The 47,487-nt window shown below is 61.2% G+C and carries 31 protein-coding genes and 8 pseudogenes (1 of these 39 cut by a window edge); 15 read left to right on the top strand and 24 right to left on the bottom strand.

Features of this window, described 5'->3' with window-relative positions:
* Window positions 1–446 precede the first annotated feature (446 nt).
* Window positions 447–797 carry a nodulation protein NopC gene (locus tag MAXJ12_RS35565; RefSeq protein ID WP_085984034.1) on the bottom strand — a complete coding sequence of 117 codons (351 nt, stop codon included), beginning with the start codon at window positions 795–797 and terminating at the stop codon, window positions 447–449.
* A 744-nt stretch (window positions 798–1,541) separates the two neighbouring features.
* Here MAXJ12_RS35565 and MAXJ12_RS23005 point away from each other — a divergent pair.
* Window positions 1,542–2,108 carry a DDE-type integrase/transposase/recombinase gene (locus MAXJ12_RS23005; RefSeq protein ID WP_008838426.1) on the top strand — a complete coding sequence of 189 codons (567 nt, stop codon included), beginning with the start codon at window positions 1,542–1,544 and terminating at the stop codon, window positions 2,106–2,108.
* A 1,176-nt stretch (window positions 2,109–3,284) separates the two neighbouring features.
* On the top strand, window positions 3,285–5,303 hold the full coding sequence (locus MAXJ12_RS23000; protein ID WP_008838425.1) for a hypothetical protein: 2,019 nt from the start codon (window positions 3,285–3,287) through the stop codon (window positions 5,301–5,303).
* 643 nt (window positions 5,304–5,946) lie between these two features.
* On the opposite strand, the gene MAXJ12_RS22995 is transcribed toward MAXJ12_RS23000, so the two are convergent.
* From MAXJ12_RS22995 to MAXJ12_RS40115, 4 genes and pseudogenes are all read right to left on the bottom strand, one after another.
* Window positions 5,947–6,981 (bottom strand): cytochrome-c peroxidase, encoded by a 1,035-nt coding sequence (locus MAXJ12_RS22995; RefSeq protein WP_008838424.1) that lies wholly within the window; start codon window positions 6,979–6,981, stop codon window positions 5,947–5,949.
* Between the two features lie 897 nt (window positions 6,982–7,878).
* A complete protein-coding gene (locus MAXJ12_RS22990; RefSeq protein WP_008838423.1) occupies window positions 7,879–8,310 on the bottom strand; it encodes an IS1096 element passenger TnpR family protein in 432 nt (143 codons plus the stop codon).
* A gap of 7 nt (window positions 8,311–8,317) precedes the next feature.
* Window positions 8,318–8,587, bottom strand: a pseudogene (locus MAXJ12_RS40120) (IS66 family transposase); the annotation flags it as partial.
* Window positions 8,588–8,644: 57 nt separating this feature from the next.
* Window positions 8,645–8,798: pseudogene (locus MAXJ12_RS40115) on the bottom strand (IS66 family transposase); the annotation flags it as partial.
* A 164-nt stretch (window positions 8,799–8,962) separates the two neighbouring features.
* Between MAXJ12_RS40115 and MAXJ12_RS36980 the strand changes: the two are divergent.
* Window positions 8,963–9,205: a hypothetical protein gene (locus MAXJ12_RS36980; RefSeq protein ID WP_139043997.1), complete on the top strand. Its 243-nt coding sequence runs from the start codon at window positions 8,963–8,965 to the stop codon at window positions 9,203–9,205.
* Between the two features lie 485 nt (window positions 9,206–9,690).
* Here MAXJ12_RS36980 and MAXJ12_RS39065 read toward each other — a convergent pair.
* Window positions 9,691–9,954 (bottom strand): annotated as a pseudogene (locus MAXJ12_RS39065) (IS630 transposase-related protein); the annotation flags it as partial.
* Between the two features lie 176 nt (window positions 9,955–10,130).
* Between MAXJ12_RS39065 and MAXJ12_RS34580 the strand changes: the two are divergent.
* Complete coding sequence (locus MAXJ12_RS34580) at window positions 10,131–12,005, top strand: acyltransferase family protein (protein ID WP_008838420.1); 1,875 nt, start codon at window positions 10,131–10,133, stop codon at window positions 12,003–12,005.
* A gap of 1,012 nt (window positions 12,006–13,017) precedes the next feature.
* On the opposite strand, the gene MAXJ12_RS22970 is transcribed toward MAXJ12_RS34580, so the two are convergent.
* Window positions 13,018–13,461 carry a DMT family transporter gene (locus MAXJ12_RS22970; RefSeq protein WP_244421567.1) on the bottom strand — a complete coding sequence of 148 codons (444 nt, stop codon included), beginning with the start codon at window positions 13,459–13,461 and terminating at the stop codon, window positions 13,018–13,020.
* Window positions 13,462–13,812: 351 nt separating this feature from the next.
* On the opposite strand from MAXJ12_RS22970, the pseudogene MAXJ12_RS39060 reads away from it, so the two are divergent.
* Window positions 13,813–14,133 (top strand): annotated as a pseudogene (locus MAXJ12_RS39060) (transposase); the annotation flags it as partial.
* Window positions 14,134–14,293: 160 nt separating this feature from the next.
* Here MAXJ12_RS39060 and MAXJ12_RS22965 read toward each other — a convergent pair.
* Both MAXJ12_RS22965 and MAXJ12_RS22960 read right to left on the bottom strand, forming a co-directional pair.
* Window positions 14,294–17,443: a Ulp1 family isopeptidase gene (locus MAXJ12_RS22965; RefSeq protein ID WP_008838417.1), complete on the bottom strand. Its 3,150-nt coding sequence runs from the start codon at window positions 17,441–17,443 to the stop codon at window positions 14,294–14,296.
* Between the two features lie 256 nt (window positions 17,444–17,699).
* Window positions 17,700–17,945 (bottom strand): hypothetical protein, encoded by a 246-nt coding sequence (locus MAXJ12_RS22960; protein WP_139043995.1) that lies wholly within the window; start codon window positions 17,943–17,945, stop codon window positions 17,700–17,702.
* A 1,289-nt stretch (window positions 17,946–19,234) separates the two neighbouring features.
* Here MAXJ12_RS22960 and MAXJ12_RS22955 point away from each other — a divergent pair.
* Complete coding sequence (locus MAXJ12_RS22955) at window positions 19,235–20,593, top strand: M16 family metallopeptidase (RefSeq protein WP_008838414.1); 1,359 nt, start codon at window positions 19,235–19,237, stop codon at window positions 20,591–20,593.
* Window positions 20,594–20,597: 4 nt separating this feature from the next.
* Complete coding sequence (locus tag MAXJ12_RS22950; protein ID WP_008838413.1) at window positions 20,598–22,025, top strand: M16 family metallopeptidase; 1,428 nt, start codon at window positions 20,598–20,600, stop codon at window positions 22,023–22,025.
* 129 nt (window positions 22,026–22,154) lie between these two features.
* Here the strand turns inward: MAXJ12_RS22950 and MAXJ12_RS22945 are convergent, their stop codons facing one another.
* Window positions 22,155–22,454 (bottom strand): hypothetical protein, encoded by a 300-nt coding sequence (locus MAXJ12_RS22945; RefSeq protein WP_008838412.1) that lies wholly within the window; start codon window positions 22,452–22,454, stop codon window positions 22,155–22,157.
* Between MAXJ12_RS22945 and MAXJ12_RS40110 the strand changes: the two are divergent.
* The 3 genes and pseudogenes from MAXJ12_RS40110 to MAXJ12_RS22930 form a co-directional block, all read left to right on the top strand.
* Window positions 22,438–22,755, top strand: a pseudogene (locus tag MAXJ12_RS40110) (IS66 family transposase); the annotation flags it as partial. The gene MAXJ12_RS22945 and the pseudogene MAXJ12_RS40110 sit on opposite strands and share 17 nt — an antisense overlap.
* Before the next feature lie 126 nt (window positions 22,756–22,881).
* Window positions 22,882–23,205, top strand: coding sequence for a type II toxin-antitoxin system PrlF family antitoxin (locus MAXJ12_RS22935; protein WP_008838410.1), 324 nt, complete (start codon window positions 22,882–22,884; stop codon window positions 23,203–23,205).
* Window positions 23,202–23,720: a type II toxin-antitoxin system YhaV family toxin gene (locus tag MAXJ12_RS22930; protein WP_008838409.1), complete on the top strand. Its 519-nt coding sequence runs from the start codon at window positions 23,202–23,204 to the stop codon at window positions 23,718–23,720. Before MAXJ12_RS22935 ends, MAXJ12_RS22930 begins: the two co-directional genes overlap by 4 nt.
* Before the next feature lie 40 nt (window positions 23,721–23,760).
* Here MAXJ12_RS22930 and MAXJ12_RS22925 read toward each other — a convergent pair.
* Window positions 23,761–24,060 (bottom strand): annotated as a pseudogene (locus tag MAXJ12_RS22925) (SIS domain-containing protein); the annotation flags it as partial.
* Between the two features lie 78 nt (window positions 24,061–24,138).
* Here MAXJ12_RS22925 and MAXJ12_RS22920 point away from each other — a divergent pair.
* Window positions 24,139–24,514, top strand: a pseudogene (locus tag MAXJ12_RS22920) (site-specific integrase); the annotation flags it as partial.
* 6 nt (window positions 24,515–24,520) lie between these two features.
* On the opposite strand, the gene MAXJ12_RS22915 reads toward MAXJ12_RS22920, so the two are convergent.
* Both MAXJ12_RS22915 and metH read right to left on the bottom strand, forming a co-directional pair.
* Window positions 24,521–25,876, bottom strand: a complete 1,356-nt coding sequence (locus MAXJ12_RS22915; RefSeq protein ID WP_008838406.1) for a DUF7986 domain-containing protein — start codon at window positions 25,874–25,876, stop codon at window positions 24,521–24,523.
* A gap of 822 nt (window positions 25,877–26,698) precedes the next feature.
* Complete coding sequence (metH, locus tag MAXJ12_RS22905) at window positions 26,699–30,496, bottom strand: methionine synthase (protein WP_008838403.1); 3,798 nt, start codon at window positions 30,494–30,496, stop codon at window positions 26,699–26,701.
* A gap of 605 nt (window positions 30,497–31,101) precedes the next feature.
* On the opposite strand from metH, the gene MAXJ12_RS22900 reads away from it, so the two are divergent.
* The 3 genes from MAXJ12_RS22900 (at window position 31,102) to MAXJ12_RS37735 (ending at window position 33,327) form a co-directional block, all read left to right on the top strand.
* Window positions 31,102–31,566, top strand: a complete 465-nt coding sequence (locus MAXJ12_RS22900; protein ID WP_040587513.1) for a phasin — start codon at window positions 31,102–31,104, stop codon at window positions 31,564–31,566.
* A 985-nt stretch (window positions 31,567–32,551) separates the two neighbouring features.
* Window positions 32,552–32,857: a DUF982 domain-containing protein gene (locus tag MAXJ12_RS22895; RefSeq protein WP_008838400.1), complete on the top strand. Its 306-nt coding sequence runs from the start codon at window positions 32,552–32,554 to the stop codon at window positions 32,855–32,857.
* A gap of 311 nt (window positions 32,858–33,168) precedes the next feature.
* Entirely contained in the window at window positions 33,169–33,327 is a 159-nt protein-coding gene (locus MAXJ12_RS37735) for a hypothetical protein (RefSeq protein WP_008838399.1), read from the top strand.
* Between the two features lie 124 nt (window positions 33,328–33,451).
* Here the strand turns inward: MAXJ12_RS37735 and MAXJ12_RS22890 are convergent, their stop codons facing one another.
* Entirely contained in the window at window positions 33,452–34,141 is a 690-nt protein-coding gene (locus MAXJ12_RS22890; protein WP_244421565.1) for a transposase, read from the bottom strand.
* A 363-nt stretch (window positions 34,142–34,504) separates the two neighbouring features.
* Between MAXJ12_RS22890 and MAXJ12_RS39055 the strand changes: the two genes are divergently transcribed.
* Complete coding sequence (locus MAXJ12_RS39055) at window positions 34,505–34,723, top strand: hypothetical protein (protein ID WP_008838396.1); 219 nt, start codon at window positions 34,505–34,507, stop codon at window positions 34,721–34,723.
* 950 nt (window positions 34,724–35,673) lie between these two features.
* Here the strand turns inward: MAXJ12_RS39055 and MAXJ12_RS22875 are convergent.
* From MAXJ12_RS22875 to hypE, 10 genes and pseudogenes are all read right to left on the bottom strand, one after another.
* Window positions 35,674–35,988, bottom strand: a complete 315-nt coding sequence (locus MAXJ12_RS22875) for a hypothetical protein (protein WP_040587511.1) — start codon at window positions 35,986–35,988, stop codon at window positions 35,674–35,676.
* A gap of 32 nt (window positions 35,989–36,020) precedes the next feature.
* A complete protein-coding gene (locus MAXJ12_RS22870) occupies window positions 36,021–38,528 on the bottom strand; it encodes a S8 family peptidase (RefSeq protein ID WP_008838392.1) in 2,508 nt (835 codons plus the stop codon).
* Complete coding sequence (locus MAXJ12_RS22865) at window positions 38,521–39,726, bottom strand: AAA family ATPase (RefSeq protein WP_008838391.1); 1,206 nt, start codon at window positions 39,724–39,726, stop codon at window positions 38,521–38,523. The genes MAXJ12_RS22870 and MAXJ12_RS22865 overlap by 8 nt, the downstream gene beginning before the upstream one ends.
* A gap of 306 nt (window positions 39,727–40,032) precedes the next feature.
* Entirely contained in the window at window positions 40,033–42,390 is a 2,358-nt protein-coding gene (gene hypF / locus MAXJ12_RS22860) for a carbamoyltransferase HypF (RefSeq protein WP_008838390.1), read from the bottom strand.
* Window positions 42,390–42,647: pseudogene (locus MAXJ12_RS22855) on the bottom strand (nickel-dependent hydrogenase large subunit); the annotation flags it as partial. The pseudogene MAXJ12_RS22855 and the gene hypF, both read right to left, overlap by 1 nt.
* A 56-nt stretch (window positions 42,648–42,703) precedes the next feature.
* Window positions 42,704–42,895, bottom strand: a complete 192-nt coding sequence (locus MAXJ12_RS40105) for an ATP-binding protein (protein ID WP_420492386.1) — start codon at window positions 42,893–42,895, stop codon at window positions 42,704–42,706.
* Window positions 42,811–44,085 carry a PAS domain-containing protein gene (locus MAXJ12_RS22850; protein WP_008838387.1) on the bottom strand — a complete coding sequence of 425 codons (1,275 nt, stop codon included), beginning with the start codon at window positions 44,083–44,085 and terminating at the stop codon, window positions 42,811–42,813. Before MAXJ12_RS22850 ends, MAXJ12_RS40105 begins: the two co-directional genes overlap by 85 nt.
* The gene (locus MAXJ12_RS22845) at window positions 44,085–45,575 is read right to left on the bottom strand and encodes a sigma-54-dependent transcriptional regulator (RefSeq protein ID WP_008838386.1); all 1,491 of its coding nucleotides are present in this window, start codon (window positions 45,573–45,575) and stop codon (window positions 44,085–44,087) included. The genes MAXJ12_RS22850 and MAXJ12_RS22845 overlap by 1 nt, the downstream gene beginning before the upstream one ends.
* Entirely contained in the window at window positions 45,572–47,341 is a 1,770-nt protein-coding gene (locus MAXJ12_RS22840; RefSeq protein WP_008838385.1) for a hydrogenase maturation protein, read from the bottom strand. The genes MAXJ12_RS22845 and MAXJ12_RS22840 overlap by 4 nt, the downstream gene beginning before the upstream one ends.
* Window positions 47,342–47,343: 2 nt before the next feature.
* A protein-coding gene (gene hypE, locus MAXJ12_RS22835; RefSeq protein WP_008838384.1) for a hydrogenase expression/formation protein HypE crosses the window boundary here: on the bottom strand, window positions 47,344–47,487 show its end. 906 nt of this gene lie beyond the right edge of the window; 144 of the gene's 1,050 nt are visible here — the last part of the coding sequence; its start codon lies off the right edge, out of view; its stop codon occupies window positions 47,344–47,346.

Here is a 47,487-nt window from a genome sequence, read left to right as displayed (position 1 = left end):
CTTCGAAAGGTAGGGAAACAGCGTCATTCAAGGATGATCTTCCGACAAAGGAGAGAAGCCGCACGGCAATTGCCGTGCGGCTCATTTCGGCTCCACATCGCGCCGCCAAGGGACGCGATCGAGGCTACCTGAGCCCCGCTTCCGACATTACTGGACGCGTTCGTCGGCCGCCTTCTTGATTGTCTGGAGCTGCATCGTAACGGTGCGCAGCTGCATACTCCTAGCCGTGGCCTCCGCGCTAACCGCCGCTAGATCCGCGATCTGCGACTGGAACGCACCAGCCCCGGCGCCTCTGGCGGCTGCGGTTCCCGCAACCGAAGCAGCAGTACCAGCCACACTAGCAGCGGTACCAACTCCACCGATGAGATTAGGCATATTGTTTCCCTTTCTGTTCGACTTGTGCCGCCATCAACGGCACGCTACCTCCTGACGAGGACCATCCAGCGTCAGGCATCCTCTTCAGTTTCTGCCATAGCGTCCTCGGTTTCAGCCATGACTTCGCTCATAATGGTGCACGCAACGGCAGTGAGAACCAGTTGGAAGTATTCTTCTTCAGACACGACTTGCGAGCCATCGCCAGAATTGGTCGGAATATCCGCCCGATCCCGCCTGCTAACCGGCCCGTTCTGATCAGCCGGCCTCCTCTGATCAGCCGGCTTGCTCTGATCAGCCGGCTTGTTGTGATCAGAAGGTCTGCCGGATGCGTGCGAGGGTTGTCCACTCGAATGTCCATGCCCCCCCGAACGGGCCAAGGAAACGCCGACGCCGCCAACTCCACTTCCAATTGCTGCGACCATCAGGTTCTCCGGCGTTTATCTTCATTTTTGTCATCGGGCGGTGACGCCGTGCAGGCATCCACATCCTCAAGCTATAGCCGCCAGCTTTCGACAAGCTGACGAGTCTCAGTAAATAAACGGCGCTGTCGCAAAATCACGGTTGCGGCGATCTGACCTCCCTTGTTGAGGCAGATTCTTTCCTGGCGTCATTTTCGCCGCGAGGTGTGGTGAAGGCGGTGCGCTTCTACTGCAGGCCGGATCAACTGTCGTGACCTTGAAAGATGGGCGTCGTCTAAGCTGCGCGAAGGCACCGACGAAGCTTCGGGGAGAAAAACACGGTTCCAATGAATCATTGCCATCCTTCCAAAACTCGTCAGCTGCTCGGAAGCTCACGCTCCGTTGATGGGGATCGTGGACATCAGGCAGAGGGCCACGCCGGAATCGACGGTGGCCGCGAGGAGAGGCGGCGGTTGCGGTTCATCATACTAGGCCAGGGAGCGCTCGACGGCCCAGCGTCTATGATGACCGACAACACTAAGGATACCGCACCTCGTCTGCGTCGGCGGTAGATCATGACCGGTATTGGCCGACCCGGGTCGCCTATTCGGGAATCGGCAGCCGACCGCATCAAAAGAGCGCACTGCTCTCGCGCTGAAACAAAGGCGTTGCCACGGTACTTCTTGTGAGGAGGCTCTGGGTAGACGCCGGTTGATGCACATCAGCTATTAACGCCACCGCTTTCGCGCCGAGATCATCGCCCATGCGGTGTGGCTTTATTACCTATTCCCTTTGGGCCTGCGCCTGGCCGAGGAAATGCTTCTGGAGCGTGGGATCGTAGTCTCCTATGAAACGATCCCCCGGTGGGGAAAGAAGTTCGGCCCACGCACGTTCGACGACTGCGCAGGAAGCGGCCCAGCCCCGATGATGTTGGCACCTGGACGAAGTCGTCATCACCATCGCGGCAAGGGACATTGGTTGGCGGGCTGCGATCAGGACCGATATGTTCTCGAAGAGATCGTCCGGAGCCGCCGCAAGACCAAGGACGCCAGGCGCCTTCACCAGGCTGCTGAAGAAACATGGTCCGGCACAAAGCGCATCATCACCGACAAGCTACGCGCCTATGGAGCGGCGAAACGGCAGGTCATGCCGGATGTCGAGCACCGCGCGCACAGGGGCCTCAACAACAGGGCCGAGAATTCCCACGTGCCGCTGCGAAAAAGGGAGTGGACGATGCAAGCTTTCGTTCGCCGGGAAGCCTGCAGCGCTTCGTCTCGATCTTCTCAATCTTCCGTAATCTCTTCGTCCCAGCTTGCTCAAACGCTCCACAGATGACGTGACAGCGCCCGACCGCAGGCCCAGGCGGCCGCCTGACCTGCGGCCGTCGCCGGTCGGTGGAGGCCGCAGCCTGATTTTATTAATTGTTAACGCTTGAGCCAGGCCGGATTTTCTTTGCGCGTCCGGGAGAACGCCTTCGTCAGCTATTCGTCAGCCAAGCGGTCTATCTAGGCCTGCCGCGCCTCACCCGCCTGAACCCATGGAAACCGCAGGAGTGCGAATCATCATGTATGGTCGAATTGGTGGCTCGTCCCATGTCCACTATACGCGCAATGGCGAGGCTGACGAAACGAATCAGTCGGGAGCCGCCGGGCAAACGGATGCAGGAAGCCAAAGGTTCGCGAACATGTTTGCCCAGATGCATTTTGCCGGAGGAGGTTCCACACGCAGCTCATCTTCGGCGTAAGTGGACGAAAAACAGTGCCGGTGAATGGCAGCTTGCAAATAAAATCTCCCCTTTGTCTCTGCAAAAACCGATGACGGCGAGTGCGGCGTGATGCGATCGCGTGCGAGTGTCTCGGCCGATCTTGGGCTGCTGCTGACGTGTACTTTGGCCAGGATTGGCCACGCCGTCGTGGGTCCGGGCCTACCGTGAACGGTTGACGAAAACATGCCGCGGGTCCTCAGACGCCATACGCCATCTGGGCGACTGCACTTATACGCTAAAGCCCTGATACCACGGCTGAGCGACATCTGCCGCCCCCACTATAGGCGGCGCATTCTCGCCTATATCGGAGATGGAATATGACGGGCATTGGCCGATCTGGGAGATCGCGTACTGGGAATGGTGGGGCCGACAGCATGTGGGGACCGAACAGTTCGCACTCGCAATCAAGTCTAGCCCCTGGGGAAGGCAGTCAATCGTTCGATTCCGTCGTGGAGCGGATGCGTTCTGTGGCTCTAGAAAGAGGGGCGTCCTCAGCTCACATTGCGCGCGGTGCCGATGATGCCCTTGGCGACAGGTCTTCCAGTCCCTCCGTTGGCGCAGACCGAAACCTGGGCGCTGCACCACGTGCAGCCGCTGCGCCACGTGCAGTCACTGCGCGGAGGCGCGGTTCTCCCTCAGTGTCGGAAGGTGGAGACGCGGCGCCGGTCGCCAGCCAGCCGCCAACCTCGGGTGTGGCAGTCCCCATTTCCTCGACAGGCGAAGAAAACAACGCAGCCAAGCGACGAATGCACGGCCTGCTTGAGGAACTTGACGCTTGCCGTGATGCGGCCGCGCAAGCCCGGACCCCGGAGGAGGGGCAAGAGCTGGCCGATCGGTTCGTCAAGGCAGGCTTAACAGTTCTGGACCACTACGCGAGTCTGCCGCCGGCTGTGGCGCGGAGCATTCTGTCCGACGATGAGGCGCGTCAATACCGCGACGTCGTGCTCGATGCGGCGGACCAATGCAACCAATTGGCCGCCGACACTATCGACGCCTTGGAAAAGGGCAGGATGCGCGCGGCCATCGTGCTCCACCGCATTCCCCGATCCAACACGCCCCCCGACCAGATGAGACGGGTGGTGTCCAGTGTGGCGAAGCACCATGTCGCCTGCATGGAGTGGTGGGAAAAAAAAGCTCGGCGCTGCGAATGGACGCGGTCGGCCTGCGCCGCCACTGTCAACATACCAAGTACAACGGCAGAGATGCGGCGGCGCGACGAGGCCGCGCTGCGGCTGCACACCGGCTGGGCACTGTACACGAAGGTCATGCAGCTGCAATCGCGTGTCGCTCTCGCGGAGGTCGAGATTGAGCCGCTGGCGAGCACGTTCGAAGCAGCCGTGAGAGAGACCCTCATCGGTGAGAACGGGCGGGTGCGTCTGCTGGGAACCTTCATCGGCGACGTTTTTCCGGCATTTATCTCGACGTATGACGCTGTTCTTCGCCGCGAAGGGCGCCCACTCGACACGGAGCACTGCGCCGTTCTGGAAGGAGTCATGGAGCGGCTTTCGGAATTTGGATTGGCGTTGCATGACATGGTTGCCAAGCTAGGCGATGACCGAACAGGTGCCGGCCTCCCACTGGAACTGTTGGGCCAGACCGTGGACGACGCGTGGATCACTGCGCACGATGTCATGCGCCTCCTGGCGCTGCAGCCGAAGACGCCCGCAATCATTGCAACGCCGGCCGACGCGGGCGCTGCGATAACGGCCAACACTGCCGGCAAGGCTGCAATGGCCGAAGGCACCGCAGCGCGCAGGAAAGGGAAAGGCAAGAGCAAGCCGGCCGCTGGCGCCGGGACTTCGGCCGCCGGGCGGCCCGCGCCGCAAGTCGCTGCGAACGACGGCGACACGGCACCCGCAGCCAAGGTTCTCGTGCGCTCGGATCTGGGTACGAAGAAGCTCGTGAGCGCGAATGAGGCGCATGCGAGTGCTTCAGCGGCGGCGGCACACTTGGCAATCTGGCAGGCACCGCCGTCGATGCAGGCGTTGACGCCACTGCTCAAGCGGTTGGACGAACTTTTGCGGTTCGATCTGGCTGGTCAGCAAAGGACCGTCTCGCAAGCGCGCCAGATGAAACCCGAGGACGCCGATCACGTAGTGGGCACTGTGGTCGATCGCCTGCAGGCCCAGGCCGCCGAGATGCAGGCCTGTCTAGACGCGTTGGAGGAGCCTCGTCGACGCGGCCTGCTCACGCCTGCGCAGGTGCGCGAAGTGCACGACAAATCAGTCCGGCTCACGGTGATGTTGTCCGAGGCGCGGGGGCTGGCCAAGGCTTTGAATGAGGGAAAGGTCACTGTTGCGATCGATTGCATGAAGACCTACGCATTTCCGTCGCAGAAGTACCTGGAACACTTGCGGGAGGCCAAGGAGTTGACGCCTGCGGATCGACCGCGCGCGTTGAAGGGGGAGCCAGGGGCGCTGTTCGAGATCAGGCTGCAACCCAAGGCGCTGCGCAATGGGGCAATGCCGAATCCGATGTGGGTGCACATCCATACGAAGCGGCCGGTACATGCGGGCCAGTTGGCAACGCTGGATGACGCCGCCTTCGCCGCTTGCCACGTCAAATCCAATGAACAGCGCGGCCACAATCGGCAGTGGCAGGACGCCCGGGCTGCGATCGGTCATGAGAACGTCGTAATCCACCGCGGCAAGCTCACCCCTGCGTTCTGTAAGTCCTTGTTGACCGCAGGGCTTAGCGGCCACCCACGCCATCCGCTTGCTGAGGCGGAGCACCGGTCGACACAGGCTGCTCGACAGGGGATGTAGTCGGGGCCTCCCAGTAGAGTGCCGCTTGTGGTGAAACATGAATCTTACCTCCGAATCCGGAGCCAGCGGGTCGTTGTCCAGATGGCCGGAGAGGAAAATCACCGAGGCGGCACGCAGCGTTGACGCAATCCGCGGAAAAGCAGACATCCATCCAGGTGCATATGCCATCTGGAGCGCAGCTTGAGATCGGAAGCCTCCATAGCAACCAGCTCACCGGCAATCAGTCCGAACAAAGTGACTTGGCGAGGCTGAGAAGATCGACACGAACCGTTTTAAGCCACCTCTGGATGGGGAGCCGTGCGTGGTCCGTTCTGTTTTCGCGACACGTGCAGCGAAATGTATTTCGTTGCGCCCGATCTAGGAAAAAAGGAAGTTCTGCGGTGCTGATGCGGGATCTTGAACCTGAAACTCCCGCAGAAGGCGCGAAGTCACCGCGGAGCGGGAAATAGCCTCGGCGAAAAGGGCCTACGCGTGTGCGCGGTGACGAATTGCTCCAGGTAAATGGGAGACAGAAGCCTCGATCCCCCGAGCTCGACGCACCTGCCACCGCCATTGGAAATGCCTAGGCCTGCCTGCGGGAAGATCTTGTCGGCATCGTCGCAATCATTCTTGATCGCGACCTTCCGTAACCAGCTCCGGCCATCTATTTTCCTAATATCTGCGACACAGGTCGAGGCGTTGTCGCCGTTTCGGCGGGTAAGACCGGATAGGCGACTTCCGGCAGCTTTCCGGTCAGCGAGTTAAGGAAGGCAACGAGCAGGTCCACTTCTTCTTCCTTCAATTCTTCGCCGAGCTGGGTGGTCCCCATGATGGCGACGGCCTGTTTCAGATTCCGAACCTTGCCCGAATGAAAGTAAGGCGCGGTGAGTGCGACGTTGCGCAGCGGCGCGGCGCGGAAAACATAGGAATCCTCGGCTGCATGGGTGACGGCAAAGCGGCCCTTGTCTTTTTCCGGCAGGATGTCGGCGTTGGGCTTCTTGACAACGCCGAATGGGTGATAGCCTTCCCCACCAACGTTGGTTCCGCCATGGCAGGACGAGCAGCCTTTGTCCATGAAAAGCGTCAGGCCCTGCTTCTGTTCGGAGGTCATGGCGGCGTCATCGCCATTGAGGAAGGCATCGAAGGGGGCCGGCGTGACCAGTGTCGCCTCAAAGGCTTCAATTGCCTTGGCGAAGTTGTCGAAGGTGACGCGATCGGCTTCACCCGGGAAAGCTGCATTGAACCAGCCGACATATTGCGGCATCGACTTGAGCGTGGCGACGAGTTGACCCGGTGTGTTGGCCATTTCGACACCCGCTTGGACCGGTCCCTTGGCCTGAGCCTTCAGGTCTTCGGCGCGACCATCCCAGAACTGCGTGATGTTGAAGATGGCGTTCAGTACCGTCGGCGCGTTGCGCGGTCCCTTCTGCCAACCATGGCCTATCGAGGTTTCAAGATTGTCGTCGCCCCCGGTGGCCAAGTTGTGGCACGAGTTGCACGAGACGACGCCTGACGCCGAGACGCGTGGATCGAAGAACAGTGCCTTGCCGAGGGCGATCTTCTCCGGTGTGATCGGGTTGTTAGCGACTGCCGGCGTGGTGGAGGGCAAAGCCTTGAAAGTGGCCAATGCCGTTTCTCTGAGGTCTGCGGGGATCGAATCCGCAGCAAAAGCGGTGGCTGCCAGCAAGGGGACAGCCATCGTACTGAATAGGATTTTCAATAATGATCTCCCTGCGCCGTGCACGGAACTTCCCTTTTTCGGGAATTTAGATTGCCCTGCTTTGTGGGCAGGGGGCCAGGTCCGCGCTTTTGCTTTCGTCTTGGCATACATGCGGGTTTTCTTCTTCTCGTAGCGGGCCTGCATCCGGTTTCGCTCTCAGCCCTTCCGTCGTGGGAGGTGCCAAACCACGTGTCGAAGGGGATGAGGCCGTCGCCGTAGGTCACCTCGAAATATTTACGGGTGAGGAAGCACTCCAACGGCATCATCCATATCCCGCCTAGTGATTGGCGCCCGGATAGGCACCCTTGGCGACGTCCTCGGAAAACGCCCGAAACGGGGCTGTGCGCTTTCTCCAATTCGGCCTCGAGAGCGGTGAACTCCGCGTATTTCTTGGAGTGCCGGGACAATGCCCCGTTCGGGCCGAGCAGGTCGCACGAGAGAAGATACCGTGAATCGCAGGTATCGCCGCAGCCCAGGCCCTGGTGATCATCGCAGTATTCCGGCTGAGGTAGTCGGCAGGTCTTGAAGGCACTTTTTCGATTGGCAAGCTCCCTGAAACGAGAGCACACCCATGCCGGATAGACGTTGCCGATCATTTTGCGACAAGGCCTTTCTCCTCAGTCCATGACACGTTTGCGGATAGCCAAGCACGCCCCGTGCCAAAGGGAAAAATCGTGTATAAACAATACGATGGCATTAACACTGCTATGTCGCATGTCCGACATCGGACAACGCAACCGGGCCCGGTTGGGTCGTCCAATCGCAACCAAGCTGAGACGCGTATGCCGGTGCAGGATCGTCTGGGGTCGACAGCAGTCGACGCATCATAGGTAATTGCCCAGCCCCCTCGCCCTCTCGATGCGACACGGCGCGTCGTTACGCGTCGTCGATATCCGGGTACTGCCGGGGAGCCTTGCCGATCTTGCTGACGATCCTCGGGTAATTGGCACCGGGTAGCGCCTGCCCTGTTCCAATAACTTCAGCGCGGAAGCGCCACTCGTCACCGTAGTCATACAAGAAGGTCATTGCCGAGCCCACCTTCTGGAAGGCTGTGGTGACACGCGTGCCCTTCACGCTGCGAGAGCCGCTCCCCTCCATGTCGGCGAAGAGTTCGAATCGCCGGGGCGAGTCGAACAGCTTTCCCGTCAGCTTTGAATAGAAGCCGTAGGCGTGGTCCATATCGAATCCAAATGCCGCTACGATGGCCTCGGCCAGATCCGCTAGCGTGCTCGAACTCGACACCTCGATGTCCCGATAAAGCCGGGCGCGAAGAGAGGCTCGGAAGATCAAGGTGGCCGGTTCACTCATCACGATATCAGCCGCTGACGGTTTGAAGGATGATTTTGAAGACATTCGCGCCCGGGATGGGACGCGCGGTATCGACGACGTCCGAATGTCGGCTTCGCCCTGTGCGGCCCACTGGCGCGAGAGCCGTTGGTGACCCTTCGCTGAACGACGGCGGGCTGAGTGCCCTTTCGCATCGGTTGTTCGTCGCGTCGACCATTCCTGGCCATTGGGCAAAGGTCAAAAGTTGATCGCGAGCTCGCCTGCACTTGTTTTGGGTGTCGCGGGCCAGATCGCACGACGTTGTGGTGGAGAAGCCGTGAGGGCAGCATGTCCTAACTTGCCTCGTCCGCATAGCATAGGCGACGTCGCGGGCCCAGATGCGCCAGGCAGGTCTGATGCGCATGTGCGTGCCCTTGTTGCGCGGCATAGCGATCGGAACACCAGACGTCGGGCCGATGGCCGTCCATCAGGGTCCGGACCACGACGGCGCCGCGCGTTGGCCCCGCTTGACGAACAAACCGCGCCGACGACTTCACACAGCGCCGCCCTGTGCCGCAACCTGAAGCGGTCAGGTTAGCCGAGCGACTGCCGGACGGCGGCATAACGCGCGGCGAAACGCTCGTACGCCCAGATAAATACGTCGCGCAGCAGCTCCGTCTTGTTGAGTTCATTGATGCAGAACTGCGTCAGTATAGGCGCCGCACGACACGCCCTCGAAGGAGAGCGGCGAGAGATTGCCTTTAATCAGCCGGGTGTTCGCCGAGAGCCGCGACACGCGTATGTTCACGTAATCGAACGGCTGCAAATACGGACGCTGCACCATGACAAGGAACGCCTGCTCGAACTGATCGGTGATCGCCGCGGCTGTTGCGAGTATCTGGTCGAAACACTCTTCGATGCGGGCAAGCGTGAGTAGGCACGCCGCAGGGTCACCCGCTCCTTCCGCCCCTTTATCGCCGAATAGAAGCTGAGGATATGCCCGCAGTTAACCGCTCGTCAATCATGCGGGGCGTAGGCGGGAAGCGTCACTGCACCTGCCCAATCGAATGTGACCTTAAAGACCCGGCACCCCATCCCGCCAGATTGTGCCGGGTCTTTTTGTTAAGCCTTGATCCAATTGAACGGGTCCGTCGGTTGACGGCAAAAACGAAGATGGCTGAGCCGAGCCCATGCACCCCGTTGGAGGCCGCAACGGAGAGGAGGACTGCGACAGCGGTTGCATGGGGGCCATCGTGGCTTAATCAACACCAGGCGGATGAAGACGGCTCGGGCGCGGGGATTAGGTCGATAGCCACATGTCGACAGTACATCGCCGAGCCGGGCGGCCGTCTTGAGCTCGGGCAGGTTCTCCGGCCGCGAGCATGTCGGCTGCGAGCACAGGTCAAGCCCGCTGTCGGACAAGAGCCGCTCCACCATCTCGTTCAGCGTGATGTCCTTGCGCTCCTCGATCATCCCGATGACGAGGTCGGCATGGGCTTCTAGACGCGAGCCGCGCCGTCGTCCCTGCGGTCGTGGTGTCGTCTCGCCCATCCGGGCTCTGCCGATCCAGCGGATCGCGCTCGATATTCCGACACCGAATCGAGCCGCTGCCTGCCGGGCCGATGCTCCTTCACCCGCAGCCTTCACGACACGTGAACGCAGGTCCTCACCAAGTGCTCTCGCCATCGTCCACCTCCATGAAAGTGGACGTTGAATCAGCCAAACCGATTCGCGTCACGTCACAATCGATCCCCCGGACGTGCTCTAGCGGGCAAGTTCAGGAAATCTCTGGAAAAAGGCTGCTCAAAGGCCGCTAGCGGAACGCCTTGATCTCACAACCGAGGCCGGGCATAGACGCACGAATGAATCGATTCGACTACCGGCCCGATATTGATGGGCTTCGCGCCTTTGCGGTTTCTACTGTTGTCCTATTCCACGCAGGGTTCTCAACGCTTTCCGGTGGCTATGTCGGCGTCGACGTCTTCTTTGTGATCAGTGGCTATCTGATTACAAAGCTGATTGTTGAACAGGTGCGCGCCGGAACATTCAGCTTTTCCGACTTTTACGCCCGACGCGCACGCCGGCTCTTTCCAGCGCTATTTTCCACGATCTTTGTCACGTTCGTTTGCGCAGCATTCATCCAAGGGCCAGAGGACTTTCGCGGGTTTTCCGGCTCTTCCGCTATGGCGATCTTGTCGCTGTCGAACGTCTATTTCTGGATGCAAAGCGGCTATTTCGATGCTGCCGCAACGACCAAGCCACTCTTGCACACTTGGTCGCTTGGAGTTGAAGAACAATTCTATTTGATCTGGCCGGCCATAATCTCCGCCTTGATGCGGAAGGGACGATTGGCCCTTCTGGCCGTCGCCGTGTTGGGTCTCATCAGTTTCACGGCATGCCTTTTGGCTATGCGCCTTGACTTGACGGCAGCGTTCTTCCTGACACCGTTTCGCATATTTGAGTTTGCCTGCGGAGCCGCCCTTGTATGGGCCAAGACGCCAGGGCGTCTGTCTTCCGACATTGCGTACACGACCGGCGGCTTGGCAGTCCTTTACGCCGTTCTTCAGTTCGATGCAGGCACGTCGTTCCCAGGATGGCATGCGGCGCTCCCAACTCTAGGCGCCGCGATGATGATCTACGGCGGGCGCAAAGCCGTCGCTGCCTTGCCGTTTAAAACGGTACCGGCGCAATTGCTTGGCCGAGCAAGCTATTCGATCTATCTCGTGCACTGGCCCATTGTCGTCTTTTGGCTCCACATAACCGGACGCGACCTCGACACGTTCCAAGGCGTTGCCGCCATCGCTCTTTCGATACTCCTTGGCTATTTGCTGCATAGTTTCATCGAACGTCCGCTAAGATACTCCCATGCCTTGCAGGGCCAGCGGCTGGTGACGATATCCGCTTTGGCCGCCGCCCTGATTGTTGCGCCGTCATGGCAAAGCTGGGCTACAAAAGGCTGGACCTGGCGATTGCCAAAAACGCTTCGCAGAGTGAACAGCTACAATATAGATGTTCTCACGAAATACGTATGGGCGAATCACATCCGCCTGAGCAGCAACACCTTTAAGCCTGGCAGAAAACATATCCTTATCGTAGGGGACAGCCAGTCAGCTGATTTTACGAACATCCTGTTGGAAGGAAACCATGAGCGGGACGTCGACATAGTTACCTATGCGTTCAACTATGGCTGCAACACTCCATACGCCGATAATCCGCAGTATTGGAACCAAGAAAACATCTACACATCATCAGACCCTTCCCTTGAGCAGAAATGCCAGGAGAGAATCGAGGCGTTCCTTTCCAGCCCCGCACTCAAACAGGCGGATGTGGTTATCGTCGCGTTCCTATGGGAACGATTCGGTGCGAGGCGCATGCGTGCTGCCGCCGACAAAATTGAGTCAATCAGCCCGTCTCGCGTATATGTCCTGGGTAGAAAGAACCTTCTCAAGAGCAGCATCGATTTCGTTAATATGAATGGGAAGTTGGACGGGCTCGGGAGCTTGGCTGCGCAGTACAAGTCTTCGGAAACTCTCTCCATAAACAAGATGCTGGCTCAGCAATTTGGCAATCGCTATCTGGACATCTTTTCGTCAGTTTGCCCCCACCAAGATATGTGCGTTGTGCTAGATGAAAAGCAGAACCCCCTCTTCTATGATGCGGCTCACCTAACCCCGAGCGGCGCACGATACTTCGCCAAGCACGCCTTTCGAAAGCTCGTCGAGCTGACCAACCTGTGATCTAGCCTTGTCACGTGAATCTAAAGGTTGCCACGAGGTCTGTTCTGTTCTTTGGCAGAAGCGTTTGACTGATGAGAGGACCTCGTCGGCGGACTTGGTCCACTTGTAGGGTTTGGGTTTGATGCTGACGCGCCCGGTGAATGGCCGGCCTTACTTTGGCCGCCTCATGGAGCGCCACACGCACGCCTCGGTCACGCGGCACGCTCATCAGAATGCGCACCGGCCCATTACCCCGCGCCAGGTCGACAATAAGCTTCTCGATCGTCACCCAGCAGCGCCGCGCGGACCTTGAAGAAGAGCCTCTGCAATCTGCTGCAGCGTGGTGATGGGCCGCTCGCCAACCCGCTGCTCGAACGTCTTCGGTGTCGTCGTCGGGCCAATCTTCAGGCCCAAGCCGCGCAAGACGCCGCGGATGGGGTCATGCCTTCGGCGATGTCACGGCGGAACAGATCCTCGCCTTCGCCGGCGGCCGGGCGTTTATGGTCGAAGGCGTGCCGATCACAAGGATGCACTTGTCGTCGAGGCAGGCTTCGACGTCGGCACCGGTGCCAACGCGAAGGTCGGCCTGTCCTACACCGGGCAGTTTTTTGGGCGACGTGAGCGATTACGGCATCAAGGCAGATCTAACAGTTAGATTTTGATGGCAGATCCGCGCGTCATTATGAGGTGACTGCCGCTGACGCGCTTCCTGGTGGCACCGGCCGCACCGGAGCCCACAATCATCAGATGCGCCTCCAGCTGCAGTGCGTTGCGCAGATGAAAACTGCGTTCACGTTCGAGCCTTTTGATTCCGCGCAGCCTGCCGCCAGGACCGTCTGTCCGTAGAATGCAACCGGCGTCATCGATCGACAGAGGCACACGACGGAAGCTGATGGTACCTGCCTGTCTGCGCGGAGCGCGCTTGCCAACGGTCCGCCCGCGCCGGCTAAATCAAGACCATGCAAAGGCTTGCGGAGATCGAAACGCTTTGAGCCGCCAAGCGAATATGAAAGCGGGTGTCTGCAAGCCCGTTTCAGCCCCCTCGCCCCAGAAAAATCATACCGGTCAAGACAAGGCCGAGGCCAATCCATTTGGACAGCTGGAACGGTTCTCCAAAAATAAAATATGACGCAATCGTTAGCATTGCAAATCCGGAGCCCGCCATGACCGGGTAAGCGACTGACACCTCCGTAGAATCGAGAGCCGTTGCATACAACACTATGCTGATTCCGTAAAACATTGCTCCGAACATAAAACCAATTGAGAGAAATTTATCAGATATTGCCACATCGGCAGGTAGTGACATCCGGCTCCATTTCAGCAACATACTGCCGATACATGAACTAAGGCCTGCAACAATAAGCACAGTCAGACATAGTCTATTCATCCCAGAGCCATCCGCAATTCGAAAGGGAACCAGTGCCAGAACCTGGTGTGAGTCTCCGTCTTGCTCAGAGACGCCGTACTGGATCGACACCAATCATAAAATTCCACGTGTCGGCCTTTGGGTCATGCTGAGCGGCAGCCCTGAGGTTCAGGGCCAATCTAGTGGCTAACTGCAATGCGTCTGCAGCTATTCGAGCATGTTCCGTGCCAAAGGCAAAAAATGTTTTTTATCAACATGATAGCGCCATGACCGCCGTGTCTAACATCCGAAACTGTTAGATTGCAGACAAAGCGGAATGCAAGGTCGTTCCCCGCAGAATGGCGCAGGTCGGCGGTGGCGAAGCCGCTCGCGAGCGCGCCCTCAACAGCGCTGAAGCGAGCGAGGCGGTGTTCCCCGGTAAGGTCGGGTTGCTGACACCAGCCTGATTCGAAGGAACCACCGGTGACCGACCGCATGATGAACCTGCGCACGCTCGTGGAGGAGCCCCCCACGCCGATATCTTGCGCGGGATGATCGGCTTTGCCGCGGAGCGGCTGATGAAGCTGGAGGTGGGTGCGGCCACCGGCGCCGGCTAGGGCGAGAAGAACCCGCTGCGCACGGCTCAGCGCAAACGGCTGCCGCGACAGAGACTAGGAGACGCGGGCCTATCGATCTGCGCATCCCCAAGCTCGGAAGGGCTGCTACTTCCCGAATTTCCTGGAGCTGCGCCGTATGGCCGAGAAATTGCTTTCTACGGATGCGCAGGCGCTGGTGATCAAGGGTGGCCATGCGAGGGGACCCAGATCGACGCAAATCATGTTATCTCAGCCGTCGGAAAACCTCCTGTCTGAAGTCTCGGCTCTGAAAACCCTCAATCCTTTCGGCCAGGCGGCCACCGTTGCTACCTCTCCTCAAGTGCGGCGCCAGCGGCCGGTTCGTTCAATCATCTCTCAAAGACCCGGTTTCCGGCAAAACTCGACTGCCTCAGCGTGGCGTTTTCAGAATCCCGATCAATGCCTCGGGTCAGTCGGTTTTGCAGCGCCTGCCGATCGGCGACGAGGTTGTCGAGGTGCAGCGGCTCGTGGTCTGGCCGCTCCCCGTCCACCAACCGTTGAACCAGCGCCCGCGTGCCGTCCACCACAAAGACGCCGCAATCATGCTTGTTCGGCTGTCGCGCCATGCGGGCTGGCGCCAAGGTGGCGTCCAGCAGTCCTGCGAGCTGTTTTGCAGGCACGTCGTTGAATCCCTCTCTCTGGAGGGAGTCATAGTGATAGGCGACCCGCCTTTCCGGGTTGCGGCGATCAACGAGCAGGAGCGACCAATGGGTGCCGGGGCTAGTAGGAGTGCCATTGTTCACTGGCAGGAACAGGAAGTCGGCTGGGGCGTCAATATGATTATAGATGGACTGCAATGTGCTTTGCGCGTCTTGCAGCTCCATTTGGCGCAGTAGATGGGACACCGACGGATCCACCAGCCGCGTCCGGGCGGCGAGCGTTGGATTGATCCCCTGCAGCTGCTCCTCCAGGAAATCATAATCTCTCCGGATATGGGCGTCGCTCAGCCATTCGATGGCGCCGAGCACCGACCCGTTGGGGACATTGGACGAGGCTGTCGGATCCAACGCCCCGATCTGAGCATCGGAGGAGCTGGTCGTAGGCGTAGTCACATCAACCACTGGAAGACCGCGGTAGGTGTCTGGCAGCCTAGCGGTTACTGGCCACGCGGGTTGCGGAGCTCTTGCCGGTGTCGCTGGCGTAGCTTCACTCATCGGCGAAAGTCGACCGCGATGGATGCGCTGAACGTCATCGGGCGCTCCCGGCCTCAAGACGGCGGCGGACCCTGTCCCTTGCATCGTGGTCTGCCGCTCCGTGTCGCCGAGCATCTGCCCGCGCGGACGCACCGGTGCAGAATGAGCATCATCACGCAAATCGTCCGGTGTGGGCGCATTCAGATCAACACAAGACTGAAGACCGCCGAAGGTGTCGGAGCGAGCCCTGGCAGAGGGGGCTGGCGCCGAGTGAGCATCGTCGCGCAAATCGTCCGGCGTGAGCGCATCCAGATCAACAAAAGACTGAAGACCGCGGAAGGTGTCGGAGCGAGCCCTGGCAGAGGGGGCTGGCGCCGAGTGAGCATCGTCGCGCAAATCGTCCGGCGTGAGCGCATCCAGATCAACAAAAGACTGAAGACCGCGGAAGGTGTCGGAGCGAGCCCTGGCAGAGGGGGCTGGCGCCGAGTGAGCATCGTCGCGCAAATCGTCCGGCGCGGGCGCATTCAGATCCACAAAAGACTGAAGACCGCGGAAGGTGTCGGAGCGGGCCCTGGCAGAGGACGCTGGCGCAAAGTGAGCATCGTCGCGCAAATCGTCCGGCGTGAGCGCATCCAGATCAACAAAAGACTGAAGATCGCCGAAGGTGTCGGAGCGGGCCCTGGCAGAGGACGCTGGCGCAAAGTGAGCATCATCGCGCAAATCGTCCGGCGTGAGCGCATCCAGATCAACAAAAGACTGAAGATCGCCGAAGGTGTCGGAGCGGGCCCTGGCAGAGGACGCTGGCGCAAAGTGAGCATCATCGCGCAAAGCGTCCGGCGTGGGCGCATTCAGATCAACAAAAGACTGAAGATCGCCGAAGGTGTCGGAGCGAGCCCTGGCAGTTGATGGTGACGCGGGTTCTTGCATCGCCTCGTTCAAGGAAGCCCCAGCGCCCTCGCTCGCGGCGGGGGTCGCGGGAAGCGCCTGCGGCGGCCTGGGCCGCCCAGCGTCTAGCAGCAAAGCCGACTGCTCACGTGCTTGCAGCCCCAGCTCTCCGTTCGCCTCGACTAGTTTTAAGTAGTTCCGAAGATGCGACAAGTCGGAAAAGCCGACTCTGCTTCCAGCCTGTTTGAACGCTACCACATCGTTCTCCAGCCTTAACTGCTCCTGCTTAGAGCCGTTAAGTCGGCCAGCTATGCTCCCCTTGCCGTTTTGTTGAAGCCAATCACTCAGCCCACGAAGACGTGTGGCCCGCTTCTGGGCAAACTGCCTCTGCTCCGCAGTCGGGGCTCTAAGATCTGTCAACGCTTGGCCGAGCGCGCCATCGATGACGGGCGCGTCTTCGGGATGAGGAGCCAGGTGACGGGGGCGCCCAATGCCACGGGGTTCGGGTCCTTCGGCTTCTTCAGCCCCAGGCAAGTACCGCCGGAGATCATGCAGAGCCGATCTAAGGCGGTTCTGAGGGTCCCGCCCCAGGGCCCTATACTCCGAGATTTCCTTGTCCAGTGAACCGCCTTGCAACTGAGAAGCTAGAGGGCCCTTATTGTTTTCTTGGAGCCACCGAGCAAACAGCCTGAATCCGGAAAGAATGTTATTGATGGCCCCTTTGGTGGCGCTTTTGCGCTGCTCGGCACCCTCCCGGAACCTATCCAAGAGAGTCACGTCTCCGGCATGGAGGTCCCCAACTAGATTGCCTCGCGACGGGAGGCTCCCGGGCGCAACCTTGTTCAGCTGCGCAACGACAGCAATGCGGCCACCATCCCTCAGATAGTCCTGCACATCAGCGACAAAAGAAGCATGGCTAGGCGAATCGCGGTTAAACCGGTCGAATATTGGGCCCCGATTTTCCTGGCGCAGCCAGCGGCTTAAATGGTGCAGATCATCTACCAATCTCTTGGCAGTCCTCTCGTGCGTGTTCACTTCGAGCGCTGCTTTCTTGAAGGTGGAAACAAGCTCCTTGTCCTCGGGAAAGGGCCCGGAGCGGTCGCGCTTTGCGCCCACGCGAACCTCTTTGTTCACCGCAAACTCCGGTTGCTGTCTCCCGCTATTCGGCCCTGGGCCCGATCCGTGCGCCGCCGCCTCCGACCTGTGGCGCGCGCCAGTAATCAAGTTGTCCGGCAGATCGGGCAACGACGGCACCGGCTGCGAAGCGCCGAGGTCCGTGCTCTGGAGTCCTCCACCGCTCCCCCCGGACGAACTACGCCGCAACTGGTTCAGCTGCTGGTCAAAGCTCGCCTGCAGGCTCGCGTCGTCCGCCTGTTGCCCTACCGGCATGTCGTTATTTTGCTGCACGAGGCCTGGCGCAGGCGGGTTCAACTGCCAAGGATTGAACTGCCAACCACCCATACAGTTCTCCATTGGATTGCGAGCCTCGGAAGCTAACGACAAGTTATCGCGACTAGCTGTCGAGAAGCTGACTGGTCAGGAAAGAAACGGCACATCCATAGGCGTCCATTCCCTCACACGCCCGCTCGGCTGCCATCGCTGGGCAGGAGAAAGCGGCCCGTGAGTCGCGGACCTCGCGCCGGATTCGATTGGTAGAGATTGTCATTGTCCGTCGCATGAAAAATGGCGCGCCCGCTTGGGACCCCCCGTGGTTGGATTAGAGACAGAAGCCGCCACCAGCGCCGGAAGCTGCGCCGATCGTGGGATCGGAAAAGCCGCGATAGCCGAGCCGCGGATGATCGCAGCGTTCGTCGAACGTGCCGAGCAGCTTGGTGCGCTTGCAGTTCGGATCGGTCTTGTAGGGATGACCGGCGACCTGCACGGCGCTGTGGGTTGTCAAGGTTGTCGCGGAGCAGTTCGCCACGAAGAGCGACAGCGCCAGGACGGCGAAAATTCTGAGCATTTCCATTTTCTCCAGGCCAGAGTTCGGCAATGATGATGGCCGACTGCTCCTGGCGCGCGGAGCGGCGGACGTTGGTCCTGGCCGCGGATGCTCTCCTCGACCGCCCAGAGCTCGGCCATCTGCTCGACGGTTTCGCTCGCCACATGCGAGACGCCCGATACGTGCAATTCGTAGAACTTGCGCCTAAACGCAATGCGTCTGCAGCTATTCGCGCAGGTTTCGTGCCAACAGTGAAAAATGTTTGCTATCAACAGGATAGCTCCATCACCGCCGCGTCTCATATCCGACATTGTTAGATTGCAGACAAAGCGGAATGCAGGGTCGTGCCCCGCTGATTGGCGTGGGTCGGCGGTGACGAAGCCGCTCGCGAGCGCGCCCTCAACAGCGCTGAAGCGAGCGAGCGGCGTAGCGGTTGTCGTCGATGGTCCCCGGTGAGGTCGGTTGCAGACACCAGCCTGATTTGAAGGAACCACCGATGACCGACCACTGAAGCAGCGCACGCTTGTGGAGAAGACCCTCGACGCCAAAATTCGAGCTTTCATGAACGGCACTGCTACGGCGGCTGTTCGTTCAGCTCAAGCGGATCCAGCCAATTGCCGAAGGTGGGGTGGGCGGTCATTCATCTGTTCGAGCGGGAATGCTCGGTGCAGCGCACTTCCACTGCGAGTCGCCTGGCGGCCGGCTCCTCTTCCCTACCGGCCACGCTCCTGACGCCTCTGCTCGTTGCGACTCTGGACTGCCTGGCGAGGAAGCGTTCCGCGGCGACCACCATCGTCTCCAGGCCTTCACCAGCTTCCACTCAATTCCAACACCCTCAAGTGCCGCGGCCAGTTCGAGGCGCATCCTATCCCCCTGCGCGGCAGCACGCGCAATCCTCTTGCGCACGAGCAAGATGTCGTCCCAACCCGCAAGCGCTTCGCGTTCGGCCCTGTCCAAAGTCCGACAATATCGGATACGCGCCGTAGCAGAGCCAGATCTATCACATTGCCTTTGCACGGTTTTCTCATTTGGCACGGTACGTGCGCGGTGGTCCGCAAACACGTCACGGACCAAGGAGAAATCGTTCCATGATCACCTCACCGAAAGCTACTGCCGCCGCGGGTCTCCCGGACCCATCCAGGGGTGACGCTCGAGTGAGGACTGGCAAGGTGAAGACGGTTGCTCATCCGGCTCGGCGCTGCCCGTCGATCCACCTTCCCCCACAACAAGGGGAGACGGGGACGCAGCGCCTTCAAAGTGAGGAACAAATCATTTTGCCTCTCGTCCCGTCACCAGAACCGAAGCCATCAATGAATCTTCGGTCTGGCTGGCTGCGCAAGACACTTTTTGCAACCGCGCTGGGCTTCGTGACGACCGCCCCGGCTCTGGCGGCCTCCGATGACGGCAAGGTGACGGATTTCCTGCTCGACAACGGCATGGAGGTGGTCGTCATCCCCGATCACCGGGCCCCGATCGTGACCCATATGGTGTGGTACAAGGTTGGTAGCGCCGACGAGCCGCCGGGCAAATCTGGCATTGCCCATTTCTTGGAGCATCTGATGTTCAAGGCGGCGACAACCAACCATGCCGCAGGCGAGTTCGACCGCGCCGTCTCGGCCATCGGCGGCTCGAACAATGCCTTCACCTCTTTCGACTTCACCGCCTTCCATGAGACGGTAGTGCCTTCGGCGTTGGAGCAGATGATGAGCTTCGAGGCCGATCGCATGTTCAACCTCATCGTCAACGACGATGATATCAAGACCGAGCGCGACGTGATCCTGGAGGAGCGCCGCTCGCGCACCGACAACAATCCGCAGGCGGCGCTGGAAGAGGAGGTCGACGCGACACTCTGGCAGAACCAGCCCTACCGCATCCCTGTCCTCGGCTGGATGCAGGAGATGGAGAAGCTGACCTGGACCGACGCCGTCGAGTTCTACGATCTATATTATAGACCCAACAACGCCGTGCTGGTGGTGACCGGCGATGTCGAGCCGGGGACGGTGAAGGCGCTGGCCGAGAAGACCTATGGAAAGGTTGCGGCGGGTCCTGGTTTACCCCGCATCCGCCCGGTCGAGCCGGAGCAGAACACCAAGCGCACGGTGACGCTGACCGACGCGCGCGTTTCGGTGCCCGGCTTTTCCACGCAATGGGTGGTGCCGTCCTATCACACTGCCGAACCCGGCGAGGCCGAGGCACTCGACCTCCTGGCCGAAATCCTCGGCGGCGGCAGCCGCAGCCGGCTCTACCAGCAACTGGTGGTGAAAGAGGGCATTGCCGCCACCGCCGGCGCCAATTTCCGGGGCACCATGCGGGATGCCACCAGGTTCACCATCTACGGCTCGCCGCGGGGCAATGCCAAGCTCGCAGATCTGGAAGCGGCAGTCGACGCGGAGATCGCCCGTATCGTCAAGGACGGTGTGACCGATGACGAGCTGGACAAGGCCAAGGACCGCTATGTCCGCTCGCTGGTCTTCGCCCGCGACGAGCAGCCCTACATGGCCTACTTGTATGGCTCCACGCTTGCCATCGGACGCACCGTGCAGGACGTCCAGGAATGGCCGGATCGCATCCGCAAGGTCACCACCGATCAGGTGAAGGCCGTCGCCACCCGCTATCTCGTGCCCGACCGTTCAACCGCGGGCTATCTCATGCCCAAGACGGAGAATTGATGTGATGGCAAGCCAACATCGCGGCGCCTTTGGACGCGCCTTGCCCTCTCCCCTTGTGGGAGAAGGGAGGGCTGCGCGCCTCGCCACCCCGCTGGCGACCTATCTCCTCGCCATTTTCTTCCTCATCCTGCAGGCGCTCCTCGCCATTTTCTTCCTCACCCTGACGGCGCTGACCGCCCATGCCGCGATGACCATCCAGGAGGTGAAATCTGAAAAGGGCATCAACGCCTGGCTGGTGGAGGACCATACGGCGCCGATCATCGCCATCCACTTCGTCTTCGACGGCGGCAACGCGCAGGATCCGGCCGGCAAGGAGGGGCTCGCCAATCTGATGACCGGCCTGTTGGACGAGGGCGCCGGCGACCTCGACAGCGATGCCTTCCAGGTGAAGCTCGACGATGCCGGCGCCGAGATGAGCTTCGAAGCGCAGCGCGACGGCATTTATGGCTCGATGCGCATGCTTTCCGAACAGCAGGACGCCGCGTTCGATCTGCTCAGGCTCGCGGTCAACAGGCCGCGCTTCGACCAGGCGCCGATCGATCGCATCCGCGCCCAGGTCCTCTCCGGCATCGTCGCCAAGGAACACGACCCCAACTCCATTGCCCAGCGCAAATGGCTGCGCGCGATCTACGGCACGCATCCCTATTCGAGGCCGAATGAAGGTACCAAAGAGAGCCTCGCTGGCATCACACCGGCCAATCTCAGCGCTTTCCACAAGGCCACTTTTGCCCGCGACGGCCTGCATGTGGCGGTGGTCGGCGACATCGATGCGAAGACGCTAAGTGAAAAGCTCGACGAGCTGTTCGGCGATTTGCCTCAGAAGCAGACCCTCGCCCCCGTCGCAGACTTCGCCCCGAAGCTCGGCCAGCAGGTGGAGGTCGATTACGACCTGCCGCAGACGTCGCTGCAGCTGGCCTGGCCTGGCGTCAAGCGCAGCGCGCCGGACTTCTACGCCGCGGTGCTGATGAACGAGATCCTCGGCGGCTCGCCCTTTTCCTCCCGGCTGTTCGAGGAGGTGCGTGAAAAGCGCGGCCTCGCCTATGGCGCCTATTCCAGCCTGGTCGACCACCGGCACTCCAACGCGCTCGTCGTCACCACGGCCACGCGCGCCGACAGGGCGGCCGAGACGCTCAGCCTGGTGCGCAAGGTGGTGAAGCAGATGGCGGAAGGGGGGCCGACCGAGGTCGAGCTCGAGGCGGCCAAGAAATATCTGATCGGCGCCTTTGCCATCAATCATCTGGATTCCTCCGGCTCGATTGCAGCGACGCTCCTCCACTTGCAGCTCGACAATCTCGGCATCGACTACATTCAGCGCCGCGCCGCTCTCATCGACCAGGTGACGCTCGACCACGTCAAGGCAGCGGCGAAGAAGCTGCTTTCGGCCGAGCCTGCCATTATGGTCGTCGGCCCGCCGCTGGAGGGCAAAGGATGAGCCCAGGACCCCGTTTCCCTTCCTTCTCCCCTTCTCAGTCGAATGCGGGTTTGAGATACGCGTCCGCGGCGCAGGAAGTTTCCTGCCACGCGCCACCTTCGGCGAGCCGGTGAAATTCCCAACTCTGATTCAATGGCCCGAATGGCCTCGTCTGCCTGGCGCATCACCGATCAATGTGGGGTTCCATAGTCCTATCTTGGCGCGTTTGGCTGTAATGATCGGGCCGTGACAAGAAGACTGCTCGAACTGCACCCGGAATTTGACAAGTCGTTTGATCGCGTGGCCATTCGAAATTGCCAGCGTTCCGCCATCCTGCAGTTCGCGGCAAACAATCGACCACTGCTCATGCGAGGCTTCGGCATCGGAAGCTTCGGCGAAAAAGAGCTCAATCGGTACGCCCCAAATGATCTGAATGGCGTTTCTCCTCATGGGCACCTCCCGAAAACGGCGACATCACCCCATCCCAAATTTATCATCAGTGCGAACGGGCGGGGGACGCGGGTGTGGGAGCGACCGGCTGTGGACTTTGACCCTCCCCGCCCCCCAGCCAGTATCAATTCCAAAGGAGGAAGATTTTCTGATGGAGGATTTTCACGCCTGGCTTATCGCTTGGCTTGCCAGGCTCTCGCGCAACCACGATATCGCCAAGGCCATCGACTACATGCTGCGCCGCTGGCCCGCGTTCGACGGGGTCTGCATCGCGAACAATGCGGCGGAACAGGCTCTCCGGTCAGGAGCCGATCGATGTGCTGAATGCGGACGCTGGCGCTAAGGATTGAGCCCGCCCCTTGTTGAGACAATGCATTTGCATTACCTATCGAAGCCATGGTCCCAATCTGAACTCGGGGAGGCCGACATGGTTGCGCTCGCTCAGGATTTCTCGAAGCTCACCGATCGCTATCAGACGACGGTGCCAAGCGGTGTGCGAAAGCATCTGCAGCTTGGGAAGGGCGACCAAATCCGGTATTGTACCGAACCGAGTGGTCGGGTCTATATTGAGGCGGTGCACGAGACTGCCGACCCGGCGCTCGGCGCATTTCTCGATCTTCTCGAAGCGGATATTCAAGCTCACCCCGAGCGGCTGAAGGCGTTCGACGGAGCGCTATATGATCGGCTAAAAGCGCTGGTGGGGGAACTTGAGGTTGATCTCGACGCAACACTGTCTGCCGATGACGAATGACGAGACGAGACGCGCCACCAGAGGCTCCCCTCGTAATCAACGGGTGGTCGATCTATGCGCATCCCCTCTTCCTCGAACAACTCGAATGTCTGATCGAGGACGTTGAGGCTCGCAAGGCGCGGGATCCGGCGAACTACAGGAAAAAGAACGGCACCAAACGGCTGGCTGCCATCACCAGACTCGTGACCAAGGATATCCCGGCTGACCCGGCGGCCGCGCAATTTCGACAGGGTGATACGCGCGGTAGCGGCCGCAAGCACTGGTTCCGGGCGAAGTTTTTTGAGCAGTATCGTTTGTTTTTCCGGTTCGATAGCGCCAGCAAGATCATCGTGCTCGCGTGGGTAAACGACGATGACACCCTGCGTGCCTACGGCAGCAAGACAGATGCTTACGCGACCTTCAAGAGCATCCTGGATAGCGGCAATCCTCCCGACGATTTCAAAGCGCTGTTAAAAGCGGCAAAGGCAGCGGCAGAACGGTTCGGGGCGGCAGTCAAAGCGGCAACCGATGGCTAGGCAGGGCTTCAGACCAACGCGAAGCCTACTGCGCGAATCCACCGGCGCCGGTGGCGAGTGCGGCAAGAACGGCTAGCTGGCAGGTGAAAGCCTTGGTGGAGGCGACGCCGATCTCCGGGCCGGCAAGGATCGGAAAGACCGCATCGGCCTCTCGAGCGATGGTCGATTCGCGGATATTGACGACGGCACCAATTTTCAGCCCAAGCTCCTTGCAGCATCTCAGCGATGCCAGCGTATCGGCGGTTTTGCCCGACTGCGAAATGAAAAGAGCCGCCGACTGCGGCGACAACGGGATCTCGCGGTAGCGGAATTCGGACGCAACGTCGATTTCGACCGGCAGGCCGCCCGGCGCGCTTTCATTCAGGATCTTCACTCGGCTCGCGCCCGCGCGGCGAAGTCCAGCTGGGCAGCTGCGGACGGTCGGCGCGGCTGGCGCGAGGTCGAGATCGGCCGTGGTTCTGCCCCCGTAAAGGCGCTGCAGACTTGGCTTAAACTGGCACGGATCGCACGGCCCCCTGTTCCGACGAGTGACCGGTGATGGCAAAGCGGTCGGGGCCGAGCGGCCCAATGACCAGGAGGTGGCGCGGCTGATCAACGCGCCGCGCTCGCGGCCGGCGTGCGCAGCGATCTTTCGGAAGGCGGACGGCAAGAGCTGTTTGCCGGCCATTCGTTGCGTGCCGGCCTCGCCGAGGTCGACGAGCCAAAAGCAGCTCGATCACGCCTCGGCCGAGATGACCCGCAAATATCAGCGCCGGAGCGATCGTTTCCGCATCAATGTCACCCAAATACGGTAGGAAGTGTTATTGGCGCAAATTGTGGACGCCGAGTTCCCTCCACATCCATTCGAAGTTGTAGGTCGCCATGGGATCGGTGGGGTCCGGCTGCCTGGCGGACTGGTTTTCGAGATATTTGAGCCACTCGGCGACCTTCTGGCGACCGGCGGATGATTTCACGGCCTGTCGCGGGGTCTTGTTGCCAAGCATTCCGACAGGCTGATCAAGGGTTTCGCGATATTGGCGGTCCAGGAGCTGGTGGACGAGCTGTTCAGCGATTTCCGGCGGCACATCCGATGAAAGAGCTTCGCCGTCCTTGGCCGACCTATCGGCCATCATCTGCTCGACCGTGCGGATTTCGGTGAGCGGCTCGCGTACAAAATCACCGAGAGCGTGCCGGATGAGAGCCGTTCCTTTCTCCGCGCGCGCGGCGGAATTGGCCGACAGGTGCAGGAACCGCCCATTCAGCTCCACATTACCCAGCACGCGCTGACCGCTATTCATGGTAGTATCGAAGGAAAGCTCACCGCTTTTTTTCGGTTGTCCTCTGCCCTTCGGCTTGTCCTCAAGCCAGTTCCAGAATTTTGCGTTCTCCTGCGACATTCCGGGAATGGCTTTCACCCGCGAGGCGATATCCTTCTGTGTCACGCCGCTTGCCAGCGGGAACCTGACATCGTGGAACAGGAGATCGTCGCCATCCGAGTTTTGCATCGGCGGCAATTCCATGGCGCGATCAAGCGCATCGAACAACCATGAGAGCGTAAACATGGGGGCGACCGTCTGAAGGTCTTCGTCCCGAATGGCGGGGAGCTTCTTTGCGTTCTTTTTCCCGAGTATCTGTTTCAGGCCTTCGAACAGCGCCTCCGAGGCCTGCGGCGTGAAGGGCAAAAGGCCGCCCGCGAAGATCTTCTTGCCCATGACCGGAACGATGCGGGCGGCGACCCTGTCCCATTGTTGCAGGGTCTTCGTTGCCGTTCCCTCGCTGACGGCGATAGGCTCGCCGCCAAGGATCAGATCGCGCGCCATGAGCGATTTGCCCGGCACGATGTCGCTCACCTCGTATAGGCTTATGGCCGATGTCCGCAGCGCCTTCATGTAGGCTTTCGTTTGCGCGTTTTCCTTCCAGCCGCGCCGCTTGAGATACTCGTCGACAATATTGCCGCCCGCGACATCGAAGTTTCGCGTCAGGAAATCCTCGAAGGCGCACCCCCAAAGGGTCATTGCCCAGTCGTCGCCGAGGATTTCGGCCAGGTCCTCGAATTCCATATCACCAGCCTCGAGCACCGGGCCGAAGTGATCGTCGAACACCTCCTCGAAACAACTGCGCCATTCATCGCGGGCGAGGAATTTCATCAGCCCCTTGAGATCATGGCTGGTAGGCATGGGATTTCTCCAGATTCTTGCGGTGTTCGGCAATGATGTACGGGACCGTCGGCCCGCTGACACGAAAAGCCACGCCATTTTTTGCGAGGCGCTTGCGGCCTGACAAGACACTTTCGGCGACTTTCCCGAGGTTTGTTCGGGTCGATCTTCCCGCGGCGGCCTCCGATGCCCCTCTGAGCCCGTGCCTGGGATGGGTATCGGCGGCTTCCCGCTGAAGCTTCACCAGGATGCGGAGGTAGTCGAAGCGGGCCTGCTCCCGTTCCTTTCGCTGCTTTGCCAGTTCACGACGCCGGGCGAGTTCGGCACGCTGATGCGCTTCTTCCTCGCGGAGGTCACGTTCGGTCCTGTTGTGAGCCAGAAGAATTTCAGCCTGACGCCGATGCTCTCGAACATGGGCTCGACGGTCTGCGTCTTGCCGTCAGCACAAGTCTTTCGCAGACCTGTGCCCATCCATCGATCGCGAAGACGAGCTGGGCGGAATAAACCGTATCGCATTCAGGCCACGGCGTACGGGAGAGACATAAAAAGGCTCCAGTCTCCTCGATCCTGGGCGCGATTGCGCCCCGCCTGTTGCCGCTCATAAAGATCGCGCTCCTCATCCGTCGGGATGTGCGGCTCCGTCAGAAAGACCGTCAGGCCGATCCGCCAGCGATAGATTACGACGAATCATTTTTAAGATCAGGTATTTAGACTCGATTTACGATGGTTCGCGATAGGTCGCGGAGGATGGCAGATCATTCCCGCTCGATGGCTCTCTTCAGTGTCCGGCTCCGGTCGCGATCCCGCGACGGCGAAGCCAAGCGACCGCAGCTGGCTAGCGGACTACTCTGCAGCCTCCGCGAAATTTGCCGGCACGTAATTCAGGATCGGTCCGAGCCAGCGCTCGACTTCATCGACCGGCATTCTTTTGCGCGCGGCATAGCCTTCGACCTGGTCGCGCTCGACTTTGGCCACGCCGAAATAGTAGCTATCGAGGTGCGACAGGTAGATGCCGGATACCGATGATCCCGGCCACATGGCCATGCTCTCGGTCAAGGACACGCCGGCGTTCTTCTCGGCCTCCAGGAGCCTAAACAGGGTTACCTTCTCGGTGTGGTCGGGCTGGGCCGGATAACCGGGAGCCGGCCGGATGCCCTGATACGGCTCGCCGATCAGTTCATCCGGCGAAAGACTCTCACCCGGCGCATACCCCCAGAACTCCCTGCGGACGCGCTCGTGTAGCCGCTCGGCGAGAGCTTCCGCGAATCGGTCGGCCAGTGCTTTCACGAGGATCGAATTGTAGTCGTCATTCGCCCGTTCGAAACGCTTGGCGATCGCAATTTCCTCGATACCCGCAGTCACGACGAAGCCACCGACATAATCGGGCTTGCCGCTCTCGACCGGCGCGACGAAATCCGACAGCGCGACGTTCGGCTTGCCGTCCCGTTTGGTTAGTTGCTGGCGCAGTGTGAAGAAGGTCGCGAGTTCCTGCGCACGTGTCTCATCCGTGAACAGGCGTATGTCGTCGCCGACAGCATTGGCCGGCCAGAAGCCAATAACAGCCTTCGGCGCGAACCATTTCTCGTCGATGATCTTCCTCAGCATCGCCTGCGCGTCCTCAAAGAGTTGGCGCGCGGCCGGGCCCTGCTTCTCGTCCTCAAGGAGTTTGGGGTAGCGGCCTTTCAGCTCCCACGCCTGGAAGAAGGGCGTCCAATCGATATAGCGGGCAAGCTCCTCCAGATCCCAGTCCTCGAACACCCTGGTGCTGAAGAAGGATGGTTTTGGCGGCTCGTAGTTCGCCCAATCGATCTTGTGGGCGTTGGCGCGAGCCCTGGCGAGCGGCAGGCGCAGCTTGTCGGCCTCCGAACGGTGATGCGCTTCCGTGACCTTTTTGTACTCGGCGCGCACGGTCTCGATGTAGCCGTTCCTTGCATCTTTCGAGAGCAAGGCCGATACAACGCCGACGGCGCGGCTGGCGTCGTTCACATGGACGGCCTGACCCCTGGCATAGCGCGGATGGATCTTCACCGCCGTATGCACGCGACTTGTGGTGGCGCCGCCGATCAGCAGCGGTATGTCGAACCCCTCGCGCTCCATCTCGGAAGCGACATGCACCATCTCGTCGAGCGACGGCGTGATGAGGCCGGACAGGCCGACGATGTCGACCTTCTCGTCCTTCGCCGTCTGCAGGATCTTGGTCGCCGGAACCATGACGCCGAGATCGATGATCTCGTAATTGTTGCAGGCGAGCACGACGCCGACGATGTTCTTGCCAATGTCGTGGACGTCGCCCTTGACGGTCGCCATCAGGATCTTCCCAGCGGTCTTGCGCTCGCCATTGTCGATACCGTTTGCGGCGTTAGCCAGCTTTTCCGCTTCCATATGCGGCAACAGGCCGGCCACCGCCTGCTTCATGACGCGCGCCGACTTCACCACCTGCGGCAGGAACATCTTTCCCGCGCCGAACAAGTCCCCGACCACGTTCATGCCCGCCATTAGCGGGCCTTCGATCACATGCAGCGGACGCTCGGCCTCAAGGCGCGCCTCGTCGGTGTCAGCGTCTATGAACTCGGTGATGCCATTGACGAGCGCATGGCTGATGCGCTTTTCCACCGGCCAGTCGCGCCAGGCGAGGTCGCGCTCCTTGGCCTCCTGGCCGGCCGTGCCCTTGAAGCGTTCGGCGATCTCCAACATCCGCTCCGTCGCGGTGGCGCCAGCCTTGGGCGTGCGGTTGAGCACGACATCCTCGCAGGCCTCGCGCAGCTCCGGCTCGATCGTGTCGTAGACGGCGAGCTGTCCGGCGTTGACGATGCCCATGTCCATGCCGCGCTGGATGGCGTGGTAGAGGAACACAGCGTGCATGGCCTCGCGCACCGGCTCGTTGCCGCGAAACGAGAAGGAGAGATTGGACACGCCGCCGGAGATGTGAACATGCGGCAGGGTCGAGGTGATCTCGCCGGTCGCCTCGATGAAGTCGACGCCGTAATTGTCGTGCTCCTCGATACCGGTGGCGACAGCAAAGACATTGGGATCAAAGATGATATCCTCGGGCGCAAAGCCCGCCTGCTCGGTCAGCAGCTTGTAGGCGCGGGTGCAGATCTCGACCTTGCGGGCCTTGGTGTCCGCCTGGCCCTGCTGGTCGAATGCCATCACAACAACCGCCGCGCCGTACATGCGGCAGAGTTTGGCGTGGTGCAGGAACGCCTCCTCGCCTTCCTTCATGGAAATCGAGTTCACGACAGGCTTGCCTTGTACGCATTTCAGGCCTGCTTCGATCACCTCCCATTTGGAGCTGTCGATCATCACCGGCACGCGGGCGATATCGGGTTCGGCGGCGATGAGGTTGAGGTATTCGACCATGGCCTTTTTCGAGTCGATCAGGCCCTCGTCCATGTTGACGTCGATGATCTGCGCGCCGTTGGCGACCTGGTCGCGCGCTACATCGAGGGCGGCGGCGTAGTCTGCGGCCGTGATCAGCTTCCTGAACTTCGCGGAGCCGGTGACGTTCGTGCGCTCGCCGACATTGACGAAGGGGATGTCTTTGGTGAGCGTAAACGGCTCAAGGCCGGAAAGCCTCATCAACGTCTTCACCTTCGGCACCGAGCGCGGCTTGTGCCTGCTCACCGCTTCGGCGATCGCGGCTATATGGTCCGGCGTGGACCCGCAGCACCCGCCGATGACATTGACTAGCCCCTCGCGGGCGAAGTCCTCGACCTGGGAGGCCATAAACTCGGGGCTCTCGTCATATTGGCCGAAGGCGTTGGGCAGGCCTGCGTTCGGATAGGCGCAGATGAAGGTATCGGCGACACCGGAAAGCTCGGCCAGATGCGGCCGCATGGCGGCGGCGCCGAGCGCGCAGTTGAGCCCGACCGTGAAGGGTTTGGCGTGGCGCACCGAATGCCAGAAGGCGGTCGGCGTCTGGCCGGAAAGCGTGCGGCCGGACAGGTCGGTGATCGTGCCGGAGATCATCACCGGCAACCACACACCCTTCTCGGCGAAAATCTCCTCGGCAGCGAAGATCGCCGCCTTTGCGTTGAGCGTGTCGAAGATCGTCTCGATCAGAATGATATCGGCGCCGCCGTCGATCAGGCCGCGCAGCTGCTCGCCATAGGCGAGACGCAGCTCGTCGAAGGTGATGGCGCGAAATCCGGGATTGTTTACGTCCGGCGACATCGAAGCCGTCCGATTGGTCGGGCCGAGCGCGCCGCCGACGAAGCGGCGCCTGCCGTCCTCCTGCTGGGCGCGAATCGCCGCGCGCCGCACCAGCCGCGCACCGTCGCGGTTCAGCTCATAGACCATGTCCTCCATGCCGTAATCGGCCTGCGCGATGCGCGTCGAGGAGAAGGTATTCGTCTCGATGATGTCCGCGCCGGCCTTGGCATAGGCATAGTGAATGTCCTCGATCGCCTGCGGCTGGGTCAGGATCAAAAGATCGTTGTTGCCCTGCTGATGGCAAGAGCAGCCCAGGAACCGGTCACCTCGGAATTGATCCTCGTGGAAGCCCAGACCCTGGATCTGGGTGCCCATGGCACCGTCGAGGAACAGGATGCGCTCGCGCGCAGCCGACCGTAGCGCGGCGAGCAATTCGGAGCCGTCGGACTTGGCTGCTACCGGCCCGAAGAGTTCATCGACTGAGGACATAAGCGACACTTTTCATTCCTGATGCATCGCATAAAGATATCTTTATGTCAATATATCGCCTGGTGGTTCATGGTGGGTAGCGCGCTACCTTGAACACCGCATGATGCAAATTGACCGGATTCCGGGGTAAGGCTCGACCTCAATCGGCCAGCAGAACTCCACGATCTTTTGGCCAGAAGTTCTGTGTGGTACGCATGCAGGAATTCATCGATTCCGCCTGCATGATTAAAATACTGCCCAGCCTTCACCGCCGGCCATCTGGCTCGCAACGGGGTGGGAAGGTCAGGAAGTCGATCTTCTGCGGGTCATCAACGACGTTGAAGTGGCGAACCATTCCGGCCAGCACGACAACCGCGGGATTGGATTTGGCGATTGCCTCCCGGTTCGCGCTTCAATAGGGGTTCACTCGGCTTGATTCACAAACAGCACGCCCGCCTGCGAAAAATGGGCGTTCGGTCAGCGCTGGACCCACAACCATGGCGCAGCGCGCAAAAAGATCACTGCAATAAATTCCGCTATGCCGGTTTCATAATTCCGTTACGTCAGCTTCGTAGATGAATGAGATGGCTTTTGTGCAAGGCCGTCCACCCAAAAGGATGGGAAACATGTCCAAGACCGCTGACAAGACCACCGACACCATCGACAACGCCGCATTTCCGACCTTCGACCCGTCCAACGTTACCGACCAGTTCCGCGCTGTCGCTGAAAAGGGCGTCGAGCAGTCGAAGGAAGCCTTTTCGAAGTTGAAGACCGGCGCCGAGACGACCCAGAAGGCTCTCGAGTCGACCGTTGAGACCGCCATGACCGCCGGCAACGAGCTGTCACTCAAGACGATTGCCGCTCTGCGCGCCAATGCCGAAGCCGACTTCTCGCACCTCGAAGCCCTGGTTGGCGCGAAATCGCTGTCGGAAGTCATCGAGTTGCAGACCGTCTTCCTGCGCAAGCGCGTCGAGATGACCGTCGAGCAGGCCAAGGACATCCAGGCCGTGACCGCCAAGGCCGCCGAGGAAGTGTCCAAGCCGGCCAAGGACGCCTTCGAGAAGGTTTTCAAGGAACTCAAGGTCGCCTGACATTCTTGTTGACCACGATCTTTTTCCGAAAACTGGTATTCCGCGTTTCGGGATCATGGTCTGAGGCGATTGTGCCATTTGCGTAGGTCCAAAGTCCCACCGTGAGAGGCAAATGATCCCAATCGTTTCTTGCCTTGAATATCGGAAGACGGGCGCATGCCCGCCAGTAACCAATTGCCCGCGGGCAGCGATGCCGTTTTGGCTTGCAGAGATTCGGCGGCCCGGCGAAATTTGTGGCCGTGCACTACGCTCACATAGATCGCTTTGTAGCACCGTGCGGGCAACAGCCCGATCGGCGTCCTGCGGACCGAGGTAAAGGGAGAAGTGGCCGCACCTGCCTGATTGAGGCTTGCGCGATCGCCACGAGTCCATAATCTTGGAGAACAGCGGAGGCGGTTCGAAATGGAAATGCTTGGTATGATCGACAGTTTGTACCTCACGACGATATTCGCCATTGTGGCGTTCTGCTGCTTGGCTATCGTCATAGCTGTGCTTCAGGAACCAGATCGGGCCGCGGAAAAACTTCGATCGCTATGGCGGGGATTGAAGAAAGAGACGAATTAAGGCTTTCGGCGTTCACGCGCCCGGCGTGAATGATCCCGCGGCTCGGCTGCAGTTGTACCTTTCGGGCAAGGCTTATGCAGCCGTGCCCCCGAAGGCTTCGAGAAGCCGCTTTCCAATTGAGATCTTTCCTGCGCGGTAGGGTGCGCGCCTTTCCGGAACAGCGGCCGGCCCTTCTCCACTCCCCGTGGCGATCCACGAGATGATTTCTCAGCACAATACGGGAAGACCGTCGTGGCACTCGCCGGGCCGCCGAAGGGCGCCGCAAGCAAAGTCGGCATCGTGCCCGCAGGCCGTTGGCTGCTGGCGCGGCATGCGCCATCTTGAACCGTCATCAGGCTGACAACACATTCTGCGATGGTCGCCGAGATCCCAACGGCGGCTTCTTCACACGCCCGAGCCATTCGACAATTTGGAGGAACCAATGGACGTCACGGCATTCAGCAACCCCGTCTTCGTCAAGCGTGGATCATCCTACCTCGTGCAGGAGATTGTCGATCTCAAAGGCGCTATCGAGTTTCTGGAAGAATGGCCGGAGGATCGCCGCAGCCTGATCCATGAAACTGCCCTTCGGGCATGCTATCAAGCGTATGATGGGCTTAAGCCTCTGGGCGTGGCGCGCGATGCCTTTGTTGGCTTCGCGAAACGGGCCGGAATCCTGGAAGACCTCGAGGCGGTAACGCCGTGGATCGCTGCTTCCAATTCGGGCGGTGGACAGGCGCAGGTGTAGCCTCATTCCGTGTTCGCCTCCTTTGCCACCAAGAACCCGCATATGCCAGTCTGCCCGGTCGCCTTGTTGGGCAAGGCAACGACTAAAGGCGGCGGCAGAATAACACCAGCCCGCGCCGGATGCGGGTACCGTCGAGGAGAACGACGGGCGTGCAACCACGCAAATGCCAGGCTGCGCGGGGCGAAGGTCGCGGCCCAACGGCATATAGAGGATCAACTATCGTCCCGCAGCGCACAGGACCTACCTTTGGCTGTCCTCATTGACAACTGTTTCGGCCGAGGCGCTTTGCTTCCGCCGAGGAACGGCAGCATGTGCTCGACAATCTCCGCCGGCTGGGGATCGGTGCCGCCGGCGCGAAGACCGGTTGGTATCTCGCCGAACTGCATGTCGCACGACCGGAAGAGGTCACGAAATCTGTGCCGCTCGGCGAGGTCCTAACCGGCAGTGCAAGACAGATTGTGCAAATTTAGGAGTCGCATCATCACAAACTTGGTGTTGCTGTTTGCGGCGCGGCCAGAGGCGGCTCTTAGGTGACGCGTCGGCGAAGACGGTATGCCGCCGCGTCGATCTGCGGTTCAGCGGACTTCTGAAGCGTTATTGCAGCCCCAGCTTCCTCTTCAGTTCCGCGTTTTCCTTGCGCAGGCGTTCCGCGAGCAGGCTCTTCAGTCGCTTGTTTTCTTCCTCGAGCGCGACCAGATCCTTCAGATCGTCACCATCTGATGAAGGCGCCGCAGCCTTCTTCCAATGATAATGGGTCTGTCCCGATATGCCGGCCTGCTTTACGGCGCTCTTGAGAGTGGCGCCGCCATGGATCGACTTCTCGATCTGGGCGAGCTTCTGAGCGCGCTCCTTTTCAGAGTAGATCTTCCGCCCGGTCCGCATGGTCGCTGCTGGTGCTTCCTCCGTCTGAGACGCCGTATTGGCGCCATCCCGAGCAGGCGGCCTAGGCTCAGCCTTCGCCTTCCGCGACCGTGGGGATTTCTTCTTCGTTTCAGGCGTGTCCACTTTAGCTGCCGGTTCGGTTGCAGTTTTTACTGATTCAGCGTCCAGGGGATCTGCCATAAGATGCTTCGCTCGCGGTTTGTGCTTGTGTTCAGCATCAAGGGCTACGACATTGGAGTCAACAAGCCGACGATTTGGCAGCTCCATCTCATTGAGCTCCCTTGTTGTCTCCGCCATTGCTGCGGAGAGATCGACATCGCTCCAGATGGAACGACCCCCTTTTTTTTGATAACTGCGCTTTTGTTTGATCTCCACAGTAAACGGTCGGGTCTGCCGCCTCATGGTTTGTTCCTTGTTAGACGCATTGCACAGGAAGTCGCGGCTGACGACGATTGAACGTCTGGCGCTTCCTCGAGCCGAGCTATATGGATGAGACCGCCCGGGAGCAAGCGACGCGTGCTGGCGACGCATATAAACAGACCGGTTCCTATGACCAGGCAAGCTACGCCATTCAGGACAGGCCCGACCTGGTCGCGCATCACTATGGCCGCTTTCTCCCGCAGGACAAGGCAGCCCTGGGAAGCGGCGTAATGAGGCCCAGGCACACGCCACGGCTGAGACGGGTGTTTGAAATATCGTTGGCTGAGCAGGCTTTACGGGATTTGTGTAGGTTAGAACTACGAGCTGGAACACGGTCGAGATCGTTTGTCCGAAATTTGTATAGATGTTTCGGACAAGCGAATTGCCATCCGTGCGCGCGTCGGTTTCGAACGCACCTTCTGGGATAAGGTCGTCATCCTTCACGGGCTAAGACGCTGGTTCGACAAGCGCGGCGAGTTACGCTGGGGCGGGCAACGCGTGTCCCGTCACTATAATGACCTGCACCAGTTCGCCGCGACGCCGACCGGCGCCTTCCGCTATTGACGACATGGCCCAGTGCGGCCTGGGTCGCGCACGCCTGTATGTTCTTCGATCGTCCGGATTTCGATCTCGCAAGCGCTGCACCTGGCTCGTTCGCGATCGCGCTACATGACGCGATGGTCGAGCAGCTGCGCCCCTTGACTACAGGCCGGCCATGCAGGGCATGATCTTCGGCGACCCGCCGGCGTGTGAGGCTGTGATCGAGAGCATCGCCTGGCTCGAGGCGCGCATAAATGAGAAGAGCGCTGACAAAAGCGGGGCGGCGCGATGAATCAGTTGGAAGGAGCTGTCGGTACGACAGCCTGAGGCGGACGCGCATCCCGCAGGCAAAGCGGCCGTAGCCCCGCTGCGCAAACGACGCATTAGCGAAGAACCTTTGTGAGCGCCACCGAAGATAGAATCACTCATCGCCAGACTGGCGGCCCTGTCGCGTGACGCGTTGATCGCCAGGGCTACAATCACGAAGCGCTCCGCGCCCGGGCTTCATCCCTGGCGAATGTCTCGTCTAACCGATTCTGCTCAACGCCTTGAACTCTGCTCTGCAGTAGTCGTCGGTATAGGCCCAGCAAGAGGAGACGCCAGGCAACCGTTCGCAGGGGCGCAGAATATCCTTGCTTCATCTCCGTGGTCAGCCGGTAGCCGAAATTGTCCGAGCGCCGAATTGGGGAAGGTCTGCGCTTACAGGGTCATCTTCGTCCGCAGCGTGAAAATACGAGATATCGGCAAGGTCGCCGGGTCGAAACAGGGCGCTATGGTTCTGAAACCCGCCTTTCTTACCCCCGTCGAGCTGCACACGACCAAGCGTCAAATGAATCATTGATCCCAAGCGACGGCACTCCAGACCTCAGGACGCGCGGCCGCGCCCCCTTAGAATCTCGATTGCTTTTTCTATTTGGTCGCTGCGGCCAGAACCAAGTGAACACGGGCCCACAATCCCGCAGCCGAACGGGAGTCTACGCCGCGATCGCCCTAAGCGCCTTGTCCATTGAGAAACTACCCGTTGTCCCGTCTTCGAAGGTCACGCCAAAGCATCGAGTCGTATAACTTGGACCGCGATCGTGAGTTGGATAGAAAGACGCGGGAAGCGATTTCAATGCCCAACCGGTCCTGGCGCAGTAGTCCTCATAGACTGCGCGAACGTCAGCCAGATCGTCCTCGCCAAATTGCTGCTTTGGCTCTCGGTCATCTAAAATCCGGGAGAAATGCTCTTTGGCAGCGGTGACGGTTGCAAAGGTTCGCCCCGTTCTGAGAGACACTGATTTCGCCACGATTACCTCCTCGACATGCTTGGCTTGTGGGATCATATACGCGGCGTAATCCGCGCGGCCGTTCGAATATCGGCGATCTGCGTACCGAGGGCCTGCAGGTTTTGACGCATGTCGTTGAACACCGGCTGCTCGGCATCGGGATCGCTGATCGTGACGATAGCCGTGAAGGGCACACCTTCCTCGGGCATAGCCTCACCCGCTCGGGTCAGGTAATCGACAAACAAGCGCCAGTTCGAAGATGGGCCGACACCTTGCGGGAACGTCTTGGCCAGAACCTTGACCGGGCTCCACTTCAGATCGTGCTCGATCAATTCCGCTTCGACCGCCGGCGATTCGCGCTTCGTGGGGAGATAGAGTGGCTCAAGCCGTCCCTTCCATCCACCGCCCGCCTGCTCCTGCTGCAGTGTCGCGTTGATATTGACGCGAACGAATTCCGAACCGAATCGGGCGTCAAGCGGTGGCGTTGAGACGAGTGTGATCTTCGCTCGGCCGCGGCACCTTCCGCCTGGACCGACCAGCGAGGCGGGCCATGGAAACCGGAAATTGATCTGCTGGTCGCGCCTGATGCGGGATGCGAAGACAAGCGTGATCGCATGTTCGCCGGTCTCGAGAATCCGATCAGCGGATGGCGGCATGCCGAAGCCGACCATATGCCGCGCAATGGGTTCGAGCGCCGTGGCCTGCAATGGCACCGGCATCTGCGCGTGGTGGACGAGCAAACCGATCAGAGTCTCGCGCGAAACCTCTCCCTCGATCGCGTGGTCGAGTACAGCGGCAGTTTTTGCAGCAAGCGGGGAAGCATAGCTCGTGCCACATCCGTCGATGATCGTTCCGTCGGGCAAAATCGAGAATAGCCCGTGCCCGAGCGTCGAGTGCTGGGAACCCGCTCCCCCAATATGGGCCAGGTCAGGCTTCACCCCGGCGCGCAAGCCAGGTCCCCGCCGGCTGAAACGAGTCGGTGCAAAGGGCACACAGCCGTCATGTCCGGGCGGATTGAGAGCGGCCACAGCGACATTGCGGGCGCTTTCCGCAGGCGTGAGCAAGCCGTCATTGCGGGTGTTGACCAAGCTAGCGAGAGCCGCGGTCGGGTCTGCGGGCCACTCGGCGCGGAGATCCTGGGGTTGGATATTGCCGGCCGAAATGAACACCACTGCATTGTTGACCTCCGCAATCTGATCGAGCCGCGCCGCGTGAGGGCTGTATCGGTCCGGTGCGGCAGGCTGAAGGATGTTGAGGCTCATGTTGAACACCCGCACCCTGTGGCGGGCGCGGGCATCCGAGACGGCTGATTCCATCTCGTCGAAGAACTGCGGCAGGCCGTCCGGATAGTAGGAGACGAAGGCGCCAGCCTTGCGCTCGTTCGGGAAGACGGCAACGTCGACCAACTCCGTACCGTCCGGCTCCGGACAGATTTCCACGCCATTGAGTGCGCCACCTACCGCGGCCAGGCCACCGATGAACGTGCCATGAGCGAGATCGACGTCTTCATCGGCGAGGATGTCCCAACGGTCGATCACCCAGTCCGACAACGCCTCACTGATTCCACCATCAATGATGCCCATGCGGGGATGAGTGCGTCGGCTATCGCGAATAGGAATGGTCACATCGGTGGGTCGGATGCGTGTGCTTGGCGCGAACGGACTGGCAGCCCGAACAACGATGCCAGGCAGTTCGATCCGCCGAACCAGTGGATGACGGTCAAGAAAGGCGAGAAGTCGTGTATGACGATCGACGTCGGGATTAAACACAGCCAGTTCGCGGCGACGCTCGCCGACCGGCGTCCCATTCAACCGAAGAACGGGTTGATCGCTTGATTGGTCGAGCCTGACCAACAGGATCGGCTGCTTGTTCCCATGACTTGGCAGCCGCTCGACGGAGAGTCCGCGTTCCAGGGCATTGAAACCCGCGACGAAACTCTCCACGAGGCGACGATGACCAGCGTCGAGGCGATCCCACTCGGAGCGCGGCGGCGGGCTATCGAACAGCTCAACCTGATAAGCGCTTCCGGTCATCGGGTTTGAAAGCCACGCTACGGCCTCCTCGACTGAAAAGCTACGACGGTCAGCCGGCCCATAGAGTTCGATATGGTCGATGGCACCCGTTTCGCTCCTTCGCGCAGACGGATGGGGCTCATCCTTTTGCTTCTGTTCGTTGAACCGCATCTCGGTGTGGGTTTCGGCCCTTGCCATCTCAGCTGCGACTTGCCGGAGCGTGCCGGGTCTCGCTTCGACGATCATGACGCCGAGATCGCCACCGCCCACGACGGGCGTGCGATTGTCGCGAAAGAGGCTTGCAACAGGCCGATGACTCTTGGCCCATGCATCGCGGCGCAAAACGACCTTCACATAGCCGACGTCCCCCTGCGACTGAGCGCTGAGCACGCCGGAAATCGCGTCAAGCTGGCTCAGCAGGGCGTTTCTATGGGTTACAAACTCGGCATCACGGTGAGCAAAGAAATCCTTTCGCCCGCCGCCACCACCAGGCTCGCGGGCTGCTTCATAGTTTTCTGGATTGAGTACGATCTGGATCGGGCTAGCCATTCGCCACCTCGCCGTCACTGGACTTGATTGCTCGACCGAGCTGGCGGCTCACTGTCGACTTATCCTTGCCGGCGATCTCGCCAATGTCGGCCATGGAGAAGCCAAGGATCGGATCGTCCCGCATCGCGCGAAACAAATTGCTCGAATCGTCGAACAGCAGCGCGCGGCGCTCACTTTGAACGCGGGCCGCGTTCAACGTTGCGAACTGGCGCAGCGTGTCGAGCAGTCCCCGCCTGTCCTCCTCTCGAACAGTGGTAGCCTTCTTGTAGGTGCGCACCAGAGACTCGATCTCCGCCCCTGTCGATCCCTCCGTGAACCACGCAATCAGCCGCAAATGGATGTCGGGAGCTTTCACGGGCGGCATGAAATACGCGGCGATCGCCTTTCGCATCTCAAAGTCCGGTTTGGGGATTTCGAGCTGAACCTCGAACCGCCGCCAGACTGCGGTGTCGAGCAGCTGGGGGTGATTGGTGATCCCGATCGTGAAACCAACATCCCGGCGCGCATCGAGGTTCTGCAGGAGCGCGTTCACGACGCGCTTTATCTCGCCCACCTCCTGCGGGTCATCGCGTACCTTGGCGATCGCGTCGAACTCGTCCAGCAGGAGAATGCAACGATGGCGGTTCGCGAATGTGAACAGATTGCCGATGTTACGCGCCGTGGTTCCCAGGAAGGACGACACGAGGCCGTCCAGCTTCACCAGTAAGACTGGCAAATCAAGCTGCTGAGCCATCCACAACGCCAACCGCGTCTTGCCGGTGCCTGGCGCGCCGTAGATGAGGCAGGTCTTCGATGGCCGGATATTAATCTCGGAAAGGGCATCGAAATTGGCCCATTCCTCGATGATGGTGCCGATGGCTTGGCTGACTGTCGCATTGAACAGCGGCGCAGCCGGTTGAATGTCCGCCGGGAAGATCACGTCTGCCAGCGGTGCGGCCGTCTCTCGATCGACAGGAACGGGCGTGTTGCGGCTCAATAACTCGCCAGGACTCTGAGCTTTCGAACGCTCAATGCGGCTCGGCGAAAGCTCCTTCGTCCGATCTGCCGTTGTTAGGATACTTGTCAGTGCGGCTGCCTGCTTTGAATTCCCGTCCTTGGCCAACGTGTCGCGCAAGCGCTCGATTTGCTTGCGTGAGGCCGGTGACGCATCGGCTATCGCCGCGCGGCAAAGCGCTTGCACGATGGTAAAATGATCCATGCTCTTCCTTTTGCGCTCAGTTGCACCATATAGCGCATGCGATGCATATATCGCATCATTTGATGCACAACAAGGCTATTTATTGCATAAGGTGGCCAATTCGGTGCGCAAATGGAGTAGCCGCGCACGGCCGGAGACATGACCGCATCTCGGCGGCTCCAGCTCTGCGCAGAACAAAGAGGCACGATCGGCAGCGCACTGCGGCGCTGCCGGTCGAGGAAGCGTCCGGGCTTCTGATTTTTTTCAATACCGGAAACGCGGGAGAAACGGACGTCCCTTCTCATCGAAGCAGCCGAGGTCTCGCATTTAAGTGCCAAGCGACAGCCGGGGTAGTGAAAGGGCTAGGCCGATCGTAGCCTGGCCGAGCGCCAGACCGCCGTCGTTTGCGGGAACGCTTGCATGCGCCAGCCCCTCTAATCCTCCAACTGTGAGTTCGGCGAGTACGCCTTCGAGCAGCAGCCGATTCTGGAAAGCACCACCGGACAGTGCGACCGTGGCGACGCCGTTTTCCTCAGTGAGGCCGATGGCCTTCCGTGAGATGATCTCTATCAGCGTCCTGTGGAAGCGCGCGGCAATCAGCCCGGTTTCGACGCCCGAAGCCTGATCGCGAAGAAGCGCTTCCCACAGACCTTTCCAAGAGATAACCGGCCCCTTCGGCGAGGTTGCTGGCCAAGCCTCGGCCGCATCCATGAACGGGCTGGCGAGCGCCTCCATCTCCATGCCGGCTTGCCCCTCGTAGCTCTGGCGCTCGAAACAGATTCCGAGGACTGCCGCGCAGGCATCGAAAAGGCGCCCCGCCGAGGAGGCAAGCGGAGCGTTGACGCCCCTCTCGATCATCCGGTCCAGGACGCCAAGCGGCTTTTCGGCCAAGGCGCGGACGAAGGGCAAATCCGCAGGGAGCCTGGCCAGGAAATCCGGACCGAAAGCCGCCCGCAGATGCGAATAGGCATTGCGCCACGGCTCGATGCTGGCCTTGTCGCCGCCGGGCATGGCGACCGGCTCGAAATATGCCAGCCTCCGAAAGCCTCGGTAGCCGCCGAGCAGGAACTCGCCGCCCCAGATCGTGCCGTCATCGCCGTATCCGAGACCGTCGAGGATAATGCCGAGCACCGGCGGTGCATCTATTGCGCGGCCGTGCTGGGCAAGGCATGAGGCGAGATGCGCGTGATGGTGCTGGACCTGCACGAACCGCGCCGCGGTCTCACGGGCAAGCTCCATGGCAAGCCGGGTCGAACGGTAGCCCGGATGCCGGTCGGCGACAATGAGGTCCGGCTTCGTGTCGAACAGGCTTCGATACAACCCCAACGCCTGCCCCCACGCCTCCTGGTTCTTCAACTCGTCGAGGTCGCCGAGATGCTGCGACATCAGCGCCTTGCCGCCGCCCGCCAGGCAGAACGCGGCCTTTAGGTCGCCGCCCGTAGCCAGCGCCCTGATTGGGCCGTCGAAGCCCGCCGGCAGCGCCAGTGGCTCCGGCGCGAAACCGCGCGCGCGCCGCAACACCGAAATGTCGTGACCATCGCGGCGCACCACGCTGTCGTCGAGCCGGTTGACGATCTCACGGTCGTGCATCAGCCAGAAGTCGGCGATTCCGGCAAGCTCGCGCCGCGCCTCGTCGTTGTCCGTGCATTGCGGCTCGCCAGAGCGATTGCCGGAGGTCATCACCACCGGACCGTCCAGCGCCCGCAGCAAGAGATGGTGCAGCGGCGTATAGGGGAGCATGAAACCGAGCCGGTCGTGCTGGGGCGCCACGCCCGCCGCAACGCCGCAGCTGTCACGCCGCTTCACCAGCACGATCGGCGCCGCACGGGAGGCAAGCGCCGCGCGCTCCTGGCCCGACAGCTCCGCGAATTCGGCAAGCTGCTCCAAGTCGCGCGCCATCAGCGCGAACGGCCTCCCGCCGCGTTTCTTGCGGGCGCGCAGCCGCGCCACCGCGGCTTCGTCCGTCGCGCCGCAGGCGAGGTGGAACCCGCCGACGCCCTTGATCGCGACGATCCGCCCTTCCCCGATCAGCGCCGCCGCTTCCCGGATCACTGTCTGCGAGGCGCCGCCGATCACGACCCGGTAAGGACCTTCCAACCATACGCGCGGCCCGCAGGCCGGGCAGGCGATGGGCTGGGCGTGAAAGCGGCGGTCGGCCGGATTTTCGTACTCGGCCCGGCATTCCTCACACATCGAAAATCGTGCCATAGAGGTCGAGCCGCGGTCATAGGGGATAGCCTTGACGATCGACAGCCGCGGCCCGCAATGCGTGCAGTTGGCGAACGGGTAGAAATAGCGCCGGTCCTTGGGGTCGAGCACTTCAGCAAGACATTCCGGGCAGCAGGCGGCGTCCGGCACGATGCCGGTCTTCACCTGCCCGCCCGCGCTCGCCGCTATAGCGAAGCCGCCCGCCGGCAGCGGCCCGTCAAGCTTCGTCGCCTCGACCCCGTCGATCCGCGCCAGCGGCGGGCATTCCGCCTTCAGCCTGTCCGCGAAGGTCTCGAACTCGGCATCGCTGCACCACAGCGCGATCTCCACGCCCGCCGCATCGTTGCGGACATGGCCCGATAGCCCCATGGCAACCGCGATGCGCCACACCGTCGGCCGGAAGCCGACGCCCTGCACCAGCCCCGTCACCCGGACCAGACGTCCTTCCACTGCGGGCTCGGCGAGCGGCGCGCCCATCAGTGCACCGTGCAGACCATGCGCGGGTCGAACGAGCGAACGATGTGCTGGACTGCAACCGGCTCGGTCTCGCCAAGCCGCACGGGCGCGCCTTCGAGCGCCAGCTCCAGCGGGCCGGGATTGCCGGCCCCGTCGCGGGGCGAAAAGTTCCAGGTCGTCGGCGCGATGATCTGGTAGTTGGCGATCCGCCCGCCCTTCACGCTCAGCCAATGGCCAAGCGAGCCGCGCGCCGCTTCCGTCAGCCCACCGCCCGCGCCCTCACCTGACATTGCCCCATACTGAAGCCAGAGGAGATGGAGCGGTCTTTCCGGCATCATGGCAGCCTCAATGCTTTCCCCACATCCGCCGGCAGCCGCACGGTGAACACCGCGCCGCCTCCCGGATGGCCCGCTGCCGTCAGGTCGCCGCCCTGCTCCCTCATCAGCTCGTAGCTGACATAGAGTCCGAGCCCCGTGCCGTGGCCGATCGGCTTGGTCGTAAAGAACGGCTCGAAGATCTGGTCCATGAGCGCTTCGGCGATGCCGGGCCCGTTGTCGCGGACCCTGATGACGATATGGCCCTCCTCCGCCGGCAGGATATTTCGATCCGTGGATTGGCCCGCCCCTGCAGCACATCGGCGGCATTGTGGACCAGGTTGACGGTCACCTGATGCAAGTATCCCTTGCGTGCAGTGACATCGAGTTGATCCGGCATGTCGAATGCGACGGTCGGCCTGACGTGCTCCGCGCGCATAACCCAGTCCACCGCCGTGCGGATGACGCGCACGACATCGAACATCTCCGGGACCTCCCTCTGGCCACTGGAGAAGCGCCGCAGGTCCTGGACGATCGCCCGGACCCGCTCGGCGCCTTCCAGCGTTCCCTCGATCAGCGGCTCGATGTCGGCGGCGATGGGGTCGATCTTCAACCGCTTGCGCAGTTCCTCCAGCGCCTGCGCGTCCCCTTTGCCGCGCGTCGCCTCGATATAGCTGGTGATCGCCACACCATAGCGCTTCAGCGCATGCATGTTGCCGAACACGAAGCTGATCGGATTGTTGAGCTCGTGCGCTACGCCCGCGACCAAGCGGCCGAGGGCCGCCATCTTCTCCGACGCAACGAGCTGCTGCTGCGTCCTGGTCAGCTTCTGGTGAGCGAGGTCGAGCTCGTGATAGGCGCGGCGCAACTCCCCGATCGGGCGCCCGACGATAACGATGCCGACCAGCCTTCCGCGATGGTCGAAGCGCGGCGAGCAGTTCAGCGCCAGCGGCGTCGTGCCGCCGCCCTTCTGGCGCAGCTGCACTTCGAGGTCGGCGATCGCATGTGCGCCGCGCAGACATTCGCCGAAGCGCGCCGCTGTGGGCTCGTCCCGATCCTCGAACAGGTCGAGGATCGATGTACCGACAAGTTCCGTCTCGGCGACCCCAGCCAATTGCACCATGGCCGGGTTGACCTGCTGGATCCGGCCTTTCGCATCGCAAGCGATCAGAACGTCGGTCATCGATCCCAGCACGGAAGCGATGAATTGCTGCGCCTCCATCAGCGCGGCGTGCTGTCGCGCCAGCTGCGTCTGCGAGTCGACGATGTCCTTATAGACCGCATTCATCTTCTGGATGCCCCCGATCCAGGCCTCCTCGCCAGCCGGCGCCAGGCCGAGCGTCGGCACTTCCGCGGGCAGATGCGGCTCGTTGTGGCGCTTTCTCGGTACGCTGGAGGCCATCACACCGACCTTCCTCCCAGCACCCTTCGCGCCGGCAGCGGCTTGACGTTCTCCAGCCCGAAGCGCTCCAGCTTGCCGCGCAGGCCGACGCGCGACAGGCCCAGCTCCTTCGCCGCCTTCGACTTGTTCCAACGATGGCGGATCAGTGTCTCGCGGATGATGCGCAGTTCCATTTCGCTGACGCGCTCGCGCAGCGTTCCCGTCAGCTCGGCGATTTCTTCGCCGTCCCTTTCCTCGCGAGCGGGAGCCGCCATCAGGATATGCCGCGACACCAGATCGGCACCGAGTTCCTGCCCCTCCTTTCCCATGACCAGCATGTGCTGGATCTCGTTCTGCAGCTCTCGGACATTGCCCGGCCAGGAATAGTTCCTGAAGCAGGCGATCGCCTCGTCGGAAATGCCCGGCACATTCTTGCCGAGCTTGCGCTCCGCGCTGCCCAGGACTGCGGCCGACAGGATTTCGATGTCCATCAGCCGCTCGCGCAGCGCCGGAAGCCGGATGACCGTGCCGGCAAGCCGGTAGAACAGGTCGGCCCGGAACCGGCCCTGCCGCAGCTCCTCCTCCAGATCTCGGTTCGTCGCCGCCACCACGCGCACATCGACCTTGCGCGTCCTGCCGCTGCCGACCGGGCGAATTTCGCTCTCCTGCAGCACCCGCAGCAGCTTCACCTGGAAGGCCGGCGAGACCTCTCCGATCTCGTCGAGGAAAACGGTGCCGCCGTTCGCCCGCTCGAACAGGCCGACATGGTTCTCGACGGCGCCGGTGAAGGCGCCGCGCTTGTGGCCGAACAGCTCGCTTTCGAGCAGCTGGTCGGGCAGAGCGCCGCAATTCTCGACAACGAAAGGCTTGTTCCAACGCAGAGAGCCGTAATGCAACGCCCGTGCCGCCAGCTCCTTGCCCGTGCCCGAGGCGCCGATCAGCAGCACCGGTACGTCGAACGGCGCCACCTGTTTGAGCGCGTCGCGGACGGCGTTCATCGGGCTCGTCGGCGAGCGGATGATGCCGTCGTTGAAATCATAGTCGCGCTTCAGCGCCTTGCGGCGCTCCAACACCAGCTTGGAAGCCGAGCACGGCGCCATGCGCATCTCGACCGCCAGCAGCTCGTTCTCGCGCTGCAATGCGTAGAGCTGTACCGCGTTCTTCAGCGTGAGCGTGAGGTTTTCGGGGTGCCAGGGCTTGGTGATGTACTGGTAGATGCCGGCCTCGTTTATACCGTCGATGATGTCGTGCGCGTCGGTGTATCCTGAGATGATCATGCGCACGATGTCCGGCCAGCGGATGCGCGCCTGCTTCAGGAACTCGATGCCGGAGGTGCCGGGCATGCGCTGATCGCACAGGATAACCTGGATCCATTCCATCTCCAGGATCGAGCAGGCCGCCTTGGTGTCGCTGGCGATGTGGACGACGAAATCCTCGCTCAGGATGCGCCGCAGCGCCTCCAGCGTGCGGATTTCGTCGTCGACGATCAATATGCCCGGCAGGTCGCTCACGATGCCTTCCTCCGCCCCTCCCGACCGGCCCGCCAGTAGACGTCGCGGTGGCGGGCGATCGTCACCGGCGTGCGCGACTTCGGCACCTTGTGCACGAAATTATGCCGCGCGACGTGGTAGCTCGGGTCGAAACCGTAGAAATTGCGCCGCATCCGCGAAAGCTCCTCCTCGCGATAGGCTGAAAGCGGCTTGGCCGCCTCGTCGGCTGCGCGCTGCGCTTGTTTTTCGGCGAGCAACCGCGGGAACTCTGCGCTCCCGGCCAGCGCGGCAGCCGACGCCCTCACTTGCGCCATGAACCGCTCGCTTGACCCCGCGCACACCCGATCGACCAGATTAAGATTCAACGCCTCACTCGCGCCCATCGGCAGGCGCGCCGCCGCGATCCGGCGGGCATTGTCAGCACCGCAGCAGCGCGGCAGGAGATAGGTCCAGAACTCCGAGCCGTAGAGATTGCCCATGTCCTTATAGTGCGGGTTGAGGACGACGCTTGAGCGCATCCAGACCTGGTCGGCGCCGCGGGCGAGGAACACGCCGCCCGCTCCCGCATTTGCGGCAAGTGCCGCCACGGTGATGTGGCTTGTCGTGCGGATGATCGCCTCGGCGACGTCGTCGATGGCATTGATGTTGACCCAGGACTCATCGGCCGCGCTGTCGGCCGCCTCGATCCGGTTGAGGTCGAGCCCGTTGGACCAGAATTGCGGTCCTCCGCACAGCACGATCGCCCTGGTCTGACGCTCCGTCGCTTTTGTATAAGCGTCCAAAAGTCTTCGACAGGCGTCCTTTCCCATTGCACCATTGTAGAAGGGGAAGTGCAGATAGCCGACCGCACCGTCTTCTTCGTAGATGATGTCGTGATACCCGCCCGGTGAATTGGGCGCGACCTCCGGCAGGCCTGCAACTTCCTTCGCGAAGGCCATGGTCGCCGGCAGCTTGAACGGGTGTGGCGAATTGGGGCGCCGGACATGGCCGATCCACAACGCGCCGTCGACGGTGACGAGGGCGATCGCGGGCCCGCTTCTGGCGACGACCGCTCCCGGCTCCGCGAGCGACAGCTTGCCCCCTTCACCCCGCGCGCGACGCCCCCGCACGTCTTCCCCGAATTCACGCGCCTCTCGCGCGTCGAAAAGGAAGACCGTTTCGCCGAAAAGTTTGTCCCGCACGCCCGGCGCGCCGTCCGCTGCTGCGATCTTCTTCAGCACCGTTTCGGTTGTATCGGCAGCCCAATCGATCCGTCGGTCCGCCTGTTTGACAGCGTCCCGCCACCGGCCCAGGGGCGCAACAGATCGTTCTTCCGGGGCAATTGGCCTTTCGCCCTGCTCGAACCGCGCGATCGCTTCGAACACCGCCATCACCGCCGCCTCGGTCACCTCGTTGCGGTAGAGGCTCGATTTCGTCGCCTTTCGCATCGCGAAGGTGGCGCTCGCCCAGACCGGCCCGGCATCCATTTCGGCCGCCCCGTCCAGCACCGTGACACCCCACTCTGTCGCCCCGTCCATCATCGCCCAGTCCAGGGCGGAGGGGCCGCGGTCGCCGACGATGCCCGGGTGGACGATCATACAGCGTCGATTTTCATAGACTTCCTTCGGGATTGCCCGCTTCAGGAAGGGGGCGATGACGAGGTCCGGCCCAAACAAACCTACCGCCTCGATGGTCCGCTCGTCATTGACGTCCATCTCGACCGAGACCTCGTGTCCGTGCTCGCCAAGCTCCACGAAAATCCTTTGGCTCAAGGCGTTGAAGGCCGTGACGAGAAGCAGAATGCGCATCTTCAGCAGATCCTCGGAAGTTGTTCCCCGGCGATCCAGTCGATCAGGCGCATGCCGCCAAGTCTCGTTTCCATCCGCACCAGCGCCTGCTGGTCTGCGACGATTTGGCCAATGATTGCGGCATCTTGGCCCTTGGGATGAGCGCG

Source organism: Mesorhizobium alhagi CCNWXJ12-2 (assembly GCF_000236565.1).
GTDB lineage: Bacteria > Pseudomonadota > Alphaproteobacteria > Rhizobiales > Rhizobiaceae > Allomesorhizobium > Allomesorhizobium alhagi.
The sequence above is the reverse complement of the archived record's forward strand: the minus strand, read 5'-3'. Positions and strand labels throughout refer to the sequence as shown.

Excerpts from the sequence above, each read along its gene's own strand:
- MAXJ12_RS22930 (WP_008838409.1), top strand. The coding sequence starts at position 23,202 with ATGACGAGACGAGACGCGCCACCAGAGGCTCCCCTCGTAATCAACGGG.
- MAXJ12_RS22840 (WP_008838385.1), bottom strand. The coding sequence starts at position 47,341 with ATGCGCATTCTGCTTCTCGTCACGGCCTTCAACGCCTTGAGCCAAAGG.
- MAXJ12_RS22915 (WP_008838406.1), bottom strand. The coding sequence starts at position 25,876 with ATGCCTACCAGCCATGATCTCAAGGGGCTGATGAAATTCCTCGCCCGC.
- MAXJ12_RS22900 (WP_040587513.1), top strand. The coding sequence starts at position 31,102 with ATGTCCAAGACCGCTGACAAGACCACCGACACCATCGACAACGCCGCA.
- MAXJ12_RS22945 (WP_008838412.1), bottom strand. The coding sequence starts at position 22,454 with ATGAGGAGAAACGCCATTCAGATCATTTGGGGCGTACCGATTGAGCTC.
- MAXJ12_RS35565 (WP_085984034.1), bottom strand. The coding sequence starts at position 797 with ATGGTCGCAGCAATTGGAAGTGGAGTTGGCGGCGTCGGCGTTTCCTTG.
- MAXJ12_RS36980 (WP_139043997.1), top strand. The coding sequence starts at position 8,963 with ATGCAGAACTGCGTCAGTATAGGCGCCGCACGACACGCCCTCGAAGGA.
- MAXJ12_RS34580 (WP_008838420.1), top strand. The coding sequence starts at position 10,131 with ATGAATCGATTCGACTACCGGCCCGATATTGATGGGCTTCGCGCCTTT.
- MAXJ12_RS22950 (WP_008838413.1), top strand. The coding sequence starts at position 20,598 with ATGGCAAGCCAACATCGCGGCGCCTTTGGACGCGCCTTGCCCTCTCCC.
- MAXJ12_RS22955 (WP_008838414.1), top strand. The coding sequence starts at position 19,235 with ATGAATCTTCGGTCTGGCTGGCTGCGCAAGACACTTTTTGCAACCGCG.
- MAXJ12_RS22890 (WP_244421565.1), bottom strand. The coding sequence starts at position 34,141 with ATGAGGCGGCAGACCCGACCGTTTACTGTGGAGATCAAACAAAAGCGC.
- MAXJ12_RS22865 (WP_008838391.1), bottom strand. The coding sequence starts at position 39,726 with ATGGATCATTTTACCATCGTGCAAGCGCTTTGCCGCGCGGCGATAGCC.
- MAXJ12_RS22995 (WP_008838424.1), bottom strand. The coding sequence starts at position 6,981 with ATGGCTGTCCCCTTGCTGGCAGCCACCGCTTTTGCTGCGGATTCGATC.
- MAXJ12_RS22850 (WP_008838387.1), bottom strand. The coding sequence starts at position 44,085 with ATGGCCTCCAGCGTACCGAGAAAGCGCCACAACGAGCCGCATCTGCCC.
- MAXJ12_RS40105 (WP_420492386.1), bottom strand. The coding sequence starts at position 42,895 with ATGGACCAGATCTTCGAGCCGTTCTTTACGACCAAGCCGATCGGCCAC.
- MAXJ12_RS22960 (WP_139043995.1), bottom strand. The coding sequence starts at position 17,945 with ATGCTCAGAATTTTCGCCGTCCTGGCGCTGTCGCTCTTCGTGGCGAAC.
- MAXJ12_RS22895 (WP_008838400.1), top strand. The coding sequence starts at position 32,552 with ATGGACGTCACGGCATTCAGCAACCCCGTCTTCGTCAAGCGTGGATCA.
- MAXJ12_RS22965 (WP_008838417.1), bottom strand. The coding sequence starts at position 17,443 with ATGGGTGGTTGGCAGTTCAATCCTTGGCAGTTGAACCCGCCTGCGCCA.
- metH (WP_008838403.1), bottom strand. The coding sequence starts at position 30,496 with ATGTCCTCAGTCGATGAACTCTTCGGGCCGGTAGCAGCCAAGTCCGAC.
- MAXJ12_RS22870 (WP_008838392.1), bottom strand. The coding sequence starts at position 38,528 with ATGGCTAGCCCGATCCAGATCGTACTCAATCCAGAAAACTATGAAGCA.
- MAXJ12_RS22990 (WP_008838423.1), bottom strand. The coding sequence starts at position 8,310 with ATGAGTGAACCGGCCACCTTGATCTTCCGAGCCTCTCTTCGCGCCCGG.
- MAXJ12_RS23000 (WP_008838425.1), top strand. The coding sequence starts at position 3,285 with ATGCACGGCCTGCTTGAGGAACTTGACGCTTGCCGTGATGCGGCCGCG.
- hypF (WP_008838390.1), bottom strand. The coding sequence starts at position 42,390 with ATGGGCGCGCCGCTCGCCGAGCCCGCAGTGGAAGGACGTCTGGTCCGG.
- MAXJ12_RS22935 (WP_008838410.1), top strand. The coding sequence starts at position 22,882 with ATGGTTGCGCTCGCTCAGGATTTCTCGAAGCTCACCGATCGCTATCAG.